The 55867-nt window shown below is 63.1% G+C and carries 55 protein-coding genes, 1 tRNA gene and 1 riboswitch (1 of these 57 cut by a window edge); of the genes, 20 read left to right on the top strand and 36 right to left on the bottom strand.

Annotation, left to right across the window (positions count from 1 at the left end; all coding sequences use genetic code 11):
- Positions 1 to 409 carry the final stretch of an aminodeoxychorismate synthase component I gene (gene pabB / locus A3AC_RS0122420; RefSeq protein ID WP_025601558.1) on the top strand. The gene continues 1487 nt to the left of window position 1, outside the view, so only the last 409 of its 1896 coding nucleotides appear in the window; its start codon lies off the left edge, out of view; the stop codon is at positions 407 to 409.
- 126 nt (positions 410 to 535) lie between these two features.
- Here pabB and panB read toward each other — a convergent pair whose 3' ends face one another.
- The 7 genes from panB to A3AC_RS0122385 all read right to left on the bottom strand — a co-directional run bounded on the left by panB (position 536) and on the right by A3AC_RS0122385 (position 6808).
- The gene (gene panB, locus A3AC_RS0122415) at positions 536 to 1351 is read right to left on the bottom strand and encodes a 3-methyl-2-oxobutanoate hydroxymethyltransferase (RefSeq protein ID WP_025601557.1); all 816 of its coding nucleotides are present in this window, start codon (positions 1349 to 1351) and stop codon (positions 536 to 538) included.
- A 33-nt stretch (positions 1352 to 1384) separates the two neighbouring features.
- The gene (locus A3AC_RS0122410; RefSeq protein ID WP_025601554.1) at positions 1385 to 2065 is read right to left on the bottom strand and encodes a deoxynucleoside kinase; all 681 of its coding nucleotides are present in this window, start codon (positions 2063 to 2065) and stop codon (positions 1385 to 1387) included.
- Positions 2062 to 2595 (bottom strand): 2-amino-4-hydroxy-6-hydroxymethyldihydropteridine diphosphokinase, encoded by a 534-nt coding sequence (folK, locus tag A3AC_RS0122405; RefSeq protein ID WP_025601552.1) that lies wholly within the window; start codon positions 2593 to 2595, stop codon positions 2062 to 2064. The genes A3AC_RS0122410 and folK overlap by 4 nt, the downstream gene beginning before the upstream one ends.
- A 48-nt stretch (positions 2596 to 2643) precedes the next feature.
- Complete coding sequence (gene pcnB, locus A3AC_RS0122400; RefSeq protein ID WP_025601551.1) at positions 2644 to 4242, bottom strand: polynucleotide adenylyltransferase PcnB; 1599 nt, start codon at positions 4240 to 4242, stop codon at positions 2644 to 2646.
- The gene (locus A3AC_RS0122395) at positions 4239 to 4925 is read right to left on the bottom strand and encodes an HAD family hydrolase (RefSeq protein WP_025601550.1); all 687 of its coding nucleotides are present in this window, start codon (positions 4923 to 4925) and stop codon (positions 4239 to 4241) included. The genes pcnB and A3AC_RS0122395 overlap by 4 nt, the downstream gene beginning before the upstream one ends.
- Complete coding sequence (gene hda / locus A3AC_RS0122390; protein WP_025601549.1) at positions 4918 to 5661, bottom strand: DnaA regulatory inactivator Hda; 744 nt, start codon at positions 5659 to 5661, stop codon at positions 4918 to 4920. The genes A3AC_RS0122395 and hda overlap by 8 nt, the downstream gene beginning before the upstream one ends.
- 70 nt (positions 5662 to 5731) lie before the next feature.
- On the bottom strand, positions 5732 to 6808 hold the full coding sequence (locus A3AC_RS0122385) for an AI-2E family transporter (RefSeq protein WP_025601548.1): 1077 nt from the start codon (positions 6806 to 6808) through the stop codon (positions 5732 to 5734).
- A 149-nt stretch (positions 6809 to 6957) separates the two neighbouring features.
- Here A3AC_RS0122385 and purM point away from each other — a divergent pair, with 149 nt between their 5' ends.
- Entirely contained in the window at positions 6958 to 8025 is a 1068-nt protein-coding gene (gene purM / locus A3AC_RS0122380; protein WP_013338109.1) for a phosphoribosylformylglycinamidine cyclo-ligase, read from the top strand.
- Between the two features lie 99 nt (positions 8026 to 8124).
- Here the strand turns inward: purM and miaA are convergent, their stop codons facing one another.
- Both miaA and mutL read right to left on the bottom strand, forming a co-directional pair.
- Positions 8125 to 9084 carry a tRNA (adenosine(37)-N6)-dimethylallyltransferase MiaA gene (gene miaA, locus A3AC_RS0122375; RefSeq protein WP_025601546.1) on the bottom strand — a complete coding sequence of 320 codons (960 nt, stop codon included), beginning with the start codon at positions 9082 to 9084 and terminating at the stop codon, positions 8125 to 8127.
- A gap of 43 nt (positions 9085 to 9127) precedes the next feature.
- On the bottom strand, positions 9128 to 11200 hold the full coding sequence (gene mutL / locus A3AC_RS0122370; protein ID WP_025601544.1) for a DNA mismatch repair endonuclease MutL: 2073 nt from the start codon (positions 11198 to 11200) through the stop codon (positions 9128 to 9130).
- A 196-nt stretch (positions 11201 to 11396) separates the two neighbouring features.
- Between mutL and A3AC_RS0122365 the strand changes: the two genes are divergently transcribed.
- Entirely contained in the window at positions 11397 to 12062 is a 666-nt protein-coding gene (locus A3AC_RS0122365) for a VTT domain-containing protein (RefSeq protein WP_025601542.1), read from the top strand.
- A gap of 151 nt (positions 12063 to 12213) precedes the next feature.
- Here A3AC_RS0122365 and A3AC_RS0122360 read toward each other — a convergent pair whose 3' ends face one another.
- From A3AC_RS0122360 to ydfG, 10 genes are all read right to left on the bottom strand, one after another.
- Positions 12214 to 12588 (bottom strand): hypothetical protein, encoded by a 375-nt coding sequence (locus tag A3AC_RS0122360; RefSeq protein WP_025601540.1) that lies wholly within the window; start codon positions 12586 to 12588, stop codon positions 12214 to 12216.
- Between the two features lie 344 nt (positions 12589 to 12932).
- Positions 12933 to 13008 (bottom strand) — tRNA-Lys (locus A3AC_RS0122355).
- A 261-nt stretch (positions 13009 to 13269) separates the two neighbouring features.
- A complete protein-coding gene (gene ybgF / locus A3AC_RS0122350; RefSeq protein WP_025601538.1) occupies positions 13270 to 14019 on the bottom strand; it encodes a tol-pal system protein YbgF in 750 nt (249 codons plus the stop codon).
- A 19-nt stretch (positions 14020 to 14038) separates the two neighbouring features.
- Positions 14039 to 14548 (bottom strand): peptidoglycan-associated lipoprotein Pal, encoded by a 510-nt coding sequence (gene pal / locus A3AC_RS0122345; RefSeq protein WP_025601536.1) that lies wholly within the window; start codon positions 14546 to 14548, stop codon positions 14039 to 14041.
- A 30-nt stretch (positions 14549 to 14578) separates the two neighbouring features.
- A complete protein-coding gene (gene tolB, locus A3AC_RS0122340) occupies positions 14579 to 15871 on the bottom strand; it encodes a Tol-Pal system beta propeller repeat protein TolB (RefSeq protein WP_025601533.1) in 1293 nt (430 codons plus the stop codon).
- A gap of 136 nt (positions 15872 to 16007) precedes the next feature.
- Positions 16008 to 17024, bottom strand: a complete 1017-nt coding sequence (tolA, locus tag A3AC_RS0122335; RefSeq protein WP_025601530.1) for a cell envelope integrity protein TolA — start codon at positions 17022 to 17024, stop codon at positions 16008 to 16010.
- Complete coding sequence (gene tolR, locus A3AC_RS0122330) at positions 17021 to 17467, bottom strand: protein TolR (protein WP_025601528.1); 447 nt, start codon at positions 17465 to 17467, stop codon at positions 17021 to 17023. The genes tolA and tolR overlap by 4 nt, the downstream gene beginning before the upstream one ends.
- A 10-nt stretch (positions 17468 to 17477) precedes the next feature.
- The gene (gene tolQ, locus A3AC_RS0122325; protein WP_006047860.1) at positions 17478 to 18155 is read right to left on the bottom strand and encodes a protein TolQ; all 678 of its coding nucleotides are present in this window, start codon (positions 18153 to 18155) and stop codon (positions 17478 to 17480) included.
- A gap of 157 nt (positions 18156 to 18312) precedes the next feature.
- Positions 18313 to 18792, bottom strand: coding sequence for a tol-pal system-associated acyl-CoA thioesterase (gene ybgC, locus A3AC_RS0122320; protein WP_025601526.1), 480 nt, complete (start codon positions 18790 to 18792; stop codon positions 18313 to 18315).
- A 58-nt stretch (positions 18793 to 18850) separates the two neighbouring features.
- Entirely contained in the window at positions 18851 to 19597 is a 747-nt protein-coding gene (gene ydfG / locus A3AC_RS0122315; protein WP_025601524.1) for a bifunctional NADP-dependent 3-hydroxy acid dehydrogenase/3-hydroxypropionate dehydrogenase YdfG, read from the bottom strand.
- Between the two features lie 238 nt (positions 19598 to 19835).
- Positions 19836 to 19944, top strand: a riboswitch (ZMP/ZTP riboswitch).
- A gap of 166 nt (positions 19945 to 20110) precedes the next feature.
- Between ydfG and glyA the strand changes: the two genes are divergently transcribed.
- The 5 genes from glyA (at position 20111) to A3AC_RS0122290 (ending at position 24141) form a co-directional block, all read left to right on the top strand.
- On the top strand, positions 20111 to 21358 hold the full coding sequence (glyA, locus tag A3AC_RS0122310) for a serine hydroxymethyltransferase (RefSeq protein ID WP_025601522.1): 1248 nt from the start codon (positions 20111 to 20113) through the stop codon (positions 21356 to 21358).
- Positions 21359 to 21364: 6 nt separating this feature from the next.
- On the top strand, positions 21365 to 21847 hold the full coding sequence (nrdR, locus tag A3AC_RS0122305) for a transcriptional regulator NrdR (RefSeq protein WP_006047856.1): 483 nt from the start codon (positions 21365 to 21367) through the stop codon (positions 21845 to 21847).
- A 205-nt stretch (positions 21848 to 22052) separates the two neighbouring features.
- Positions 22053 to 22613, top strand: a complete 561-nt coding sequence (locus A3AC_RS0122300) for a GspH/FimT family pseudopilin (protein ID WP_025601521.1) — start codon at positions 22053 to 22055, stop codon at positions 22611 to 22613.
- 284 nt (positions 22614 to 22897) lie between these two features.
- Complete coding sequence (locus A3AC_RS0122295) at positions 22898 to 23332, top strand: type IV pilus modification PilV family protein (RefSeq protein ID WP_025601519.1); 435 nt, start codon at positions 22898 to 22900, stop codon at positions 23330 to 23332.
- Positions 23329 to 24141 (top strand): PilW family protein, encoded by an 813-nt coding sequence (locus A3AC_RS0122290; RefSeq protein ID WP_025601518.1) that lies wholly within the window; start codon positions 23329 to 23331, stop codon positions 24139 to 24141. Before A3AC_RS0122295 ends, A3AC_RS0122290 begins: the two co-directional genes overlap by 4 nt.
- Here A3AC_RS0122290 and A3AC_RS30780 read toward each other — a convergent pair.
- Positions 24120 to 24344 (bottom strand): hypothetical protein, encoded by a 225-nt coding sequence (locus tag A3AC_RS30780; RefSeq protein WP_025601517.1) that lies wholly within the window; start codon positions 24342 to 24344, stop codon positions 24120 to 24122. The two genes, A3AC_RS0122290 and A3AC_RS30780, sit on opposite strands and share 22 nt — an antisense overlap.
- Positions 24345 to 24353: 9 nt before the next feature.
- On the opposite strand from A3AC_RS30780, the gene A3AC_RS0122280 reads away from it, so the two are divergent.
- Both A3AC_RS0122280 and A3AC_RS0122275 read left to right on the top strand, forming a co-directional pair.
- Positions 24354 to 24827 (top strand): hypothetical protein, encoded by a 474-nt coding sequence (locus A3AC_RS0122280; RefSeq protein ID WP_035475649.1) that lies wholly within the window; start codon positions 24354 to 24356, stop codon positions 24825 to 24827.
- 10 nt (positions 24828 to 24837) lie between these two features.
- Positions 24838 to 25269, top strand: a complete 432-nt coding sequence (locus A3AC_RS0122275) for a type IV pilin protein (RefSeq protein ID WP_025601513.1) — start codon at positions 24838 to 24840, stop codon at positions 25267 to 25269.
- 31 nt (positions 25270 to 25300) lie between these two features.
- Here A3AC_RS0122275 and A3AC_RS0122270 read toward each other — a convergent pair whose 3' ends face one another.
- From A3AC_RS0122270 to A3AC_RS0122260, 3 genes are all read right to left on the bottom strand, one after another.
- On the bottom strand, positions 25301 to 25765 hold the full coding sequence (locus A3AC_RS0122270) for a DUF3318 domain-containing protein (RefSeq protein ID WP_025601511.1): 465 nt from the start codon (positions 25763 to 25765) through the stop codon (positions 25301 to 25303).
- Positions 25766 to 25914: 149 nt separating this feature from the next.
- Complete coding sequence (locus A3AC_RS0122265; RefSeq protein WP_013338128.1) at positions 25915 to 26301, bottom strand: phage holin family protein; 387 nt, start codon at positions 26299 to 26301, stop codon at positions 25915 to 25917.
- Between the two features lie 137 nt (positions 26302 to 26438).
- Positions 26439 to 26741 carry a DUF883 family protein gene (locus A3AC_RS0122260; protein ID WP_006047848.1) on the bottom strand — a complete coding sequence of 101 codons (303 nt, stop codon included), beginning with the start codon at positions 26739 to 26741 and terminating at the stop codon, positions 26439 to 26441.
- Between the two features lie 339 nt (positions 26742 to 27080).
- Here A3AC_RS0122260 and A3AC_RS0122255 point away from each other — a divergent pair, with 339 nt between their 5' ends.
- Positions 27081 to 27719, top strand: coding sequence for a peroxiredoxin (locus tag A3AC_RS0122255; RefSeq protein WP_025601510.1), 639 nt, complete (start codon positions 27081 to 27083; stop codon positions 27717 to 27719).
- 132 nt (positions 27720 to 27851) lie between these two features.
- On the opposite strand, the gene A3AC_RS0122250 is transcribed toward A3AC_RS0122255, so the two are convergent.
- Entirely contained in the window at positions 27852 to 29042 is a 1191-nt protein-coding gene (locus A3AC_RS0122250; RefSeq protein ID WP_025601508.1) for an acyl-CoA dehydrogenase, read from the bottom strand.
- A 92-nt stretch (positions 29043 to 29134) separates the two neighbouring features.
- Here A3AC_RS0122250 and A3AC_RS0122245 point away from each other — a divergent pair, with 92 nt between their 5' ends.
- Positions 29135 to 29920 (top strand): IclR family transcriptional regulator, encoded by a 786-nt coding sequence (locus A3AC_RS0122245; RefSeq protein WP_025601506.1) that lies wholly within the window; start codon positions 29135 to 29137, stop codon positions 29918 to 29920.
- A 24-nt stretch (positions 29921 to 29944) separates the two neighbouring features.
- On the opposite strand, the gene A3AC_RS0122240 is transcribed toward A3AC_RS0122245, so the two are convergent.
- Positions 29945 to 30778, bottom strand: a complete 834-nt coding sequence (locus tag A3AC_RS0122240) for an EAL domain-containing protein (RefSeq protein ID WP_025601505.1) — start codon at positions 30776 to 30778, stop codon at positions 29945 to 29947.
- A 337-nt stretch (positions 30779 to 31115) separates the two neighbouring features.
- On the opposite strand from A3AC_RS0122240, the gene A3AC_RS0122235 reads away from it, so the two are divergent.
- From A3AC_RS0122235 to fahA, 3 genes are read left to right on the top strand one after another with little or no spacing between them, the layout of a single operon-like run.
- On the top strand, positions 31116 to 32480 hold the full coding sequence (locus A3AC_RS0122235; protein ID WP_025601504.1) for an MFS transporter: 1365 nt from the start codon (positions 31116 to 31118) through the stop codon (positions 32478 to 32480).
- Positions 32481 to 32511: 31 nt separating this feature from the next.
- Positions 32512 to 33858 (top strand): homogentisate 1,2-dioxygenase, encoded by a 1347-nt coding sequence (gene hmgA, locus A3AC_RS0122230; protein ID WP_025601503.1) that lies wholly within the window; start codon positions 32512 to 32514, stop codon positions 33856 to 33858.
- Positions 33855 to 35156, top strand: a complete 1302-nt coding sequence (gene fahA, locus A3AC_RS0122225; protein WP_025601501.1) for a fumarylacetoacetase — start codon at positions 33855 to 33857, stop codon at positions 35154 to 35156. The genes hmgA and fahA overlap by 4 nt, the downstream gene beginning before the upstream one ends.
- Before the next feature lie 53 nt (positions 35157 to 35209).
- Here the strand turns inward: fahA and A3AC_RS0122220 are convergent, their stop codons facing one another.
- Positions 35210 to 36376, bottom strand: a complete 1167-nt coding sequence (locus tag A3AC_RS0122220; protein WP_025601500.1) for an MFS transporter — start codon at positions 36374 to 36376, stop codon at positions 35210 to 35212.
- 169 nt (positions 36377 to 36545) lie between these two features.
- The gene (locus tag A3AC_RS29480; RefSeq protein ID WP_035475646.1) at positions 36546 to 37370 is read right to left on the bottom strand and encodes a crotonase/enoyl-CoA hydratase family protein; all 825 of its coding nucleotides are present in this window, start codon (positions 37368 to 37370) and stop codon (positions 36546 to 36548) included.
- A 94-nt stretch (positions 37371 to 37464) separates the two neighbouring features.
- Between A3AC_RS29480 and A3AC_RS0122210 the strand changes: the two genes are divergently transcribed.
- Positions 37465 to 38079, top strand: coding sequence for a plasmid fertility inhibition factor family protein (locus A3AC_RS0122210; RefSeq protein WP_025601498.1), 615 nt, complete (start codon positions 37465 to 37467; stop codon positions 38077 to 38079).
- 64 nt (positions 38080 to 38143) lie between these two features.
- Here the strand turns inward: A3AC_RS0122210 and A3AC_RS0122205 are convergent, their stop codons facing one another.
- Positions 38144 to 39142, bottom strand: a complete 999-nt coding sequence (locus A3AC_RS0122205; protein ID WP_025601497.1) for a 2-hydroxyacid dehydrogenase — start codon at positions 39140 to 39142, stop codon at positions 38144 to 38146.
- A gap of 851 nt (positions 39143 to 39993) precedes the next feature.
- Here A3AC_RS0122205 and aspT point away from each other — a divergent pair.
- From aspT to A3AC_RS0122190, 3 genes are all read left to right on the top strand, one after another.
- Entirely contained in the window at positions 39994 to 41676 is a 1683-nt protein-coding gene (gene aspT / locus A3AC_RS0122200; protein ID WP_025601495.1) for an aspartate-alanine antiporter, read from the top strand.
- Between the two features lie 92 nt (positions 41677 to 41768).
- Positions 41769 to 43433: a bifunctional aspartate transaminase/aspartate 4-decarboxylase gene (locus tag A3AC_RS0122195; protein ID WP_025601493.1), complete on the top strand. Its 1665-nt coding sequence runs from the start codon at positions 41769 to 41771 to the stop codon at positions 43431 to 43433.
- 178 nt (positions 43434 to 43611) lie between these two features.
- Positions 43612 to 44835, top strand: coding sequence for a pyridoxal-phosphate-dependent aminotransferase family protein (locus A3AC_RS0122190; protein ID WP_025601491.1), 1224 nt, complete (start codon positions 43612 to 43614; stop codon positions 44833 to 44835).
- A 140-nt stretch (positions 44836 to 44975) separates the two neighbouring features.
- Here A3AC_RS0122190 and tssE read toward each other — a convergent pair whose 3' ends face one another.
- The 8 genes from tssE to tssB all read right to left on the bottom strand — a co-directional run bounded on the left by tssE (position 44976) and on the right by tssB (position 55007).
- Positions 44976 to 45410, bottom strand: coding sequence for a type VI secretion system baseplate subunit TssE (gene tssE, locus A3AC_RS0122185; protein ID WP_025601488.1), 435 nt, complete (start codon positions 45408 to 45410; stop codon positions 44976 to 44978).
- Entirely contained in the window at positions 45407 to 48193 is a 2787-nt protein-coding gene (tssH, locus tag A3AC_RS0122180) for a type VI secretion system ATPase TssH (RefSeq protein ID WP_025601487.1), read from the bottom strand. The genes tssE and tssH overlap by 4 nt, the downstream gene beginning before the upstream one ends.
- A 239-nt stretch (positions 48194 to 48432) precedes the next feature.
- The gene (locus A3AC_RS0122170) at positions 48433 to 48918 is read right to left on the bottom strand and encodes an Hcp family type VI secretion system effector (RefSeq protein WP_025601485.1); all 486 of its coding nucleotides are present in this window, start codon (positions 48916 to 48918) and stop codon (positions 48433 to 48435) included.
- Positions 48919 to 48931: 13 nt separating this feature from the next.
- Entirely contained in the window at positions 48932 to 50779 is a 1848-nt protein-coding gene (locus A3AC_RS0122165) for an OmpA family protein (protein ID WP_025601483.1), read from the bottom strand.
- Positions 50779 to 51450 carry a DotU family type IV/VI secretion system protein gene (locus A3AC_RS0122160; protein WP_025601481.1) on the bottom strand — a complete coding sequence of 224 codons (672 nt, stop codon included), beginning with the start codon at positions 51448 to 51450 and terminating at the stop codon, positions 50779 to 50781. Before A3AC_RS0122160 ends, A3AC_RS0122165 begins: the two co-directional genes overlap by 1 nt.
- The gene (gene tssK / locus A3AC_RS0122155; protein ID WP_025601480.1) at positions 51447 to 52793 is read right to left on the bottom strand and encodes a type VI secretion system baseplate subunit TssK; all 1347 of its coding nucleotides are present in this window, start codon (positions 52791 to 52793) and stop codon (positions 51447 to 51449) included. The genes A3AC_RS0122160 and tssK overlap by 4 nt, the downstream gene beginning before the upstream one ends.
- A 130-nt stretch (positions 52794 to 52923) precedes the next feature.
- Positions 52924 to 54471 carry a type VI secretion system contractile sheath large subunit gene (gene tssC / locus A3AC_RS0122150; protein WP_025601478.1) on the bottom strand — a complete coding sequence of 516 codons (1548 nt, stop codon included), beginning with the start codon at positions 54469 to 54471 and terminating at the stop codon, positions 52924 to 52926.
- Positions 54472 to 54497: 26 nt separating this feature from the next.
- Positions 54498 to 55007 carry a type VI secretion system contractile sheath small subunit gene (gene tssB, locus A3AC_RS0122145; RefSeq protein ID WP_025601477.1) on the bottom strand — a complete coding sequence of 170 codons (510 nt, stop codon included), beginning with the start codon at positions 55005 to 55007 and terminating at the stop codon, positions 54498 to 54500.
- A gap of 252 nt (positions 55008 to 55259) precedes the next feature.
- On the opposite strand from tssB, the gene A3AC_RS29475 reads away from it, so the two are divergent.
- Positions 55260 to 55867 (top strand): phage late control D family protein (locus A3AC_RS29475; protein ID WP_035475644.1); only part of this gene is annotated, 608 nt, incomplete at its 3' end.

Genomic DNA, 55867 nt, shown 5'->3' with positions numbered 1-55867 from the left:
GTTGGCCGACTCGACGGTCGGCGTGCTGCTCGCCACCGAGCACCATTTCGCGACCATGCAAGCCGGCGATCTCCTCTTGCGCCACAAGACCACGCGCCGCGCGGAGTACGACCGCGGCTGGCGCGAAGCCGAGGCGAAAGGCGCCTTCGACACGCTGTTTTTCAACGAACGAGGCGAGCTGACGGAAGGCGGCCGGTCCAACGTATTCGTGAAGCTGGCCGGCCGCTGGTGGACGCCGCCGCTCGACTCGGGCGTATTGCCGGGCGTGATGCGAAGCGTTCTGCTCGAGGAAGACACGAGCCTGCAAGCGGCTGAAAAAGTGCTGACAGAGGCGGACGTGCTGAATGCCCAAGCGCTGATGATTTGTAACGCGCTGCGCGGGGCGCTGCCGGCGCGGGTTATTCGTTAGGGCGCGGACCGAGCCGCAGCCGCTGCATAACGAGATGGCGTGGCGATAAGCGCTCGACGGCGAAGCTCGTGAGCGCGGCCAGCACGGACCTCGGTCAATATCCGCGCCGCAGGCCCGCGCGCAAACTCAAAACGTGTGCTCAGGCCCAGGAAACGCCCCATCCTTGACTGCCCGCACATAGGCTTCCACCGCCGCGAGGATGCTCGGCTGCCCCTGCATGAAATCTTTCACGAAGCGCGGGCGCTTGCCCGGAAAAATCCCCAGCATGTCGTGCAAGACAAGCACCTGACCCGAGCAATCGAGTCCCGCGCCGATGCCGATGGTCGGAATCCGCAACTGCTTCGTGACCTCGCTCGCCAGCAAGGTGGGTATTGCTTCCATCACGATGAGTTGCGCGCCTGCTGCTTCCATTGCCAGCGAGTCGCGCAGCAACTGGCTCGCGCCTTCTTCGGTTTTGCCTTGCACCTTGAAGCCGCCGAACGCATGCACCGATTGCGGCGTCAGTCCAACGTGCGCGCACACGGGAATCGAGCGTTCGACCAGAAAGCGGACCGTGTCGCCAAGCCACTCGCCGCCTTCGAGCTTCACCATCTGCGCACCGGCGCGCATCAGTTCGACTGAACTTCTGTAGGCTTCTTCACGCGTGCCATAAGTACCGAACGGCAGGTCGGCCACGATCAACGCTGAAGGCCGCGCACGCGCCACACTAGCCGTGTGATACGCAATATCCGCGAGCGAAACCGGCAGCGTGGTCGTCTGCCCTTGCAACACATTGCCCAGCGAGTCGCCGATCAGCAGAACGTCGACGCCCGCGCGATCGAGCAGCGCCGCGAAGCTCGCGTCGTAGCAGGTGAGCATGGCGATTTTCTCGCCGGCGTCGCGCATTGCCTGCAGTTTCGGCACGGTGATCGCATTCCGGCTCGTTTCCTGCAAATAGGTCATGAGTCAATCCGTTGAAAGAGAGGCGCGTGCCGCTTAGAGCGACGTGCCTTTGACAAAAAATTCCTTGCGGCCGCGCATGGTTTCGATGCGTTCGGCGAGCAGCGCAAGGTCCGCGTCGGAGTCGAGCGGATTCAGATGTTCGGCGTTGACCGTCAGCACGGGCGTGCGGTCGTAGTGGTAGAAGAACTCGTTATATGCGTCGCAGAGTGCATGCAGATAGGCATCTGAAATCTGCAGTTCCATGGGCACCGCGCGTTTCTGGATACGCGAGAACAGCACCTCGGGACTCGCCTGCAAATACACGACGAAGTCGGGCGCCGGCGCGCTCACCTCGAGCCGCGCGGCGAGCGCGCGGTACAGATGCCACTCGTCTTCCTGCAGCGTGAGGCGCGCGAAGATGTCGTTCTTCTGCGTCATGAAATCGGCAATGAGCGGCGTGCCCTCCATGTGTGCGGCGCTCACTTCCTGCGCCTGCTGCGCGCGTTGCAACGCGAAGTGCAGTTGCGCGGGCAGCGCATAACGCGCGGTGTCGCGATAAAAGCGTTCGAGGAAGGGATTGTCCTGCGGCCGCTCGAACAATTCCTGCATCGACCAGCGTTGCGCGAGCCGCCGCGCGAGCGATGTCTTGCCGACGCCGATCGGCCCTTCAATCGCGAGATAGCCGAATGGAGGGCGCAATTGCGGCGCGGTGACGGTGAGGGGCGGTGAATTCATTCGCAGCGGCCCCGGCCGGCGTTGAGTGCGTTGAGCGTCGGGCACTGGCAGGGCCCTTTGATTTTCTCGATGCGTTGCTCGCGCACGCCGTCGAGCAGCGCGTCGGCGCGGCCATGCCGAGGAATGACGAGCGCGGCGTCGATCTCGACGAGCGGGACCAGCGCAAAAGCGCGTTCCACAAGGCGGGGGTGCGGAACGATCAGATCGGCTTCGTCGATGGATTGATCGCCGTAGAGCAGGATGTCGAGATCAAGCGTTCGCGGTGCATTGCGAAAGGGCCGCTCCCGGCCGAACTGATGCTCGATCTTATGGCACAGCGCGAGCAGATGCCGCACGGGGAGCGTCGTGTCGATCTTCACGACGCAGTTGAAATAGTCGTCGCCGCCCGCGTCGATCGGGGCAGTGCGATACAGGCTCGACTTGGCGAGCACGGTGATGGTGTGCTGTTGTGCGAGGCACACCACCGCGTCTTTCAGGGTCTGGCGCGCGTCCCCGAGATTCGCGCCGAGGCCGAGATAAGCAACCGTCATGGCATAACTTCCTGCAACTATCGTTCGACGGCTTCAGCCAGCGCTGCGTCAGTCTTCGCGCGGGCTGTCGTGGCCCGCTTCGGTGTCCGCGCGTTCGGCTGGCGTGCCGCCCTCCATTCCGTCGCCCGATTTGCGGTTCCTGGCGCCACCGCCGCGCCGCCGTCGTTTTCTGGGGCTTCGGTCCTTCCCGCCTTGCGTAAGCAATGCTTCACGCGCCGCGACGTCTCCTTCGATGAACTCCGTCCACCACGCTCCGACCGACTCGTCGAGTTCGCCGGATTCGCAGCGCAACAGGAGGAAATCATACCCCGCTCTAAATCTTTGGTGTTCCAGCAGCTTCAGCGCGCTTCTTCCCGAGCGTTTCTCGAGGCGCAGCTGCAAACCCCAGATCTCGCGCATGTCCGACGAAAAACGCTTGTGGATGGCGAGTTTCTCGGTTTGCATGTCGAGCACTTCGTCCATCGCGCGATGAAGCGCGGGCACGGGATACTCGCCGTTCGCTTCGAATTTCTGCCAGCGCTGCTGCACGTCGTGCCAGAGCAAAGTGGCGAACAGGAACCCCGGCGATACGGGTTTGCCGGCGCGCACGCGCGCGTCCGTATTGTTGAGCGCGAGCGTGATGAATTTCTCGCCGGTGGGCTGCTCGAGCACGACGTCGAGCAAGGGCAGAAGTCCGTGGTGCAGACCTTCCTGGCGCAGGCGCTTCAGGCACGCCAAAGCGTGACCGGACAGCATGAGCTTGAGCATCTCGTCGAAGAGACGCGCGGCCGGCACGTTGTTGATCAGGTCGGCCATTTTCGCGATCGGCTCGCGAGTCGCGTCGTCGATCTCGAAGTCGAGCTTGGCGGCAAAACGCACCACGCGCAGCATCCGCACCGGATCTTCGCGATAACGCGTGGCCGGATCGCCGATCATGCGCAGCAGACGCGCGCGCACGTCGGCCATGCCGTTGTGATAGTCGAGCACGGTTTCCGTGGCCGGATCGTAGTACATCGCGTTGATCGTGAAGTCGCGGCGCGTGGCGTCTTCGTGCTGCTCGCCCCACACGTTGTCGCGCAGCACGCGGCCGCTCGCATCCACCGCGTGCGTGCGGCGGTCGAGTTCGTCGCGCTTCAGACGCCGCGCGGGCGGCGCATCGGCCGCAGGCGGATCGACCAGCGCGCGAAACGTCGAGGTTTCGATGATTTCCTGGCCAAACTGCACATGCACGATCTGAAACCGCCGGCCGATAATGCGCGCGCGGCGAAACAGCTTCTGCACCTGTTCGGGCGTGGCGTCGGTCGCGACGTCGAAATCTTTCGGCTTGATGCCGAGCAGCAGATCGCGCACAGCGCCGCCCACGATAAAGGCTCGGTGCCCCGCCTGTTGCAGCCCTTCGGTCACACGAATTGCGTTGCGCGAGATCAGCGAGGGGTCAATGCCGTGCACGTCGTGCGGAATGATGACGGGCACGTCCGGGTCGCGCACCGCCTTTGCGGGCGCGCCGCCGCGGGCGGGCTTGCGGCGCGCGCGGCCTGCTCCCGCGGCGCCTGCTGCATTGTGTGCCGGTGCGCTGCCGGTTTCGTCTGCGTCGGCTTCAGCCGGCAGCGTGTCGTCGGCGGATGCTGTGTCCTGGCCGAATAGCTTGCGAATGAGTTTTTTGATCACGTGGGTTGAAAGAGTTCGAGGATGCGCCAGCCTTTGGCCTCTGCATGGGCACGCAATGTGTCGTCGGGATTGGTCGCAATCGGGTCGGTGACCTTTTCGAGCAGCGGAATGTCGTTGTGCGAATCGCTGTAGAAATAGCTGCGCTCGAAGTCGCTCCAGGTCTTGCCGAGCGACGCGAGCCATGCCTCGGTGCGCACGATCTTGCCTTCCTTGTAGCTGGGCGTGCCGGTGGGGCGGCCGGTGTAGGCCGAATGCGGCTGGCCGTCGACGGTTTCCGCTTCGCAGGCGATCAGCGTGTCCACGCCGAATGCGCTCGCAATGGGACGGGTGATGAATTCGTTGGTCGCGGTGACCACGCAGCACAGGTCGCCGGCTTCGCGGTGCCGCTTGACCAGTTCGACTGCCGCCGGAAGGATGGCCGGCGTGATTACTTCATGCATGTACTGTGCGTGAAAGTCCGCGAGTTGCGCGCGCGTGTATTTGGCGAGCGGCGTCAGCATGGTGATCAGATAGGCCTGAATGTCGAGCTTGCCGGCCTTGTAGTCGGCGTAGAAGCGGTCGTTTTCACGGGCGAAATTTTCGGCGTCGACCATGCCGTGTTTCACCATGAAGCGGCCCCATTCGTGGTCGCTGTCGGTAGGAATGAGCGTGTGGTCGAGGTCGAAGAGTGCGAGATTAGCCATGGGGATCTATTTTACTTGAAGCGGCGGACGACGCGGCGGGGGCCTCCTGGCCCGGCGAAGCCAGCATCGTGCGCAGAAGCGGCAGCGTGACCGCGCGCTTTTGTTCGAGCGAAAAGCGGTCGAGCGCGTCGAGCAGCGCCATCAGGCTTGGCATGTCGCGGCGAAAATGCGTGAGCAGATAGGCGGGCACGTCGTCGGCGAGCATGATGCCGCGCTCGCGTGCGGCGCGTTTCAGCACCGCCGCCTTGGCGTCGTCGGGCAGCGGCGCGAGATGGAACACGAGACCCCAGCCGAGCCGCGTGCGCAAGTCTTCGCGCACCGTCATGCCAATGGGCGGCGCATTGCCGGTGGCGACGAGCGCGCTCGTGGGATGCGCGCGCACCTCGTTGAAGAGATTGAACACGGCGATCTGCTGCGCGGCAGAAAGGCCGTCGCAATCGTCGATCGCATAGAGCGCCACGCGCGGATCGAAACCGAACGCGGCGAGACTGCTTTGCGGACCCGCAAAGCGCGCGTGGCCGGGCGGCGCTTCGTGCACCAGCGCTTGCAGCAGATGGGTGCGGCCGCTTCCCGCTTCGCCCCAGACGTAGAAGGTGCGGTCGGCGACCGGTCCGGCGGCGAGGGCGCTGTCGAGCTCGCGCAGGCGCGTGACGAGCTCCGCGTTTGCGCCGGCGAAAAAATTGTCGAATGTCGATGGCGGCGGAGTGCCGAGATCGAGCGTCAGTTGACGAAGCACAGTAGGTTAATGCCGAAAGTAGGGCTCGCGCCGCGAAGCGCCCGGCGAGCCGGGATAGCGGAGCAGACAATCAATTGTTGTACAGCGTGCTTTCCAGATAGCTTTGCCGCAGCTCGCGCATCGCCACCGAGAGAATCGCGCTCACCGGCAACGCGAGCAACACGCCGAAAAAGCCGAACAACTGACCGAACGCGAGCAACGCGAAAATGACCGAGAGCGGGTGCAGGCCGATTCGCTCGCCGACCAGACGCGGCGTCAGAAAAAAGCTCTCCAGGATCTGACCGACGCCGTAAATCAGCGCGACCGCGCCGAAGCCGTACCAGTTGCCGAATTGCAGCAAGGCCGCGAGCAGCGCCAGCGCGAGGCCGGTGGCGAAGCCAATGTACGGAATGAATACCGCGAGTCCCGTGAAAATGCCCACCGGAAGGGCGATCTCAAAGCGGGCGATGCTGAGCGCGACCGCGTAGAACACGGCGAGCACGCCCATGACGAGCAACTGGCCGCGCAGGTATTGCGACAGCATCTGATCCATGTCGCGTGCAAGTTGCAGCGTCTTGTCGAGCCAGCGCCGCGGCACCACGCTCTGCACGCGCAGCAGCATGCGGTTCCAGTCGTACAGCAGATAGAACAGCACGAGCGGCACCAACACCAGATTGCCGATCACCGTCATCATGACATTGCCGCTCGTCACGATGGAGGTCCATGCATAACGCGCGACCGTTTGTGCGCTGCCTTCGAGCTGTCCCATTACCAGATCGCGCACGCTCGCGAAGTCGAGCGAATCCGCGAGGCCCAGCAGCGCGAGCTTGGGTTGCAGCCACGCGTTGATATGGGTGAACAGCAACGGCACCTGCTGCCGCAACTGCGGCCCTTCTTTCTGGATGACGGCGAACACCAGCAGCACGAGCAGCGTGATCAGCAGCGTGAAAAGCAGCATCATCAGCAAGGCCGCGAGCGCGCGCGGCACACGCCGGCGCACCATCCACGCGACGCCCGGCTGCAGGATGTACGCGAGAATCGCGCCGAGCAGAAAAGGCGTGAGAACCGGGCTCAGCAGCCACAGCAGAATGCCGACGCCGAGCGCAATGGCGAGCCAGATGAAGGCGCGGCGCTGCACCGGAGTCAGTATCGAGGAGTTCTGTTGCAAAGTTGTTTCCCTGGTGTCGTCGGAACCGGGTCATCAAATTCCAGCCAGCCGGCCGGCAACTCGGTATGGGACCGGAGTCAGCGCTAAGCGCCAACTCTGGATCGGCATCGGGTAAAATCGCATTTTACCGACCTTCGAGCACTCCCCCCATGAATCAACCGAAATCCGCCCCGAATTCCACTGATTCGGCCCAAGGGTTGTCGTACCGCGACGCTGGCGTGGACATCGACGCGGGCGACGCGCTGGTCGACGCAATCAAGCCTTTTGCCAAAAAGACGATGCGCGACGGCGTGCTGGGCGGCATCGGCGGATTCGGCGCGCTGTTCGAGGTGCCGAAGCGGTACAAGGAACCGGTCCTCGTGTCGGGCACTGACGGCGTGGGCACCAAGCTGCGCCTCGCGTTCCAGTTGAACAGGCACGACACCGTGGGCCAGGACCTGGTCGCGATGAGCGTGAACGACATTCTCGTGCAAGGCGCCGAGCCGCTCTTTTTCCTCGACTACTTCGCGTGCGGCAAGCTGGACGTCGGCACTGCGGCCACGGTCGTGAAGGGCATCGCTCAGGGTTGCGAACTGGCGGGTTGCGCGCTGATCGGCGGCGAAACGGCTGAAATGCCGGGCATGTATCCGGACGGCGAATACGACCTGGCCGGCTTCGCGGTCGGCGCGGTCGAGAAGAGCAAGATTATCGACGGCAGCACCATCGCCCCGGGTGACGTGGTGCTGGGCCTCGCCTCGAGCGGCATCCATTCGAATGGTTTTTCGCTCGTCCGCAAGATTATCGAGCGCGCGCAGCCCGACCTGAATGCGGACTTCGACGGCCGTTCGCTCGCCGACGCACTGATGGCGCCCACGCATATCTACGTGAAGCCGCTCCTCGCGCTGATGCAGCAGATCGCCGTGAAGGGCATGGCGCACATCACGGGCGGCGGGCTCGTCGAAAACATTCCGCGCGTGCTGCGCGAAGGCCTGACGGCCGAGCTCGATCATCGCGGCTGGCCGCTGCCGCCGCTGTTTTCGTGGCTGCAGAAGCACGGCGGCGTGGCGGACGCGGAAATGCATCGCGTATTCAACTGCGGTATTGGTATGGCAGTCGTCGTGTCGGCTGCCGATGCGGACGCCGCGATCGGTCTGTTGTCCGCGGCGGGCGAGCAGGTCTGGAAGATCGGCGTGATTCGGGAAAGCGCCGCCGGTGAAGCGCAGACGGTTGTCGTTTAATTGCGGTTTATAGGCGCGTCGTAGAGCGTCATAGCCTGCGCGGCGTGAATGTAGCCAACGCCGCGCGGGCTTCTGGAATTTCGCCGCGCTATCGCGGCATCAAGCTCCGGTCAGTTTTTCGATCACCTCAAGCACCCGCGCCGTCGCATGCGGGTCGCAGCAGTCCACCACCACGCGCTCGTTCATGCTGCGCAGCCATGTGAGCTGCCGCTTGCACAATTGCCGGGTCGCGAAGACGCCTTTGTCGCGCATGGTCGAATAGTCGACCGCCCCGTCCAGATACTCCCAAACCTGCCGGTAGCCGACGCAACGCATCGACGGCATGTCCGGCGACAAGTCTCCGCGTGCGCGCAGCTTCACCACTTCGTCGATGAAACCGTTGGCCAGCATCGCGTCGAAGCGCTGCTCGATGCGCGCGTGCAGCACACTGCGCTCGGACGGCTCGAGCGCGATCGGCACGAAGCGCCACTTGGCTGCGGCCTCGTCGGTGCGGGCGGGCGCGGCGAGCAGCGCCGACATCGGTTCGCCGGTCAGCAGGAACACCTCGAGCGCGCGCTGGATACGCTGCGAATCGTTGGGCGCGAGGCGCGCCGCTGTCGCCGGATCCACTGCCGCGAGCCGAGCATGTAGCGCGGGCCAGCCGTCGCGCGCGGCGTCGGCGTCGAGTTGCGCGCGCACGGTGGCGTCGGCGGCGGGCAGGTCGTTGAGTCCTTGGGTCAGCGCCTTGTAGTACAGCATCGTGCCGCCGACCAGCAGCGGCACCCGTCCGCGCGCGCTGATCCCGGCGATGAGACGTAATGCGTCGGCGCGAAACTGGGCGGCTGAATAGGCGTCGGCGGGATCGACGATATCGATCAGATGATGCGGCGCGAGCGCGCGTTCTTCGGCGCTCGGCTTGGCGGTGCCGATGTCCATCTCGCGATAGACGAGCGCCGAATCGACGCTCACGATTTCGACCGGCTGCCTCGCCGCCAACGCGAGTGCCGCCGCGGTCTTGCCAGACGCAGTCGGGCCGAGCAGGCACGGAATCGGAATAGGCGTGGGCTTGCGTGCGGTCATGGGCGTGCCGCCGCTCGTGGATCGAATCTCGGGAAGCGCACGGTCACTGTCCGCGCATGAACAGGCGGTCGAGATCGGAGAGCGTCAATTGATACCACGTCGGACGCCCGTGGTTGCATTGATCGGCGCGCTCGGTCGCCTCCATTTGACGCAGCAGCGCGTTCATCTCATCAAGCGTGAGACGCCGGTTGGCGCGCACCGCGTGATGGCAGGCAAGCGTGCCGAGCAGTTCATGCTGACGCTCGGTCAACACGCGCGAGCCGCCGTACGCATGCAGATCGGACAGAACCGCGCGCGCCAATGCCTGCAGATCGGCGTCTTTCAGCAACGCCGGCACCGCGCGGATGGCGAGCGTGGTCGGCGACAGCACGGCGAGGTCGAAGCCGAGTGCGTCGAGCGTGTCGCGCTCTTCTTCCACGGTGCCGATCTCGACGGGGTCAGCCTGCATGGTCTGTGGAATCAGCAGTGGCTGCACGGCAATCGTGCGATCGGCCAACGCGTTCTTGAACTGCTCGTAGAGAATGCGTTCGTGCGCCGCGTGCATGTCGACGATTACAAGGCCGTGCGCGTTTTGCGCGAGCACATAGATGCCGTGGATCTGGCCGAGCGCGAAGCCAAGCGGCTGGTCGTCGGCGGGATGGAAGGAGGGTGGTGCGTACGGCGCCGACGCGTTATACGGCGACGAGCCTTCGGCGGCTGAATCGCGAGCTTCGAAAAGCGTCGCAGCCTGCGGCGTGCCCGCGTTGGTGTCTTTGCGACCGAACAGCGCGTCGTAGAAAGCGAGCGGCTGCGCGACGGGCAGCGTGCCTTGGGTCATGCGCGACTGGCGCATCCAGGTGTTGCCCGGCTGCGGCTGTGACCCGTTGAAGCCGCCGGCTGCCGAACCGGCTGAGGCGCCGTGACTGAAGCCGCCCGCGCTGCCCGCGCCGTTCCCGGCGTTCATCGCGCCTGAAGTGCCCAATCCCGCCCCGGCCACTGGCGCTGCCCCGAACGACACCGCTCCGTCCGCAAATGCCTGGAGATGCGCTGCATGGCCGCCCACGGTGGTCTCCGGCGACGCCCCTGCATGGCGCGCCAACGCCCGCTGGACTGCGTGGAAAACGAATTGATGGATCGAGCGCGAGTCGCGAAAGCGCACTTCGATTTTCGACGGATGCACGTTCACGTCCACCGCTTCGGGCGGCAGATCGAGAAACAGCACATACGACGGATAACGGTCGCCGTGCAGCACGTCTTCATAAGCGGCGCGCACGGCATGGGTGAGCAGCTTGTCGCGTACGAAGCGCCCGTTGACGAAGAAGTACTGCTGATCCGAGCGCCCGCGGCTCGCGGTAGGCAGACCCGCGCAGCCGTAGACGGCCAGCGGCCCGGCGGATTCGTCAAGCGGCAGATGAGCCGTCGCGAACGTTTCGCCGAGAATCTTCGCGACCCGCGCCGGCGGTTCGCTTGCGTTCCAGTGCTCGACGGCCTTGCCGTTATGCAGTACCGAGATGGCGACGTCCGGCCGCGCCAGCGCGGCGCGGCGAATCTGTTCGAGGCAATGACCGAGTTCCGTCTGTTCGCTCTTCAGGAATTTACGGCGCGCCGGCGTATTGAAGTACAGCTCGCGGACCTCGATGGTGGTGCCTTGCGCGCCTGCAGCCGGGCTGAGGACGCCCGTTTGCGCATCGACGCGCACGGCATGTGGCGCCTCGGCCGTGCGGCTCGTGATGGTCATCTGCGCGACCGACGCGATGGAGGCCAGCGCCTCGCCGCGGAACCCGAGTGTGGCGACCGCCTCGAGTTCGGCGAGCGAGCGGATCTTGCTGGTCGCGTGGCGCATCAAGGCGAGCGCCAGTTCGTTCTCGGGAATGCCGCAGCCGTCGTCCGTAATCGAAATGCGTTTGACGCCGCCTTCGTCCAGCAGAATGCGCAGCGTGCGCGCGCCGGCATCGAGCGCGTTTTCCAGCAACTCCTTGACGACCGACGCGGGCCGCTCGACCACTTCGCCAGCGGCAATCTGGCTGATGAGCTGATCGGGCAGCGGCTGGATCGCGCGCAGCGGCCGTAGGGCCGGCGCAGCGGCAGCAGCAGGCGAGGCGTCGGCGCGGGCTGGCGTTTCGGAGAATTCGGACATGGCCAAATTATAGCGATTTGAGCGCGACGGCCCCGAAATGGCGGAAACATGCCCGAGATTTTTCGGGCTCCCCCGGGGCACTTTCGGTATCATGACGCGGTCAATTTGGGGCGGCGGGCCATGCCTGACGCCATCGCCCGCCGGTCTTTTGTCGAATACCCCGCCGCGCTCACTCTCGCTTCATAAAGGACGCTTTTTGGACACGCTGCTACATCTCGCCAACCTTGTGCTGCACATCGACAAGTTCCTCGGAGAATTCATCCACGTGTACGGCGCCTGGGTTTATGCGGTGCTGTTCCTGATCGTTTTCTGCGAAACCGGGCTCGTGATTCTGCCGTTTTTGCCTGGCGATTCGCTGCTGTTCATAGGCGGGGCATTTTGCGCGTCTGGGCAGATGAATCTCGGGCTGCTCATTCTGCTGCTCTTCGTTGCGGCAACCACGGGCAATACCGTCAACTATATGATCGGGCGAGCGATTGGTCCGAAGGTTTTCAATTCGCGCATTCCTATCCTTGAGCGTTTCCTCGATAGGCGCGCGCTGCAGAGAACCCACGACTTCTATGAAAAGCATGGCGGCAAAACCATCGTGCTCGCGCGCTTCATTCCGGTCGTGCGGACCTTTGCGCCGTTTGTCGCCGGTGCCTCGGCAATGACGGTCAGCCGGTTTCAGCTCTTCAACGTTGCCGGCGCGCTGTTCTGGGTGTTGCTGCTGGTGCTGCTGGGATATTTCTTCGGCAACATTCCGTTCATTCGCCAATATCTGAATGTGATCGTGCTCGTCGGCATTGGTGCGGCGATTGTTCCCGTCGTGCTCGGCGCGCTATGGAAGATGATGCGCAAGAACGCGTCGAAGCCCAGCTAAGGCTACAGCTACAGCCACACCACGCAGTCAGGCCACGGAGTTGGGTGCATGAACAAACGGCGTCGCGATGTTTTCGCGACGCCGTTTTTTGTTTGCGGGCTCCGCACCTCGAAGCTTCGCGGAGTTAAACACATTCGAGCGGCTGCGCTGCTCACATCGGCAAATGAGATTTCGAATACGGTGATGTTGGAATGACGAGCCCTTTGCCGGGGCTTGCTTTCGCAGACCGGTTGCGGCGGCGAACGCCGGCCCAGGCAAACGCCACAATGACAGTCAGCGCGTAGGCCGCGCTGCGGACGAAAAACGCCGAGGGCGTGCTGAACTGGCCATAGCGCGTTCGGGCGTCGGCGAACACGAGAAAGGTGAGGGCGGCGTCGAGCAGCACTGCCGCGAGTGCGAGCGCGGCAAACACACTCGGACCGTTCAGTGGAGCCCCCGGGATCAGGCGATTACATACATGGCACGCAATGAGCACGATCGCGAGCAATGCAAAATTCGAGACGAGATCGAACAGAAAGTTGGTCATATCCATGAAATGAAGGCGCCGCACGTCGCGGTGTTGCGAGTGCATCTGACCGCGCTGATGGACAGCGACCAGGTCAGACGGCGGCGATCATTGCACGTCTTTATGTCTCAATAAATGCTCATGTTCGCAGTCCGTAGTGTTGTCGGAATGCGTGACGTCGGGCGGATGAAAAGGCGGGACGTGGTGCGGGAAATTTCCAGAAAGCGCTGTTGGTAGTTCAGCTTTCTGGCTAGTGGATTCTTGCCGGGAGGGGCGACGGCGGATCGCGGATCAGTCGCGGGCGAAACTACGACGCAAAAAGAAAAGGGCTTACAACGCTGACGCGTGTAAGCCCTCGAATCTTTTGGTAGGCCGTACGGGATTCGAACCTGTGACCAACGGATTAAAAGTCCGCTGCTCTACCAGCTGAGCTAACGACCCAAAAGAGAAGCGAAATTATAGCGATGGCCCCGAGGGGCTGTCAACCCGTTCTGCGTATCCGCTAACGGCAGCACCATCGCCAGTGCGAAGCCGTTCAGATAGTGAAAAGCCCGGGCATGGCGACCCGGGCCTTTCAGCGAGAGGCGCGCGTGACTATCTTGCCTGCACTGTAGACACTGCGCGTTACTGCCAACGACTGAAACGCAACTGGCCAACGCAAACTGGCCAACGCAACCCGCCGCCGCACTTACAGCTGCCCGCCTACTTGATCTGCGACAGCTTGCTTTGCGCCGACTGTGCGACGGTCGAGCCGCCATATTGCGCGACGATCTGCTCGAGCGTCTTCTTGGCCGCAGCCTTCTGGCCTTGCTCGAGTTGATTGTTGGCAATCGCCAACAATGCTTCCGGCGCCCGCGGATGCTGCGGATAGTTCTTCACCACACCCTGCCAGGTCGCCGTCGAGCCCTTGTAATCGCGCAATGCATACAGCGCATTGCCGAGCCAGTACTGCGCGGTCGGCTGGTACGGGCTGTTCGGAAACTTGGCGATGAAGCTGCGGAACGACGCCGCCGCATTCTTGAAGTCGCCATTGCGAAACTGCTGTGAAGCCGCGTTGAACGCATCTGTTTCGCCCGGCTGGACCTCGCCCTGAACGCCGTCCACCGTTTGTTGCTGCGGCTCGAACTTCTTCAGGCGCGTGTCCAGATCGGTGTAGTAGTCCTTCTGCTGTTTTTGCAGCGTGGCGAGCTGATTGCCCATGTCCTCGTTCTGCCCGCGCAGCGTCGCGACCTGCTGGTTCAGCTGGTCGAGACGGTTGGACTGATCGAGAATCGTGCGCTGCGCCGCCGACAACTGGCTCGACAGGCTGTCCGTCTTCGCCCGGAGATCGAGAATGGCCTGACGGGCCTGATCGTCGTCGAACATGCCGGCGTGCGCGGGCACAGCCGTGAAGGCCGTGCCCGCGACACAGGCCGCTGCGGCAAACCGCAGCCAGGAAAAACGATGCGTCATTCGGCTCATCACCCGTTACTTACTGTTGGTACACGAGATCGGCGCGGCGGTTTTGTGCCCACGACGATTCGTCATGACCCGTGGCTTGCGGCTTTTCTTTGCCGAGGCTCACGGCTTCCATTTGCGAGTCCGTCACGCCCATCAGCGACAGCGAGCGACGCACGGCTTCAGCACGCTTCTGGCCGAGCGCCAGGTTGTATTCGCTGGTGCCGCGCTCGTCGGTGTTGCCCTGGATCAGCACGTGACGTTGCGGATGGCTCTTCAGATATTGCGCGTGTTGTTGCAGCAGCGACTGGTAGTCGTCCTTCACCGAGTAGCTGTCGAAATCGAAATAGATGCTGCGCTTCGCGAGCGGGCTGTTCGGGTCGTTCAGCGGGTCGACGTTCACTTGCGCGACATCGTTCGGGTTCGGCTGCGTGGAGACGGCGCCGCCCTTGTTTGCGTTTTCGTCGAGCTTGACGCCCGAGTGGCACGCGGCCAGTACACCGACCATGAGGACTGCAAATGCGAAGCGAAGTTTGGACATCATTTTTACTCTCCTTGTGTTATTGCATCAACGTTATTGCATAAAAGGGCCCCAGGACGGCTCGCGTACGCTGCCTCCCTGCACTGACAGGACCTGCCGGGTGCGACCGTCGGTCGAAACCGCAGCCAATACGCCACGACCGTTCACCTGAGTGGCGTAAAGAATGTACTGACCGTTCGCCGCGAAGCTCGGCGATTCGTCATGTGTCGTGTCCGTCAGGCCCGTGGCGGATCCGCCTTGCAGGTCCTGGATATAGAGCTTGAAGCCGCCGCCGACGCGCGAAATATACGCGAGCTGCTTGCCGTCCGGGCTCACGCGCGGACTCGTGTTGTAGCTACCGGTGAAGGTAACGCGCTGCGCCGCTCCGGCGCTTTCGCCTTGCGCCGACATCTTGTAGATCTGCGGCTGGCCGCCACGGTCGCTGGTGAAATAGATTGACTGGCCGTCCGGCGAGAAGGTGGGCTCAGTGTCGATCGAGCTGCCCTGCGTGAGGCGGCGCATGCCGGTGCCGTCTGCATTGACCGCAAAGATTTGCGTATTGCCGGTGCGCGAGAGCGCCACGGCGAGCGTGCGGCCGTCAGGCGACCAGGCCGGCGCGCTGTTATTGCCCTTCTGATCCGACACGACGATGCGGCGGCCCGTAGGCAGATCGTGAATATAGACGATCGGCTTCTTCTTCTCGAACGAGACGTAAGCGACCTTGGTGCCGTCAGGCGACCAGGCCGGCGAGATGATCGGCTCCGGGCTGGAGAGCGCGATGTGCGCGTCCTGGCCGTCGGAATCCGAAATCTGCAACTGATAACGGTTGCCGGTCTTGATGACGTAGGACAGGCGCGTGGCGAACACGCCGCGGCCGCCCATCAGCTTTGCGTAGATGTAGTCGGCCACCTTGTGTGCGCTCATGCGCAGACCGCTTTCCGGGCTCACCAGCACGAGTCCGCCGAGGCTTTCGCCCTTGACCGTGTCGTACAGCTTGAAGCGCACTTCGTACTGTCCGTTCGGCAGGCGGTTCACGCTGCCGGCGACGAATGCATTCGCGCCTTTCGCCTTCCAGCTTCCGAGGTCGACCGAAGCCGTTTCGGGCACAGGCGCGGAACCCGCGTCGATATTGGTGAATTTGCCGCTGCGTTGCAGGTCCTGACGCACGATGGTGCTGACCTGTTGCGGCGAGTTCGCTTCATTGGCGAAGTTCGCCGTTGCGATCGGAAACTGGGTGGACCCGACGCCCGTGACGAGCACGTTGAGTTGCGCGTTCGCGGCGCCGCCAACGGCGATCAGGCACGACGCCACAAGTGTCCGCAGGCCTAGCTTGGTCATCAAACTCATGCTGTATGGATTCCCCAAAAACGGTTTTACTAAAGCTTCGCAACAGCAGACAGACCGGAAAACAACTATTTCGTTCCCAGGCGCGCCGCGCCGGGCGGGCGCGGTGTCTGCCGTCAAGATACTTGTCAGGCTGCCATCAACCTGCCGGCCGCAACGTGATCCGGAAGCTGGCCGGTGTTTTTCCGTCGATGTCCTGAGGCATCGGGTCCGAGCGCTGCACGGCTCGCAGCGCCGCATCGTCCCAGGCCGAGTTGCCACTGCTGTGCGCGATGGTCGCGCTCAACAGGGTGCCGGTCGGCGAGCAGCGAACCGCGATGACGGTCTCGAGACCCTCCGTTTCGCCGCCCCACGTAATGTTCGGCCGTACCACGCGACGCACCTTGTCCGCGTAACCGGGCGATGCCGCCGTGCCGCCCGAGCCGCTGCCCGTGCCGCTCTTGCCGAGACCATTGCCGGTCGAGCCCGGAGGCCCTGCCATGCCTTGCATCTGCGCGAGACGCGCACGACGCTCAGCGTCGAGCTTCTTCGCTTGCGCCGCGGCTTCGGCCTGGGCCTTGGCCTTCGCCGCCTTCTGGGCGTCCGCCTTTTTCTGCGCTTCAGCTTCGGCCTGCTTCTGCGCCTCGGCCTGTTTCTGCTGTTCCTCTTGCTGTTCCTTCAGTTGCTGCTTTTTCTGCTCGGCGAGTTGCTGTTGCCTGAGTTTTTCCGCCTGCTGCTGTTGCAGTTGTTTCTGTTTCGCCGCCGCGGCCTTCTGGGCAGCCTGTTCCGCCGCAAGTTGCTGCTGACGCTTTGCTTCAGCTTCCTGCTGAGCCTGCAGTTTTTCCTGACGCTGCTGTTCAGCGAGTTGCGCCTCACGCGCTGCTTCCTGTTGCTTGCGTTTCTTTTCCTGCAGCGCGATGTCGGCCTGTTCGTCGCGCACCGGAGGAGCCGGCGCGACCGGCACGGGCGGTGGCGTGACCGGGCGCGGGATCGCGCTGTCCGGCACTTCGGTCCACAACTCGGCTTCCGCGCCTTCCGGCGTGCTGTTCTGCCACTGGATGCCGTGATACAGGAAGAACCCGAGCAGCGCATGCATCACCAGCGCGAACACAAAGGCTCGCCCGGTGCCGCGCTCACGCGGTGGCTGGAGCGGATATTCGGTGTTCTTACGGATCATTGCGATTTGACGAGCAATCCAACGCGTTTGACGCCCCGAGCTTTCAGCTCCGACATCACATTCATCACGGCTTCATACTTCACGGTCTTGTCGGCTGCGATCACGACGGGCTGATCCGGATGCGACTGCGCGCGATCGGCGATAAAGCCGTTGAGACCCGCTTTCGTCATGTCCTCCTGCTGCTGCGCGCCCGAATCGTCCTTGTACTTGACGCTCATGTTGCCGTCCGCGCGGATGTTGACGATCACAGGTGGAGTTTGCTGCTGCGGCGCTGCGCCGCCGACTGTCGGCAGGTTGACGATGGACGGCGCGACGAGCGGCGCGGTCACCATGAAGATGACGAGCAGCACGAGCATCACGTCGATATACGGCACGACGTTGATGTCGGACATCGCGCGGCGCGAGCGGCCGCCGCGCATGCTGGAGGAGCGAGAGCCTGCCATCGTTGACTCCTTAGTGCGCCTGGCGCTGCAAGATGTTCGAGAACTCTTCGATGAAGGTCTCGAAGCGGATCGCCAGGCGGTCGATGTCGTGCGCGTAGCGGTTATATGCGACCACGGCGGGAATCGCGGCGAACAGGCCGATCGCGGTGGCGGTCAGCGCTTCGGCAATACCCGGCGCGACGTTCGCCAGGGTGGCCTGCTGCACGTTGGCGAGCCCGCGAAACGCATTCATGATCCCCCACACCGTGCCGAACAAACCGATATACGGGCTGACCGAACCCACCGACGCGAGAAACGCCAGGTTGGCTTCCAGCACGTCCATTTCACGCTGGAACGCCGCACGCATCGCGCGGCGCGCGCCGTCGAGAATCGCGCCCGGGTCATTCAGCCGTTTTTCCTTGCCTTTGAGAAATTCGCGCATGCCGGATTCGAAAATACGCTCCAGCGCGCCGATGGTGTGACGGTTATTGGCAGCGCTTTGATAAAGCGCCTGCAGGTCGCCGCCCGACCAGAAATCGCGTTCGAAACGCTCAGTTTGCGCGCGGGCGCGGCGGATCGCAAACCACTTGCGGAAAATGAAAGTCCACGACAGGAGGGACAACAACAGCAGGAGCGCCATGACGGCCTGCGCCAGCAGGCTCGCATTGAGTACGAGAGAAACGATCGACAGATCTTGTGTAGTGTTCATAAAGGTTCGTTTTAACGTCCCGAAAGGGGGCGTCCGGCTTTGCAAGGCCACACGAAGCTTGCCGTGAGCAAAACGGAAGCATCGGCGGTACTGCAAGCCGAACCATGCTTGGTGCTGCTTGATCGATGCGAGTTCACTGGCCCCGTAACAACGGGAGTCAGCCTGGGTTCGTTGACACGCCGCCGCCGCTCACGCACGGCCCGCGCCGCAACGCAGCGAGAACCGGCGGCGGGATCGCGGCGGGGCGCAACGCCGTGCGCTCGACGCAGCCGATCCGGATCGAGCCGCTAGCAAGCAGCGTGCCGCCGCGCCAGGCCTCCTGTGCGAAGTCCACGGATGCTTTGCCGAGACGCTCGATGCGGCTCACTACTTTGACGATGTCGTCGAGACGCGCGGGCGCCCGATAGTCGACAGCCGTGCTGCGGACGATAAAGATTGCGCCCGTTTCATCGGCGAGCCGGTTCTGGTCGACCCCGCAGGCGCGCAGCCATTCGGTGCGCGCCCGTTCAAAGAACTTCAGGTAGTTCGCGTAAAACACGATGCCCCCGGCGTCGGTATCTTCGTAATACACGCGGATGTCCCACGTGTGGCCGATTTCCGTGCCGGGCTGGCTTGTCGTCATATTCATGCGGCGCATTTTACCGGAACGCACACCGCGAGGTCTGTTTCAAGATGTGCGCGCGCTGGGGCGTGCTTTAGCCGCGGTGCACGGTCAAAGCGGCGAACGATTGCGCGATCGGCATCAGTTCGATCGTGTTGATATTGACGTGTGCCGGGCGCGTGGCGATCCAGTAGATCGAATCGGCAATGTCCTCAGCCGTGAGCGGCTGCACGTTCTCGTAGACCTTGCCGGCTTTTTCGCCGTCGCCGCGATAGCGCACGTTCGAGAACTCGGTGCCGCCGCACAGGCCCGGTTCGATGTCGGTCACGCGCAGCGCGGTGCCCGCGAGGTCGGCGCGCAGGTTCAGGCTGAACTGCCGCACGAATGCTTTGGTCGCGCCGTAGACGTTGCCGCCGGGGTAGGGCCACTGGCCGGCCGCCGAGCCGAGGTTGAAGATATGTCCGCGGTTGCGCGCCACCATGCCGGGCAACAGCGCATGCGTGACCTGGACGAGGCCGGTGCAGTTCGTTTCGATCATGGTCTGCCATTCGTCGAGGCTCGCCTTGTGCGCGGGCTCCACGCCGAGCGCGAGGCCGGCGTTGTTGACCAGCACGTCGATGGCGGCGAATTCCGCGGGCAGGGCTGCCGGCACGGCCTCGACGGCGGCGCGGTCACGTACGTCCAGCTCGTAGGGCAAAAGCGCGTCGCCCAGCTCGTCGGCAAGCGCGTGCAGACGGTCTTTGCGGCGGGCAGTGGCGACGACGCGGTGGCCGCCCTTCACGAAGGCACGAGCGATGGCGGCGCCGAATCCTGCGGACGCCCCGGTGACGAACACGATCATTGCAGTTCCCTGGTCAGTAGAAGAGAAAGGCCCCAAGCCTACTTCCAATGCGGCGCTGCGGCAAGGATGAACGAGCCGGAGAAGCTGCGTCGCAAGACGCGCGCAAGCATTGCGGGGCGGGCCTGCGAGGGACGGCTTTGCACCGCTCTCGCAGCCGTGTAACGCCTCTTTGCGTGCACCCCGTGTGGCGGCGCAAAGCCGGTTGCCTATTCGATCCTCTTCCAATAAACTAACGCGCTCATCCCTGCGTGACTGGCGATAGAACCGATCCAACCAATCGGGTTCAAGGTGGAAGAACCCACCGTGAAGCGCGGGGTGCCGTTTTGCCGTTCGCCTGGGCAGCCGTGATCCGCGCGCATTGATCTGCGCTGACGGTGGCTGTCCTGCCTCGCGTGTGCGGCGACTCTCCTTCCGCCACGTCAGGGCTGGCCCAGCCGCCAGCAGCGCCGCGTACCCTCTACGCAAGATTCGGCGCACAATCCGGTCAACCTGAACACACTCAACGGAATCCGTATGTTTGACAGAGCCCAAAGCACCATCGCCAACGTCGACCCTGAACTCTGGAAGGTGATCGAGCAGGAAAACCGGCGTCAGGAAGAGCACATCGAACTGATCGCGTCGGAAAACTACACGAGCCCGGCTGTGATGGCTGCGCAAGGCTCGCAGCTCACCAACAAATACGCGGAAGGGTATCCGGGCAAGCGCTACTACGGCGGTTGCGAATATGTCGACGTGGCCGAGCAGCTCGCGATCGACCGTGTGAAGCAGCTGTTCGGCGCCGACGCGGCCAACGTGCAGCCGAACTCGGGCTCGCAGGCGAACCAGGGCGTGTTCTTCGCGATGCTCAAGCCCGGCGACACCATCATGGGTATGAGCCTCGCCCACGGCGGCCATCTGACTCACGGATCGCCTGTCAACATGTCCGGCAAGTGGTTCAACGTGGTCAGCTACGGCCTGAACGAAGCAGAAGACATCGACTACGACGCTGCCGAAAAGCTCGCTCAGGAACACAAACCGAAGCTGATCGTCGCGGGCGCGTCTGCATTTGCGCTGCGTATTGACTTCGAGCGTCTGTCGAAGATTGCAAAGTCGGTCGGCGCGTATTTCATGGTCGACATGGCGCACTACGCCGGCCTCATCGCGGCGGGCGTTTATCCTAACCCGGTGCCGCATGCGGATTTCGTCACCACCACCACGCATAAGAGCCTGCGCGGCCCGCGAGGCGGCGTGATCCTGATGAAGGCCGAGTTCGAAAAGCAGATCAATTCGGCAATCTTCCCGGGCATTCAGGGCGGTCCGCTCATGCACGTGATCGCCGGCAAGGCGGTGGCATTCAAGGAAGCGCTGTCGCCTGAATTCAAGGCTTATCAGCAGCAGGTCGTGGAAAATGCTCGCGTGCTCGCTGAAACGCTCGTCAAGCGCGGACTGCGCATTGTCTCCGGCCGCACCGAGAGCCACGTGATGCTGGTCGATCTGCGCGCGAAGAAGATTACCGGCAAGGCTGCAGAAGCCGCGCTCGGCGCAGCGCATATCACGGTCAACAAGAACGCGATTCCGAACGATCCGGAAAAGCCGTTCGTGACGAGCGGTATCCGCCTCGGCTCGCCGGCCATGACCACGCGCGGCTTCGGCGTCAAGGAAGCCGAGCAGGTGGCCAACCTGATTGCAGACGTGCTGGACAACCCGGAAGACGCCGCCACGATCGAACGCGTGCGCGGGCAAGTCGCCGAGCTGACGCAGCGTTTCCCGGTTTACCGCTAAGCCGCCATGCATTGCCCTTTCTGCCGTCACGCCGATACGCAGGTCGTCGACTCGCGTGTCTCCGAAGACGGCGCGACGATTCGCCGGCGCCGCCGCTGCCCGGCCTGCGACAAGCGTTTCACGACGTATGAGCGGGTCGAGCTGGCGTTGCCGGCGGTCGTCAAGAAAGATGGCAGCCGCACGGAATTCGACCGCCGCAAAATCGTCGCGAGCATGCAACTGGCGCTGCGCAAGCGTCCGGTTGCCGCAGACGCGATCGACGCGGCCGTCGCCCGCATCGAGTATCAACTGCTCGGCAGCGGCGAGCGCGAGGTGCGTAGTGAGCGCCTCGGCGAACTCGTGATGAACGAGTTGCGCGCGCTCGACACCATTGCTTACGTTCGTTTTGCCTCTGTGTACCGGCGCTTCGAAGACGTCTCCGAATTTGAAGACGTGATCGAAGAGTTCCGCCGCGCCTCCTCGCCTCCAAAGCCCTCCCGCAAGCGCTGATCCGAAGCGTGCCGCCCGGCCCTTTGGACGTTTCGTTTGTTGCCGCGAGGCATGACGTGTCTGCATCTGCCGCTCCCTTTGTGGTTCGTCGCGTGAATTCTTGCGCGGGATAGCGTCTGAATGCCACCTGGCCATTCGGCCGATTGTTGAGCCGTCCGCGAGCCGCTAGATTGGCTGCATTCTTTGGAAACATTCAGGGATGCAGATGAAACAACATGCAATCGCTTCGCCGCTGTGCGGCGCCTTTACGCTTGTCGAAACGCTGATCGTGGTCGCACTGCTCGCGGTGATCCTCGTGATGGCGACGCCGTCGTTCGTCGCGTGGCGCGTGCGCGATCAGGTCGATGCGCGCGCTAGGGTGCTCGTCTCGACGCTCGCATATGCGCGCAGCGAGGCATTGCGCCGCGGCGCTCGCGTGACCGTCTGCAGGACGGACGCCGCGCGGCACTGTCTTGCCGCCGGGCAACCGTGCGGCAATTCCATCACCGACTGGTCTTGCGGCTGGGCCGTGTTGGCTGAGCGTGGCGGCACGACGACGCTGCTGCGCGCGCATAGCTCGCTGGCGGCGGTGAGCATCGTCGGCATTCAGACTAATCTGACGTTTACGCCGCCCGCCGGCCAACTGATCGGCACTTTCCGCAGTTTCGACGTTGCACCGCGAGCGCCATCGAAGGCGACTCAAGGCGATAAATGGCGGCGCTGCATCCGCATCGCGGCGGGTGGCCGCACGCGCATGGTGGAAGGCGCATGTGGGACGGCGTCATGAGTTCGCTCATCGGACGGTGTTTGCGGCGTGCAGAGCCGCGCGGGAAAAAGCTGATGCGGCGTGCGCAGTCGCACCCGACCGAGGTGATGCGGCGGGCTCGGTCGCAGCGGAACGATGTAATGCGGTCTGCGGAGTCGCAGCGGGACGAGGTGATGCAGCGGGCGCGGCCATACTGGAACGACATGATGCCGCGGGCGCGGCCACACCGGAACGACATCGTGCAGCAGGAGCGGCCACACGCGAACGGCATCATGCAGCAGGCGCGGCCACACGCGAACGACACAATGCACCGGGCGCGGCCGCTTCGGAACGAGACGAGCCACGGCGGAAGTTCATTAATCGAAGTGATGCTTTCCCTCGCGGTGATGGCCGTTACCGCGCTGGGCCTCATCGCCGGACAATTGTGGACAGCGCGCGAGGCGCGAGCGATGTCGATGCGCGAACACGCCGCATGGATCGCAGATTCGGTCGCTGAAGCGATGTCTGCGCCTGCGGCCAGCGATGCCGCGCTCAGCGCGTGGCGCTCGCGAGCCGCGACGCTGTTGCCGCGAGGTGACGCGTCGATCATTGGGACAGGAGGAGCCTTAGTGGCGCGGGTCACGTGGACGGCTTCCCGCAACATGCCGCGCGCCGACGATGTAATCGACAAACCCGAGCCCTGTGGCGGAGTGGACGCCCCGGTGGGCCTGTCATGTGTCGCATTGGCGTTCGTCAAATGATGTTCCCCGTGCGTAATGGGCGCGGCCATACGCTGATCGAGTTCGTGATCGCAGTGGCGCTCGGGCTCGTGGTGACCGCAGGTGTCGTTTCGCTTTACACGACGCAGCGCGCGGCGTTCGACCACGCTAACAATGCTCTGCGTATCCGCGATGCAGGCTTGACCGCCCTGACTGTGGTTGGGCAGCAGTTGCAGATGGCGGGTTTCGTACCGGCCGATGTCGCGCAATATGGCGCGCCCGCGCCATTGTTCGGCTGTTCGGGCGGGCATCCCGCAGGCACCGACGACAGCCGTCTCACGTGCGAAACATTGACCGGCAAATCAGACGGTGTCGCGGTGCGATACGTCGGCGACAGTGTGTCGACCTGGCCGTCGTCCACGGGACAGACAACGGACTGCCTCGGGCAAGCTGTGACAGGCAATAGCGCGGGACTTGGCGATCGCGGCGTGCCGGTAGTCAATCGCTTCTACGCGAAGCCGAGTAGCTCGACCGGCGAGCCCGAGCTTTATTGCGAAGGAAACGGCAAGACAGGGTCCGCGCAGCCGCTGGTTGAAGGCGTCGAACGCCTGCGTATCAGATACTGGCTCGCCGGCGCGGCGAGCGCAGTTGATGCGTCGGCGGTGACAGCGGATCAATGGGCGACGGTCGTCGCGGTCGATCTATGCGTGCTCGTTCGGGGCGCGCCGCAGGGGCAACGCTCACGCTATACCGACTGCGACGGCGTGAGCGGCATTGCGACGGATTTGCGTCCGCGGCAGGCGTTCTCGCGGCGCGTCGCGCTGCGCAATTATGCGGAGAGCGTTTCGTGAGCAGAATACAAAACAAGGCAGGGCGCTGCTGCGTTGGCGAGGCTCGGCGGCGCTATGTATCGCAGAGGGAATGGCTGAGTCGCCGCCGCAACCGCGCCACGCTCGTGCACGAGCACGAGCACGAGCACGAGCACGAGCACGAGCACGAGCACCAGCACGAGCACCAGCACCAGCACCAGCACCAGCACCAGCACCAGCACCAACGCGGCGCCGTGCTCCCCATCGTCCTGTTGATCACAGCGATGCTGCTGACCACCTCGGCCGCGTGGTTCGAGGCCTCGCTCGCGGCAGCGCGTAGCGCGGTGAATGTGCGCGACTACTTGCAGGCCTTTCACGCGGCTGATTCCGCATTGACCTTATGTACCCGCAGCGTCATCGGATCCACGGCCACGGGCGTCATCGCATCGCCACCTGCCGGTCGCGAGCCGACGCAATGGAAACTCGAATCCGTATTCGAAGGCGCGGCTATCTCACCTATCGCGCAATGGCCGGGGTCGCTGCGCGCGCCCCAATGCCTGATCGAAGAGTGGCGCCTCGCCGGCCGCAAGGATGCCCGGGCGTATCTGCTCACGGCGCGTGGCTTCGGCAACAACACGGAGTCGCAGGCGTGGCTGCAGATGCAACTGCTTATCGACGGCGACAGGATCGAACGCCATTGGCGGCGCGTCGCTGCAAGGCCCTTTTGACGAGGTCTAGATGAGAAGACTGCACATGTTCGCATTCACCTTGCTCGAGCTGGTAATCACGCTCGCGATAGTCGCCGTACTGGCATTGTTCGCCGTGCCTTCGTATCGCAGCCACGTCGCGCGAACCCACAGGATCGACGCGGCATCGGCACTGTTCAGGACGGCGCAATTCGTCGAGGGCGCCGCAAGCGCCAGCATTGTTGCGCTTCCGCCGGGCTTTGACCAGGCGCCGCAATCCGGTGCGGTTGTTTATCGCGTGCGCGTCTTGCCGGCGGACGATGCTAACGGCGGCTATGCGATTGAAGCGGTCCCCGACGAATCAGGGCCGATGCGAGATGACCCCTGCGGCGTATTCACGCTCGACGCGACCGGGCTGCGAAGCAACCGGAGCGGCTCAAACGGTTCGGCGCTGCCCGTCGCAGAATGCTGGGGGACGAGCTAACGCGTGCTGTGATCAACCGGGTGCAGCAACTTCAACCCTGGTCGCCCGAACCGCCAGAAGGGCGCGACTCGCCTTTGATCTGCTGCCAGACGCGATACGCTTCCCAAGCCGCGAACGCCAGGCTGCCCCACTTCAGTGCGGGTTTCGCACCGGCTGTGACCGTCGCGCGCAGCGGTTTGGCAAGCGCCAGCGACACGAGAGAACTGATGAGTGGATATTGCTTGAGAAGAGCGCCAATGGTCCCTGCGTTCAGAAAGCTCGCCTTGGCTCCGCTGCCCATGCGTAGCCCGCCAAAGCCCGGCACGATGAATCTCAGCCAGCTAAAGTGCGTGACGGCCTCGCGCAATTCCATCGTGGCCTGGGCGAATTCCATGCGCTCGACGTCCGCGCGCACGAGCAACAGTTCCTTGCGCAGTGCTCGCAGTTGCGGTGCGCTCAGGTCTCGCGCCGGCTGGCGCTTGTTACGGTATGCGGTACTCGAGTAGCTTTGGCTCATGGCGTGTCGGGGCAGTGAGAGAGCAGGAACGGCATGACGAACGACCCGGAAAACATCGCGACAAACGGGACAAACGGGGACAAACGGCCGCGGTTGGCAACGGTTCATAAACGGCGCGGCAACCCGTCGCGTTGCACGCGTTCGTCGCGCTAAGGCCTGCGAAATACGTCGCGGTCTTTTTCGAATTCGGCGATGGTGGCCTCGAAAACCATCGGCGCATTGCGCAAGCCGCTGCGCGCCTTGAGTGCGCATACCAGCCCTGCAATGGCATAAACGAGCGTGATTCCGGCAAGCGCCTGCCAACGGTAGGTGTCCCAGAATGCAATGGCCACCAGCGCAGTGAGTGCGATCAGGGCCATGGTGGTCAGCATCATCGCCGCGAGGCCAAGGAAGAGCACGCCGAGCAGGCGATCCTTTTCTTCGGCCAGTTCAATGCCGATCAGTTCAAGGCGCGTTTGCAGAATGGCCGACACCGAACTGATGATGCGTCGTAATGGACTATGTTGTTCGCGCTGCGATTGTGTGTCGATCGTCATGGCTATGGGCGTTGCGCGGATTGGCCTAAGCGACGCGGAGAAAACGTGCGCGCCGGGATAAGCGGACCGGCCGGACATGCGCCGGTCAACTCGGTTGGATCGCATGCCGGATCAGACTGTTCCGGCAGCGCGCAGTGTTACTTGCGGTTGATCAGGAGACCCAGCAGCACGCCGGCGCCCGCGGCGATGCCAATGGATGCCCATGGGTGCTCGTGGACGTAGTCGTCGGTTGCACGGGCAGCCTTCTTGCCTTTCTCGACCACGACGACCTGCACGTCGGCCGCTTTTTCCCTGGCTTGCTTCAGACGGGACAGCGCCGTTTCGCGCAGTTCCGAAGCGCGCTCGCCCGTTGCGCTTGCGGCCTGCTTCAACAGGTCTTCCGCGTCCGCGAGGACGGTTTTGATATCCGACATCAATCTCTCCTTATTGACTTCCGACATTGACAGCTCCCCCTTCGTGTCACGCCACGCGTGAATCGTAACCAAAGAAACGGCGACTGGCGAGGCACTGCCCGGTTGCACCAGGCGAACGCACGAACCGTTCCCGGCGAGGCGAAACCCCTCCCAACAACAACTGACCAAACTCGCAGATGATGTTAATGCATGATGGAGTTGATCTGTCCCGCAAAGTTTCCACTAAATCGTCGAAAATTACAAAACCGCATAAAGTAGTGAGCCAATGTTGGTTCGGCATACACGCGCGCTGCCGTATGCTTTATCTTTGCGAAACCTGCGGGCAGAAGCCCGCGCTGGTTGTCCAGATACCTTAAGGAGATGCACATGAGTCTACGTCTTGGCGATATCGCACCGGATTTCGAGCAGGAGTCGAGTATCGGGCGCATCAAGTTTCATGAATGGCTCGGCGACAGTTGGGGTGTGCTGTTCTCGCACCCCGCCGACTTCACGCCGGTCTGCACCACCGAACTCGGCCTGACCGCCAGGCTTGCCGACGAATTTGCGAAGCGCAACGTCAAGACCATTGCATTGTCGGTCGACAGTGCCGAGTCGCATAACGAATGGATCAAGGACATCAATGAAACGCAGGCGGCCAATGTCGGATTCCCGATTCTGGCCGACGGCGACCGCAAAGTGTCCGAGTTGTACGACATGATTCACCCGAACGCGAACGAAACACTCACGGTGCGCTCGCTCTTCGTGATCGATCCGAAGAAGAAGGTGCGTCTAATCATCACGTACCCGGCGAGCACCGGGCGCAACTTCGACGAAGTGCTGCGTGTGATCGATTCGCTGCAGCTCACCGACAGCCACTCGGTCGCCACGCCCGGCAACTGGAAGCAGGGCGACGACGTGGTGATCGTGCCGTCGCTGAAGGACGAAGAAGTAATCAAGCAGAAGTTCCCGAAGGGCTATAAGGCGCTGCGTCCGTATTTGCGTATGACGCCGCAGCCGAACAAGTAAGCTTGCGCTGAGCGCGTCAAGAAACGGCGCGTTACGTCAACGAAAAAGGCCGGTTCGTTCACGAACCGGCCTTTTTTCACCTATGCATAAGCGCATAAGCGCCGCCAACAACCCAGCGCGTCACCACAGCATTCAGAAAAACGCCTGAATCCCCGTCTGCGCGCGGCCCAGTATCAGTGCGTGAATGTCGTGGGTGCCTTCATACGTGTTCACCACTTCCAGATTCACCAGATGCCGCGCAATGCCGAACTCGTCCGAAATGCCGTTGCCGCCCAGCATGTCGCGCGCGAGCCGCGCGATGTCGAGCGCCTTGCCGCACGAATTGCGCTTCATGATCGACGTGATCTCGACGGCCGCTGTGCCCTCGTCTTTCATGCGACCGAGGCGTAGCACACCTTGCAGGCCGAGCGTGATCTCGGTTTGCATGTCGGCGAGCTTTTTCTGAATCAACTGGTTGGCCGCGAGGGGCCGGCCGAACTGCTTGCGATCGAGCACATATTGACGCGCAGTGTGCCAGCAGGCCTCCGCCGCGCCGAGCGCGCCCCACGCAATGCCATAGCGCGCCGAGTTCAGGCACGTGAACGGCCCGCGCAGGCCGCTGACTTCCGGAAAGCGGTTCTCTTCCGGCACGAACACTTCGTCGAGCACGATCTCGCCCGTGATCGACGCGCGCAAGCCCACCTTGCTATGGATAGTCGGCGCCGAAAGTCCCTTCCAGCCCTTTTCGAGAATGAAGCCGCGAATCGCGTCCTTGCCGTTCTCTTCGAGCTTAGCCCACACGACGAAGACATCGGCGATCGGCGAATTGGTGATCCACATTTTCGAGCCCGACAACGAATAGCCGCCGTCGACTTTCTTCGCGCGCGTCACCATGCTGCCAGGATCGGAGCCGTGGTTCGGCTCGGTGAGCCCGAAGCAGCCGATCCATTCGCCGGTGGCGAGCTTCGGCAAGTACTTCTGCTTCTGCGCCTCGGAGCCGAATTCGTAGATAGGCACCATGACGAGCGAGGACTGCACCGACATCATCGAGCGGTAGCCGGAATCGACGCGCTCCACTTCCCGCGCAATCAGGCCGTACGCCACATAGTTGAGCCCCGGCCCGCCGTATTGCTCGGGAATGGTCGGGCCGAGCAGGCCGAGTTCGCCCATTTCGCGGAAAATCTCCACGTCCGTCTTCTCATGACGGAAGGCTTCGAGCACGCGCGGCTGGAGCTTGTCTTGCGCATAGGCCGCGGCTGCGTCGCGCACCATGCGTTCGTCTTCGGTGAGCTGCTGATCCAGCAGCAAAGGGTCTTCCCAGTGAAACTGCGCGGCCTCGGCCATGACGTATCTCCTGATGCTTGCCTATGCAGGCTTGACTTAAGTTCCGCTATGCGAAACAATGTTTTGCAAACGACACCCGAGTGTATCACCCTATGACGCCCGCAGCCACTTTCACCGAACCGCTCGACGAACGGAAATTTGTCGTCGCCCTCGCTCGCGGGCTGGACCTGCTGCGCGCCTTCAGGCCAGGCGAAACCATGCTCGGCAACCGCGATTTCGTAGAACGCACCGGCTTGCCGAAGGCCACGGTCAACCGCCTTGCCTATACGCTGACGGTGCTCGGCTATCTTCGGCTCGACGAGGGGCTCGGCAAATATGCGCTCGACGCGGGCGTGCTGTCGCTCGGTTTCGCGCTGCTTTCGGGCACGGACACGCTGGAACTCGCGCGTCCGCACATGCGCACGTTCGCGCGCGAAGTAGGCGCGGCGGTTTCGCTTGGCTGCCGCGACGGCCTCGACATGATTTATCTGGACACCATTCGCAGCGAAACTGCGCTGACGCTCGGCCTCGCACCAGGCTCGAAACTGTCGATGCTGACGAGTTCGATGGGCCGCGCTTATCTCGCCGTGCAGCCAGCCGACGTGCGCGACGCGCTGCTTGCGGAGCTAAAGAAAGCGGCGGGCAAGGGCGGAGCGGCGCTGGTCGCCGACGCCCTGAAGGAAATCGCCGCGTTCGCGAAAGAGCGCTGCTGCTATTCGTTTCGCGCCTGGCACGACGATGTGAACGCCGTCGCGGTGCCTTTTCGCGAGCCGCGTGAAGGACGCTGGCTCGTGCTGAGCTGCAGCGGGCCCGCTTCGTCGATGGGAGAAGAGGTGTTTCGCGAGAAAGTGGCGCCGCGGTTGAAGGCGCTTGCACGGCGCCTTGGCGACGCCGGCTGAAGTGTGTCCGAACTCGGGCCGAACTCAGGCCGCGCGGTCGTGATAGTGCGCGTTGAAGAGCGGCCCTTGCACGAAGCGCACATCGTATTGCTGCAGCGCTTCGAACTGCGGTTCGTCCATGACGCGGTTGAAGATCAGCGGGATGCGCAGCCGGCTCGCATAGCCGACTAGCGGCTTCACCGTTGCGTCGCGCAACGCGACCGCCGCATCCATCTTGAGAAAATCGAGCCGGGCGGTGTCCGACACCGAAAGAATCTGTCCCGCGTTGGACAGATTGCCTGCCACCTTGAAGCCGTAGTGCTGATAGCTCTTCGTCAGATAGCCGAGAAAAGTCTTATGCGCGACGGCGGCCGCGGGCAATTCAATCACTATCCTCGACGGATTCAAGCCGAACGACATCAGCACGCTTGAGAAATGGCGGCCGTGGTCGTACTTCACGCTCTTCAATAGCCGCTCGTGCACGCGCAGAAACAGCAGGCCGTGCCGCTGCGCGCCGAAGAAATTGATCGCATGCAGCGCGCGCGACATGCGGTCGAGCGCAACCAGTTGCTGATCGTCGGCGATGCGGTCGCACGCCTCGAACAGGTCGAACGGCGCGGCGTCGAGCCGCTGCGTGACCGCCTGGAAGCCCAGCTCATCGCCGAAACGATCCACGCTTTCCACATCCGACGACATCGACTGCGCCAGCGCGTGCACGCTGATGTCGAAGATCGGCTCGTAGGCGCTCGTCAATTCGAGGTCGGTAAAGCGCGCGAGGGCGATGTCTCCGTGGGGGCCGCGCGCCATCGCCAGGTGTTTGCCGAGAAAAGGATGCTCGGAAGCGCGCGCAACGAGATTGGGGATGGTCGGCGGAATCATTTAGGCGAGTGGAATACTTGGGTGGCGCGTTGGGCACCGGAACAGGGCGCGTGCGCCGCATTCTTCGATGGTAGCAGTCCCCGCCGCCGTCACATGAACAAAATGCTCATAACCATATCCGCCGAACGCCTGTCTGCGTGGGCTTCCGCGCGTTTCGGCGTCTGCGTCAGGGTATACGTTAATTTCACATATCGTAATTCGTTTTACTATGCGTAAATTCTTGGCGTCGGCATCTGCACCGGCAATGCGGCGGTGAAGTCGCGCGACACGCAGTGCGCCGGCTTCAGATCTTTCGGCAACCGCAGTTCTTACGACAACCACACCCGGAGACAACTCAATGAGCGCCCAGCGGGCCCCAGCAACCCCCAACGTAATCGAAGTCGAGCGCGTGCTCGGCGAAACGCATCGCCCTGCGTTCCAGTTCATGCTGCTCGCCCTGTGCGGGCTGTGCCTCGTGATCGACGGCTTCGACGCGCAGGCCATGGGCTACGTGGCGCCGAGCGTGATCGGCGAATGGCATGTGTCGAAGGCCGCGCTCGGTCCGGTTTTCAGCGCGAGCCTGCTCGGCATGCTGCTCGGGGCGCTGGGGCTGTCGGTGCTGGCCGACCGCATCGGCCGCCGTCCGGTGCTGATCGGCGCGACGTTTTTCTTCGCGCTGTCGATGCTCGCCACGCCCTTTGTCTCGACGATTCCCGCGTTGATCGCGCTGCGCTTCATCACGGGCCTCGGCCTCGGCTGCATCATGCCGAACGCGATGGCGCTCGTCGGCGAATTCTCGACGCCCGCGCATCGCGTGAAGCACATGATGCTGGTGTCCTGCGGCTTCACGTTGGGCGCGGCGCTCGGCGGCTTCATCAGCGCCGCGCTGATTCCGGCCTATGGCTGGCGCGCGGTGTTCTGGGTCGGCGGCGTGGTGCCGCTGCTACTAGCCGTTGCGATGCTTGCGCTGCTGCCCGAATCGCTGCAGTTTCTCGTGCTGAAGGGCCGCAGCGACCGCGCGTTGCGCTGGCTCGCGCGATTCAATCCGAACCTGCAGATCGACGCCGACACGCGCGTCGTGGTGCGCGAAAAGGGCAATGACGGTGCGCCGGTGGCGGAGCTGTTCCGCGCGGGCCGCGCGCCTGTCACGCTGATTCTCTGGGCGATCAGCTTCATGAACCTGATCGATCTGTACTTCCTGTCGAACTGGCTGCCTACCGTGATGCGCGAGGCCGGTTATTCGCCGGGCACGGCGGTGATCGTCGGCACCGTGTTGCAGACGGGCGGCGTGGTGGGCACGTTGATGCTCGGCTGGTTTATCGAACGTTTCGGCTTTGTGCGCGTGCTGTTCGTGTGCTTTGCGGGCGCGGCGCTCGCCGTGGGCACCATCGGCACCGTCGCGCATGTGTTGCCGTGGCTTTTGCTGGTGGTGTTCGCGGGCGGCTTCTGTGTGGTCGGCGGACAGCCGGCGGTGAACGCGCTGGCCGGCCACTTCTATCCGACCACGTTGCGCTCGACGGGCATTGGCTGGAGCCTCGGCATCGGGCGGATCGGCTCGGTGATAGGACCGCTCGTCGGCGGGCAACTGATTGCGCTGAACTGGTCGAACGAATCGCTCTTTCATGCGGCCGCCGTGCCGGTGCTGTGTTCCGCGCTGCTGGTGGTCGCACTCGCGGCGGCGACGCGGCAACGCAGCCGCCCGTCGGAGCCGCAAACTGCGTGAGACACAAAACAGTATCAACGGAGGACCTCGCATGGATACCCCAACACGTCAGCCGAATACGCTGAACTCGCGGCTCGAGATCGAGCCCGGCTATCAGTCCGGCTTTGCTAACGAATTCGCGACGGAGGCTTTGCCGGGCGCCTTGCCCGAAGGGCGCAATTCGCCGCAACGCGTCGCCTATGGTTTGTATGCCGAACAGTTGTCGGGCACGGCGTTTACCGCGCCGCGAGGCCATAACCGGCGTTCCTGGCTGTACCGCATCCGTCCGGCGGCGGTGCACAAGCCGTTCGCGCCGCTGCCTTCAGAGCGGCTTGTCGCCAATTTCGCCGAGGTACCGCCGACGCCGCCCAACCAGCTGCGCTGGGATCCTTTGCCCATGCCGGCTGAGCCGACTGATTTCGTCGACGGCTGGGTGACGATGGCGGGCAACGGCGCCGCCGAATCGATGAGCGGCTGCGCGATTCACCTGTACGCAGCGAATCGCTCGATGACGGACCGCTTCTTCTACAGCGCGGACGGCGAACTGCTGATCGTGCCGCAGGAAGGGCGTCTCGATATCGCGACCGAACTCGGCCGGCTTCACGTCGAACGGTTCGAAATCGCGGTGATTCCGCGCGGCGTGCGCTTCACGGTGAGCCTGCCGGACGGCGCCGCGCGTGGCTACATCTGCGAAAACTTTGGGGCGTTGCTGCGCTTGCCTGACTTGGGTCCGATCGGCTCAAACGGTCTTGCGAACCCGCGCGACTTCTTGACGCCGCATGCCGCCTACGAGGACCGCGAAGGCAACTTCGAACTCGTCGCGAAGATGAACGGCAATCTGTGGCGCGCGGACATTGGCCACTCGCCGCTCGACGTGGTGGCGTGGCACGGCAACTACGCGCCGTATAAATACGACTTGCGGCGCTTCAACACGATTGGCTCGATCAGCTTCGACCACCCGGACCCGTCGATATTTCTCGTGCTGCAATCGCAAAGCGACACGCCGGGCGTCGACGCGATCGACTTCGTGATCTTCCCGCCGCGCTGGCTCGCCGCGGAAGATACGTTCCGCCCGCCGTGGTTCCATCGCAATGTCGCGAGCGAATTCATGGGCCTCGTGCATGGCGTGTACGACGCGAAGGCCGAGGGCTTCATGCCGGGCGGCGCGAGCCTGCACAACTGCATGTCGGGCCACGGCCCCGACGCCGAGACCTTCGAGAAAGCGTCTCACAGCGACACGTCGAAGCCGAACAAGGTGGGCGACACCATGGCCTTCATGTTCGAAACGCGCACGCTGATCAAGCCGACGCGCTTTGCACTCGAAACCGCGCAACTTCAGGCGCACTACTACGAGTGCTGGCAAGGTCTCAAGAAACACTTCGATCCGGAGCAACGATGAGCGCAGTGAGCGATCTTCAGGCAACGCTCGATCCGTTGCGCAAAAGCTGGGTCGAGTCGGCCAACCAGCCGAGTCACGACTTCCCGATCCAGAACCTGCCGTTCGGCGTTTTCAGCGACACGAGCAACCCTGCGCGCCGCGTAGGCGTGGCGATAGGCGATGAAATCGTCGATCTGGCCGCATTGCAGGCGGCGGGGCTGCTGAAGGTGCCGTCGACCGCCGACGTTTTGGCGCGCGACACGTTAAACGACTTCATCGCGCTGGGCCGCGACGCGTGGCGCAGCGTGCGCATCCAGTTGAGCAGGCTGCTTGCGCGGGAGACGGTCACCTTGCGCGACGACGCTGCGCTGCGCGCCAAAGCGTTGGTGCGCGCGGCCGATGCGCGGCTTCATCTGCCCGTGCAGATTCCCGGCTACACCGATTTTTATTCGTCGAAAGAACACGCGACGAACGTCGGCTGCATGTTTCGGGATCCGAAGAATGCGCTGCTGCCGAACTGGTCGGAGATGCCGATTGGTTACAACGGACGCGCGTCGTCGGTGGTGGTGAGCGGCACGCCGGTGCGTCGGCCGAATGGTCAACTCAAGTTGCCCGATCAGGAACGGCCGGTGTTCGGCGCGTGCCGCAAGCTCGATATCGAGCTGGAGACGGGCTTTGTGATCGGCGGCGGCAATGCGTTGGGCGAGCCGATTGCGTGCGCGGACGCCGAAGCGCACATCTTCGGCATGGTGCTGCTGAATGACTGGAGCGCTCGCGATATCCAGCAATGGGAATATGTGCCGCTCGGTCCGTTCAATGCAAAGACGTTCGCGACCACCATTTCGCCATGGGTCGTCACGCTCGATGCGCTCGAGCCTTTTCGCGTCGCGCAGCCGGTGCAGGAGCCCGAGCCGCTTGCATACCTGCGGCATGACGGCGACCACGCGTTCGACATCGTGCTGGAAGTGAAGCTGCGTCCCCAAGGCGCCAAACAGGCAACGACGATCACGCGGACCAACTTCAGGTACATGTACTGGACGATGGCGCAGCAACTCGCGCATCACACGGTGTCGGGCTGCAACACGCGAGTGGGCGACCTGATGGGCTCGGGCACGATCAGCGGTCCAACGGAAGACTCGTACGGCAGCCTGCTCGAGCTGACGTGGAACGGCAAGAAGCCGCTCGAGCTGAAAGAGGGCGGCACGCGCAGCTTTATCGAAGACGGCGATGAATTGACGCTCGCTGGCTGGTGCCAGGGAGAGGGTTATCGCGTGGGGTTTGGCACGTGTGTGGGGGAGATTGTGGCGGCGTGGGAGTGACGCGAAGCGCGCCGGCCGTCGCACGAAGCCGGCCGGCGCTTTCACAGCAGCTCTTATCCCACCACTGCCACTCGCTGTGAGCGCCGTTCGATCGACACGGACCACAGCGTCAGCGCCAGCGCGCCAATCGATGTCGCCACTCCAACCCACGGCAGCCTGGTCAACGGCGCACCCGCGCCGATTGCCATGCCGCCGAGCCACGCGCCCGTTGCATTGCCGAGGTTGAATGCGCCCTGGTTCAACGTCGACGCAAGATTCGGCGCGTCGCTCGCGCGGTCGACAATCAGCATTTGCAGCGGCGGCACGATGGCGAACGCCAGAACGCCCCACGCGAAGATGGTGATCATCGCCGGGATTTCGGCGTGCATGGTGCCGGCGAAGATCGTCAGGATCACGACGATGGCGAACAGAAAGCCCACCAGCGAAGGCATCAGACGCCAGTCGGCGAGCTTGCCGCCGAGCGTGCTGCCAACGGTCAGCCCAAGGCCGAACAGCAGCAGCACGAGCGTGACCGCGTGCGGCGTAAAGCCGGTCACATCTTCGAGAATCGGCGTGATGTAGGTGAAGGTGGAGAAGAGGCTGGCCGATGCCAGCACGCTGATGCCGAGCACCATCAGCACCTGCGGGTTCTTCAGCACGCTGAACTCGCGCACGAGGCTCGCCTGCTGCATCTCGATCTTCGCGGGCAGGCAGACTGCGAGCGCGGCGGCCGCGGCGATGCCGATGCCAGTCACCGCCCAGAAGGTCGCCCGCCAGCCGGCAGCCTGGCCGAGCGCGGTGCCGAGCGGCACACCTAATACGTTGGCAAGCGTGAGGCCGGTGAACATCAGCGCGATGGCCTGCGCGCGGCGGTTCGGCGCGACAAGCCCGGCGGCGACCACCGAGCCGATTCCGAAAAACGCGCCGTGGCAGAACGCCGTGACGATTCGCGCGGCCATCAACACCGCGTAGCCCGGCGCGAGCGCGCACAGCAGATTGCCGACGATGAATACGCCGATCAGGCTCATCAGCGCTTTCTTGCGCGGCATGTTGGCGACCGCGATCGCCACGATCGGCGCGCCGATGGTCACGCCAAGCGCATAAGCCGAAACCAGCATGCCGGCCGCCGGAATCGAAACCGCCAGGTCGCGGGCGACGTCGGGCAAGAGCCCCATGATGACGAATTCAGTAGTGCCGATGCCAAAGGCGGCAACGGCGAGAGCAAGCAGAGGCAAAGGCATGGCGGCGGACTATGAGTCGGCGCGGCGGCAGGCGTCGCGCGGCCGGCGCGCGCTTTCGGGACGAGAGCGCGTGCGCCGTGGGGAGCAAAGAAGTCAGGGATTCTACCTAAGTCAAAACGATAGTGCCCGGCGCCGGTGCGGGTGTTGTTTTTGAAGCCACCAGCCGATGCTATCCGTCGGTATCTCCCGAACCTGGCGTTTCGCCATGACGCCCAGCGCCTTTTATAAACCGCGCGGCGCCCGCGACGCCCTCATCGAATACCGCCTGATATCCACCGGCGCCCTCACGCCGCAGTGCCTCGGCGAAATTTTCCAGCATGCTGTTTTCCAGCACAGACTGCCGATCGGCCAGAAGCGCCGCCTGCGGGAACGCCGCCAGCTCAGCCGCGAGTTGCTCTGCCGACGCGCGCGCCTCACCTTTGGGGACTACACGGTTGGCGAGGCCGAAGTCCAGCGCTTCCTGGGCGCTCACCGCGCGGCCAGTGAGAATCAGATCGAGCGCGCGCGACAGGCCAATCAGCCGAGGCAAGCGGATAGTCCCGCCGTCGATCAACGGAATGCCGACGCGGCGGCAGAACACGCCGAGCACCGCGTCTTCCTCGACGACACGCAGGTCGCACATTGCCGCCAGTTCGAGTCCGCCCGCGACTGCATAGCCAGAAATTGCCGCGATGACCGGCTTCGTGAAATTCATACGCGTCGGTCCCATCGGTCCAGAGCCGCTGCCGTCCGCGCTTATCTCGTTGCGACGAGTTTCGTCGGCGAGCGCGCTCAGGTCCGCGCCCGCGCAGAAAGTGCCGCCCGCGCCGAACAGCACGGCCGCGCGCCACGCCGGCTCGGCCTCGAAGCACTGGAAGGCAGCGCTCAACGCATCGGCGACGTGACGGTCGACGGCATTACGGCGCTCGGGGCGCTCAAGCACGATCGTTGCTACGCCGTTATCGTGGTTAGCCTCAATGCGCACATACTGATTGAAATTTCGGCTGCCAATCATCGTCGTGTCCTTGAAGGTCCGCGTCCGCCCGTCCGCTTGTTCGTTCGGGCGCCTGTGCAGCGCTCATGCAGAGCAGTTAATACCGTGGCTTGACATGCTTCTTTCACACTCGACTCGTAGCGTTAGCGCTCTTTTAACGCGCTGGCGCACTGCTGCCGGCTTATCGAATCTGCCTTTGCCTCTATCCAATCCATCGTCCGCGGATGCGCGGACCTGCGCTGAACCAGTGTGGATGGTGCCGCTTGAGCGACATCCATGGTACGACCATGTGCGTCTGAAACGCGTCTTCGTCGCCGACGGCACGCGGCATCAGGTCGTGCTCGTCGACGCGCGCAAGCTGCTTGCGTGCGCCGATCGCGACAACACCGATTATGTGCTGAAGCCCGTCGCCGAATGGCATGCGGGGAAAGTGCGCGGCATTCGCGAGTTCCTCGACCCGGACAACCCGCGCATTCCGCAGATGCCCTACGTGACCATCTGGACGCGCCGTGCGCCCGGCTTGCTCGGGTGGCTGGGTCTGCAACGCGAGGGCGTGGTGGCGTTTCGCAACGGGCAGCATCGGGCGCGCTATCTCGCCGAGGCTGGGGCGCGCTGGTTTCCCGTCGAGGTGCACGAGCGCGAGGCCGCGTTGCTGCGCGAAATGTGCGGTGCACCGGACGACGCCCGCACGGCGATCCGTCCGGTTACGCTCAACGCGGGCAGCGTGTAGGTGTTCGGTTCACCGGATGCGCCGGATGCGCCGCCGGTGGGCCCAGTGCGTTGAACAGACGGAGCTAACCGTTTGCGCGTACCACGTTGCGGGGCGCGCCGGCCTGCCACGCGGCGACGTTCGCGAGCGTGGTCTGCGCGATCTCGTTCATTGCCTCGCGCGTGAAGAATGCCTGGTGCGCGGTCACGATCACATTCGGAAACATGAGAAGACGCGCGAGCACGTCGTCTTGCAGCGGCAGATTCGAATGGTCCTCGAAGAACAGCCCGCCTTCTTCCTCATACACGTCGAGCCCCAGATGGCCGAGCTGGCCGTCCTTCAACGCGCCGACCAGCGCGTTGCTTTCGACGAGCCCGCCGCGCCCGGTGTTGATCAGCATCGCACCGCGCTTCATCCTGGCGAGCGCGGCCGCGTCGATCAGATGGTATGTGGCCGGCACCAGCGGACAATGCAGGCTGACAATGTCCGATTCCGCCAGGAGCGTGTCGAGCGCGACGTAGCGTGCGCCGAGCGCGAGCAGGTCGTCGGCGGGCGTGCCGGGATCGTGCGCAAGCACGCGCATGCCGAAGCCCGCCATGATGCGTCCGAACACGCGCCCAATCATGCCGGTGCCGACCACACCGACTGTCTTGCCATGCAGATCGAAACCAAGCAGTCCGTGCAGCGAGAAATCGCCTTCACGCGTTCGCGCGACGGCGCGCGGAATGCGCCGGTTCAACGCAAGGATCAGGCCGACAGCATGCTCGGCGACCGCGTGCGGCGAATAAGCGGGCACGCGAGCGACGGCAATGCCAGGACGCTCGGCGGCCGCAAGGTCGACATGATTGAAGCCTGCCGAGCGTAAAGCGATCATGCGCGTGCCGCCCGCATGCAGACGTTCCAGCACGGCAGCGTCGATCAGATCGTTGACGAACGGACACACCACCTCATAGCCGTGCGCGAGAACGGCGGTCTCGCTATCCAGATGCGATTCCTGGAAATGCAGTTCATAGCGATGCGCGGCATTGGCTTCAGTGAAAGTCTCGACGTCGTATTGGCGGCTACTGAATAGAATCATGCGCATTGCTTACTCCAGAAAATCGCGTACGGGCGCGCGCTCATTTTCCGCTCAATGCGGCCGACGCAGCCCGCTTCGCGCGAATGAGTATAACGAAGTTATGGTAATCGGCAATCCGACAAGTGCATGAGAACATGTTTTGCTTAGGTCCACGTTTTGCGAAGTTCAAGATTAATGACGGAAAAAATAGCATTGACAGGCCTACTAAACTTACATAACTTAAAAAAGCTCGTGAAAAATCGTGAGGTAGTCGGGCTTGCAGTGCGGCTTGCAGCCGGACCTTTAATGACCCAGCGACGCAATGCCGCATTCATGTTGCGCAAAAACACATGTGCGATATGACGCTTAATTGGTTTAGTTTTGTTGTCTGCAGTTGAGGCAGATCACACTCGAAGGAAAGGTGTGCACGATTTGACTGCCGATCTATTTTGCGCAAATTGCGAACGAACACGTAAATCGGTTACCTGCCATGAGCGGTGAATTGCTGAAGCCTCAACCGGAGATCGCGCCATTCACGAGCCTTGTAATCGGCTATTTGCGTCCTGCCTTTCGTATCGACGTCCGTCTTGCCGGCTATCTCGCGCATATCGCGTTATTCCCTGCGTTATGCGCTGCGTTATGCCCTGCGTTATCCCCTGCGTTATCCCCTTTACGCCCGCATTGACGGATGGCCAACAATGCTTTGCCAATATCGGCCGGCTGTCACGCTCGCTCCTGTACTCCGCAACATGCATTTACCGACGCAGGTTCCGGCGGTTCCCTATCGCGCCGGCAAGCCAGCTTAAACGGGTTCGCGTCGTCGCACGCGCCCGGCAGCACCATGCAATTAGTATGACAAACCAACTAGCGAGGGCATGATGGACTGGCTACATCACATCTTTCAGAAATCACCGGAGATGGCGCTGTTTTTATCGCTGGCGGCCGGTTACTTCATCGGCCAGATCAACTTCGGCAAGTTCCAGTTGGGCGGCGTCGGGGGCTCACTGCTTGCGGCCGTCGTCATCAGCCAGGCGGGCGTCACGATCGACAACGGTGTGAAAAGCGTCATGTTCGCCGTCTTCATCTATGCGGTCGGTTACGACTCCGGGCCAGGCTTTTTCAATTCGCTGAACCGCAAGACGCTGCGTGAAATTGCGATGGCGGTCTTTCTCGCCGTCACGGCGTTGATCACCGTAGTGGTGTGCGCGAAGCTGTTCCATCTGAACAAGGGGCTCGCGGCCGGCCTTGCGGGCGGCGCACTTACACAGTCCGCGATCATCGGCACTGCGGGCGACGCGATTGCGCGCCTCGGCCTGCCCGCCGACGAGGTCAAGGCGCTGCAGTCAGACGTCGCGATCGCCTACGCGGTGACGTACGTGTTCGGCTCGCTCGGCGCGATCATCGTGTGCGTCAACATCCTGCCGAAGTTCATGGGACAGAGCCTGCGCGACGCATCCATCGAGGCCGAGCGCGAACTCGCGTCGGGCGGCGCTTCGCGCGGACCTGGGCAGCTTCTCGCGCTGCCGGAACTGGTGGGACGCGCGTACAGGATCGACGTGAGCGCAGGGAAATCCGTGAAGCAGGTCGAGACGCTGCATCGCGACCTGCTGACGATCGAGCGCGTCAAGCGAGGCGGTCAGGCGCTGGATCCGACGCCGGATCTGATCCTCGAGCCCGACGACGTGGTGCTGGTGGTGGGCCGCCGCGAAGCCGTGGTCGAGTTCGGCTCGAACGGCAGCGAGGTTGCCGACATCGGCGATGTGGGCGTCGTCATGCAAACGCGCGAAGGCGTGTTCACGCGCAAAGGCATGAATCACACGACGATTGCCGCCGCGCGCGAGATCGTGGATCGCGACATGCGCCACGGCGTGTATATCCAGAGCGTGTCGCGCGCCGGCCAGCCGTTGCCGCTTCTTCCCGAGACGAAGCTCGAACACGGCGACGTCATCACCTTCTACGGATCGCCGAAAGACACCAAACGCGCCGTCGAAGCCGCCGGCTACGAACTGCCGTACACCAACAAGACCGACTTCATCTACATGGGCGTGGGTCTCGTGCTGGGCTTGCTGATCGGGCTGATCGTCGTCGATGTCGGCGGTATTCCGCTCACGCTCGGTTCCGGCGGCGGCTGCCTGCTCGCGGGCCTGCTGTTCGGCTGGATGCGCGGCAAGCATCCGATGTACGGCGTGATGCCCACGGCGGCGTCGCAGCTGCTGAAGGACTTCGGACTCGCGGCCTTCGTTGCCGTGGTCGGTCTGAATTCCGGCTTGCAGGCGGTGGTCACCGTCAGGCAAAGCGGCATCACGATCTTCCTGCTCGGCGTATTCGTCACGCTGTTTCCGCTCGTGCTCACCATGCTGTTCGGCCGCTACGTGCTTCGCTACAACAACGCGGCCATTCTGGCGGGCGCGCTGACGGGCTCGCGCAGCGCCAATCCGGCGTTCGGCGGCGTGCTCGACAAGGCGGAAAGCGCGGTGCCTACCGTGCCGTTCGCCATTACGTATGCGATTGCAAACGTCGCGTTGACTTTGCTTGGGCCGTTAGTGGTGGGGCTTGTCTAGCAAACGCGGTTTATCGGTCTCTTCGCGCCGGCCGCAGCCTCACGCAGGCAACGCGCGGCGGCGCTTTCATCTGGCTCATTGGAGAACACATCATGGCGAAAGAGAAGGGCGACAGCAAACGTGGCGATATGGCGCAAGCGGGTTTTGACGCGCTCAGTCCGTTCGAACTGAAGGACGAGCTCATCAAGGCCGCGGGCGGCGGCGTCGTCGAGCGTCCGGCCAACGTCGCAATGCTCAACGCGGGCCGCGGCAATCCGAACTTCCTCGCGACGATTCCGCGTCACGGCTTCTGGCAACTCGGGCTCTTTGCGATGCGCGAGTCGGAGCGCTCGTTCGCCTACATGCCGGAAGGCGTTGGCGGATTTCCGCGGCGCGAGGGGCTCGAGGAGCGTTTCGACCTGTTTCTGCGCGAGAACAAGGGCGTGCCTGGCATCGACTTCCTGCGCGGCGCGGTGTCGTATGTGCGCGACCAGTTGGGTCTGTCCGCCGGCGACTTTCTGTATGAGATGTGCGAGGGGATACTGGCATCGAACTACCCGGTGCCGGACCGCATGCTTAAGCTATCCGAAATAATTGTGGGGCAGTACCTGCGCCGCGAGATGATCGGCCAGCATCCGTTCGTCGGCGAATTCGATGTTTTCGCCGTGGAAGGCGGTACCGCCGCCATGACCTATATCTTCAATACGCTGCGCGAAAATCACCTGATCCAGGCGGGCGACACGATTGCGCTCGGCATGCCGATCTTTACGCCGTACATTGAAATTCCGCGTCTGAACGACTACCAGTTGAACGTCGTGAATCTCGAGGCCGACGTCGCGAACGGCTGGCAATATTCGAAGGGCGAGCTCGACAAGCTGCGCGATCCGAAAGTGAAAGCGTTCTTCCTCGTGAACCCGAGCAATCCGCCTTCGGTGAAGATCGACGACGAAAGCCTGCGCTACATTGCCGACATCGTGAAGGAACGGCCCGACCTGATTCTCCTCACCGACGACGTGTACGGCACCTTCGCGGACAATTTCGTGTCGCTGTTTGCGCTCGCGCCGAAGAACACCATCCTCGTGTACTCGTATTCGAAGTACTTTGGCGCGACCGGCTGGCGGCTCGGCACCATTGCGACTCATCGCGACAACGTACTCGACAGGTTGATCGCCGGGTTGCCGAACGACGTGAAAAAGCAGTTGCACGAGCGTTACGAGTCGATCACGACCGAGCCCGGAAAGCTCAAGTTCATCGACCGTCTGGTGGCTGACAGCCGAACCGTGGCGCTCAATCACACGGCGGGGCTGTCTACGCCGCAACAGGTGCAGATGGTGCTGTTTTCGCTGTTCTCGCTGATGGACACGCCCGACGCATATAAGAATGCACTCAAGCGCCTGATCCGCAAGCGCAAGCAGGCGCTCTACGAAGAGGTCGGCATTTCGTTCGCCGACGACGATCCGAACCAGGTCGATTACTACACGATCCTCGACGTGGAGTTTCTCGGCGAGCGGGCCTATGGGCGCGAGTTCGTCGACTGGCTGCTCGACAACACCGAGCCTTCCGAACTGCTATTCCGCCTCGCGCGCGAGGCGCGTGTCGTGCTGTTGCCGGGACGCGGCTTCGGCACGCAGCATCCGTCGGGGCGTGTGTCGCTCGCCAACCTCAACGAGTCGGATTACCGGCAGATCGGACGGGCCATGCGTCGACTGATCGAGGAATATGTAGAGCGTTTCAACGCGGCAACCGGCAAGAAACTCGACAAGAACGCCGTGAAATGACGTCTCGCAACGCGTGCCGAGAGGGCCTCTTCGCGGCACAGTTTGGTCAAGCAAGGTCAAAAAACTTGCGCAATCGCGCGGATCGGTGAATGATCGAACGACGGCCTCGCCAGCGTGACTGCTGGCGAGGCCGTTGGCTCCTGTGCGTTCATCTTGCGTTTTTCTTCAAGTACCGATCATGCCGACTTCATCATTCAACGTTACGTCCGCTGCTGTGCCCTGTCCGGCTGTCGAATCGCTCGACGCCATTCTTCCCGAAGAGCCGTTGCTGATGATGGGCGCCGGTCCTGTGCCGATTCCGGCCGCCGTCGCCAAGGCCAATACGATCGTGATCAACCACCTGGGCGCGACCATGGTGAAGGTGATCAGCCAGGTGAAGACGATGGCGCGCTACGTGTTCCAGACTCATTCGAAGTGGGTGCTGGGCGTCGCGGGGCCGGGTTCGGCCGCGATGGAAATGGCGATCTCCAATCTCGCGTGGGAAGGCACGCGCATGCTCAGCATCAAGAACGGCTTTTTCAGCGGACGGATGGCCGAGATGGGCCGCCGCGTCGGTGCGCGTGTGAGCACGCTGGAGGTCGCGGACCGGTCGGTGGCGACTCTCGACGAGATCGCCGAGGCGATTCGCCGCGAGCGCCCGGAGATCGTCACGGTGGTGCAGGGCGAGACATCGAACACGGTGTGGAACTATCAACTGAAGGACATTGCCGCGTTGGCCAAGGCGGCGGGTGCGCTGGTGATCGTCGACGCGGTGTGTACCTTGAGCACCATGCCGCTCGCCATGGACGCATGGGGTATCGACGCGGTCATCACCGGTGGCCAGAAAGGCTTGTCGTCGATTCCGGGCGTCTCGCTCATTGCGTTTTCCGATGCGGCCTGGGAGCGCGTGAAGGGGCGCACCGCGCCGAACGCGCATTGGTGTCTGGATGCGTCGCTCGCCGAGAACTTCTGGCACAACGCGGGATATCACTACACGGCGCCGGTTTCGGGCGTGCTGGCATTGCACGAGGCGTTGCGGCTGGTGTGCGCCGAGACGCTGGAGAAGCGCTTCGCGCGGCACCAGAAATGTTCGGTGGCGTTGCAGGACGGCGTGACGGCGCTCGGCTTGCAGTTGTATGCGCCGAAGGAGTGCCGGTTGAATTCGGTGGTGGGAATCGAGGTGCCCGCAGGCTTGAGTCCGGGCGATGTGTGCGCGCATATTTCGCGGCAACATCAGGTGGAAATTTCGGGTTCGTTCGGCTTGCCGATTGTCCGGATCGGACAGATGGGCGAGCAATGCCGCGAGCACAACCTGTTTCGCACCGTGCACGCGTTGGGGCGGACCATGGTGGACCTGGGCGTTAAAGTGGATTTGCCCGCCGGGGTGGCGGCGCTCGAGAGGGCGTTGTCGGAAGGAAAATAGCCTTGAGCGCGGTCGGCCGTGCGTGGACGATTGAGTCGCGCGGCAGAAGATGCGCGGCTGTGCGGAGGGATCACTCGCGAGAGCCAGCGCCGACAGATGATGGTTGTCGGCGCTGGCTTTCGCTGGAAGCGGTGCAGCGCTCAGGCGCGGTCCAGATCCGCCTTCAGCATGTCGAGCCGCGTCTGGCCGTCCGGCGTGAAGTGCGTGCCGAAGCGCACCAGGCCCCTCGCATGCAGACGACAGATCATCGTAAAGCTGAGCAGCATGCCCGGCTCCGTTTCGCGGATGTTGATGTCCACGGCCCGCACGCGCGGTTCGTACTTCAGCACTGTCGTCTCGATTGCCTGCCGCAGCCTGTGCGCGGACGAGGGCAGATGCCGGTAGATTTCCGACAGGTCGTCGAGCCCATAGTCCGGCAAATGAGCAAGCCCGTTGCGGCGGCTATTCAGAATGCGTTGAATGTTGTCCTGCACTGAATAGAACGTTTGCGTCGCGGCATCGTAGTCGTCGATGCGCGCGCCGTTGGCAAAATGGCCGGTCACCGCTTCGAAGAGACCGGGGCCACCGCGTGTCATGCCGCGGCCTCATGCGCGCCAGCGCAGCCGCTGTCGAAATCGACGCCAATGCCTGCTTCTTCGGTATAGCCGAGCGTGATTCGCGAAGGCAATTGCCGCGTCGCAACGCGCTCGAGCAGTTCACGCGAAAGTACAGGAAGAATCTGCTGATCGAGCAGACTGTCGATGTTACGCGCGCCGGAGTCCGGCAACAGGCACGCACGCACGAGTTCGGCAACGAGGGCATCGTCGCAGACAAGCGGCACGCCAAAGCGCTTTTCGATGCGCCGAGCAACCTTCTCGAGTTTCATCCGTACGATTTGCGCGAGCGCTTCGGCTGTTAAAGGCCGATACACGACGGACTGAAAGCGCGCGAGCAGCGCCGGCTGAAAATGTCCGACCAGTTGCGGGCGGATTGCTTCCATCAGCATGGCGCTGGTCACTTCGCCGCTGTCTGCCGGTGTGAGCGTTGTTTCCGCTGCCGTATCTTCGTTCGAGCTTTCCTGGGAAGCTTCGACTGCGGCCATGATCTGCTCGCTGCCCAGATTGGAGGTCATCACGATGACGGTGTTGCGGAAGTCGATTACGCGGCCTTCGCCGTCGCGCATGAAGCCGCGGTCAAACACCTGATAGAACAGATTCAGCACATCGCGATGGGCCTTTTCCACTTCGTCGAGCAGCACCACGCTGTAGGGCCGTTGACGCACCGCTTCGGTCAGCACGCCGCCCCGCCCATAGCCGACGTAACCGGGTGGCGAGCCCTTCAGTTGCGAGACCGTGTGCGCTTCCTGATACTCGGACAGATTGATCGTGATCAGCGCGCGTTCGCCGCCGAACATGAGGTCGGCCAAAGCCCGTGCCGTTTCGGTCTTGCCGACGCCCGAAGGCCCGACAAGCAGAAACACGCCGAGCGGCGCCTCGTCGGACTTCAAGCCGGCCTTGGCGGCGCGCAGGGTTTTGCCCAAGGCTGCAAGCGCATCCTGCTGGCCGACGACGCTGCGCGCGAGCCGTGTCTCCAGTTCGAGCAGTGTGGTCAGTTCGTCTTCCAGCAGGCTGCCGACGGGCACGCCGGTCCAGTCGGCGATCACGCGTGCAATCACAGCTTCGTCGACTTCCGCGTGGATCAGCGCGCCGCTCGCGTCGCGGGCGAGGCGCGCATGTGCCGCTCTGATCGCCGGCTCCAGATCGCGCCGCGCGGAGTCGTCGGGCGCATCACGCCACTGCGCGCGTAGCTCGGTGAGCGACGTGACGGCGACCTTCTGCCCGGCATAATCTGCTTCGAGTTTCTCCGCTTCGATGGCGAGGGCTGCGAGGCGCGCGTCGATGCCGCGAAGCCGCTCGCTCATATCGACCGATGTCGCGCCCTGGTCTTCGACCAGCGCCTCGCGCTCGACGCGCAGCGCGGCAAATTCCGCATGACGCGCGGCGATGGCGACCGGCGTGGCGTCCATGCTCATGCGCACGCGCGCGGCCGCCGTGTCGATCAGATCGACGGCCTTGTCGGGCAGTTGACGCCCGGTCAGGTAGCGGCGCGACAGACGCACGGCCGCGTTCACGGCGGCGTCGGTGATATGCACGCCGTGATGGCGCGCGTAGCGCTCCTTGAGGCCGCGCAGCATGAGGCATGCGTTGTCGTCGTCGGGTTCGTCGACCTTCACCATCTGGAAACGGCGTTCGAGCGCGGCGTCGCGCTCGAAGTACTGCTTGTATTCGGACCACGTGGTTGCGGCGATCGTGCGCAGTTCTCCGCGGGCGAGCGCCGGCTTCAGCAGATTCGCCGCGTCGCCGCTGCCGGCCGAGTTGCCGGCCCCGATCAGCGTGTGGGCTTCGTCGATGAACAGCAGGATCGGCGTGGGCGATTGCTGGACCGCCGAGATCACGTTCTTCAGACGCTGTTCGAACTCGCCCTTGACGCCCGCGCCCGCTTGCAGCAGGCCGAGGTCGAGCGTGAGCAGGCGCACGTCGCGGATCGCGGCGGGCACGTCGCCCTCGGCGATCTTCAGCGCCAGACCTTCGACGAGCGCGGTCTTGCCCACGCCAGGCTCCCCGACCAGGATAGGGTTGTTCTTGCGCCGGCGAGCGAGGATATCGATCATTTGCCGGATCTCGGCGTCGCGGCCGAACACGGGGTCGATCGCGCCTTCGCGCGCTTTCTGCGTCACGTCGATGGTAAAGCGGTCCAGCGCCTCGGACACTGGCTTGGCGAGGGCGCTCGCGTGCGCGACGGCGGGGAACAGGTCGGAGTCGCGCTCGTCGTCCATCGCGCTGTCCGATGCGTCGTCCGTGCTCGGTACGTTGCCCGGCTCCTCTGTGCACGGCCTCGCCGCGGGCGCTTCGACGGAGGTCCAGTTGAGCTCGGGCGTGAGGCGCTCGATCTGCGCAGACGACAGCGAGAGCAGCGCCCACGCGTCCGGCGCGCGCAGCAGTTGCGGCATGTCCGCGAGCGCCGCCAGCAGATGCGCGGAGCGGATCAGCGGTGTTTGCGCTTCGAGCGACGCTCGCAGCCAGGCCGCCTCGAGCAGTTGCCCGAGGCGATGGGACAAGCCGGGCTTGCCGCGCAAGTCGTGCGGCAAGCGGTCGATTGCACTCAGCAGGCCGTTCCAGACTCCGTCCACGTCGAGCGTATAGCGGCGCATGATTGCCACGATGTCCCCGTCGCCCAGTTCGAGCAGCTTGATCAGCCAGTGTTCGACTTCAATGTCACGATGGGCACGCGTCGCGCACAGACTGGCGGCGTCGGCGAGCGCGCGGGCGCAGTGATCGTTGAGGCGGCGCAGATACGGAGAGAGGTCGCGATGAGTCATGGCGGCAAGCGGCTAATAATGCGGCGTGAGAGGCGGTGAAAGAACGATCAGAAAGCGATAAGAGAGCCATGTGAGCGCGACAGGAGCGCGGTCGTCTGCGCCGGTAAGCGTGCCGACCCGCATTGGCTGACCAATGGCTGACCAATGGCTGGCTGACGACCAATGCCTGACGATGGCCGGTCCGAACCGCCAATAAACGGACGGACCGGCGCTTGGTCAGTGCTGGGCGCAGCGCGTCATCAGGAGCGCTCGTTCCAGGTGTCGGTGTGGATGATGTTGCCGTCCTTGTACGACCACGTGATCTTCTCGTAGCGCAACTGAACGTCTTCGAGATGATTGTGCTTTTCGAACTCCGGGTTCTTGATGTCGTGCATCTTCGGGTTCACCGCCACGACCTTCACGTTGTCGAGCTTGGTGTTGAAGTACTCTTTCTCCTTGCCGGCGTCGTCGATCTTGTACCACTTGATTTCGACCGACTTGAGCGTCTGGCCGCTTGTGACGGCCTTGTATAGATACGGCGACGAGGCGTCCGTCTCCTTCGTGAAGGTTATCGGCAGGTGTACGCGGGTGCCGGTCAGTTTGCCGGTGTTCGAATCGGTCGGGATACTCACGCCGTGTTGAAGCGCTACGACTTCGACGCTGCCTTCGCGACCCTGAACGGTGACCGAACCCTTGATGTCGGCGCCGCCATCGTCCTTGATCCACATGTATGCCGGAATTGCCATTTTCTTCTTCCTTTTACTCCAGTGAACAGGCCGTGTGGCCTTGGGGGATAGAACGGCTATTGCCGTTCCTGCTTTCCTCAAACGTGTCCCGGCAATCCGGGACCAGCGTGATTTCGACCCGACGGTTGGCTGCGCGACCTGCCTCTGTGGTGTTGGGCGCCTTCGGGCGGGTGTCGCCATATCCCTGGATCGCGAAGCGCGTCGGCGCAATGCCGGATGCGTCCGCCAGCCAGTTCCGCACGGACGCGGCGCGCGCCTCCGAAAGCTTCAGATTGCTGGCCGCGGCGCCGACGGAATCGGTATGGCCCGCGACCAGCACGCGCTTGTCCGGATGCGCCTTGATCATTTCCAGCGCGCCGATCAGCACGCGGTTGGAGCCGGGATTCAGGACCGCGCTGCCCGATCGGAATAACGACATGCTGTCCAGTTCGATGGTGGGCGGCGGAATGGGCGCAGGGGGCGGCGGCTGATAGCTGGCAATCAGCGCGTTGAGCGGTTGCAGCAGCGGGGCTCCGCGGTACAGGCCCAATCCGAGCCGGGGCGGCACGCCGAGGCTCCCGTAGCGTTCGAGCTCGTCGCGATCCCGCTTGACGGCTTTAAGTGCGTCGACGCGGGCTGCGTCCTCGGCGGGCGCGATCGCTTTATAGCGAGCCATATCGCCGACGACCCGTTCGACCAGCGCGCGATTCTGCCAGGCCGATGCAGCGGCGGCCGCGCAAAAGCCGGCGGTGAGCCACACGAACGCATGCGCTAGCGCGCGCGGCAGCGCGCGTCGTACGGACTGGGCCTGGATTCCGCGAATCAGAGGTTCTGGCAGCGGGTAATACGGTGGCGTACGCGGCTGGAGCGTGCGCGGCTGCGGCGTGCCTGATTGGAGACTGCGCGTTGCTTGTGTGTGCGCCGCGCTCGCCCGCTGCGCGCCACCGTCTGCGCTGGCGAGCGGCAACTCGGTGATGCCGGTGACGAACTGGCCGAATAACGAATCAGCGGCGGGTCGTCCGTCGATTGCGGTCACGCCCAGCGCCGCAAGCTGCAACGCACCACGTTGAGCGTTGACGAACACCGGCACGATAGTGTGGGTTGCCCAGCGCACGATGGCGTCGAGCCGTGCAGCACGGTGCGCGCGCAACTCGCGTTCCTCCGGAATCTCCGGACTGGCCATATGCGTGTACTGTGCGAGTCGCGCTGCGATCAGGTCGGCCAGTGCGTCGGGCTGCATTCCCTCTGCACCGGATACGCCGAACCAGGGCGCGTCCTCTTGCGATGATCCTTTTTCGCGCGCATAGAGCGCGACGCATACGGGCAGCGCATAACCGACCGCGCGGCTCGCTTCCCCGATTGCAGAACACCAGCGCCTGAGTGACGCCTGCAGTGTGACGGCCCCCGTGGCCTCATCGGCAGCCAGTAGATACGCGATGGCGTCGGGCCCCTGGCCGTCACGCCAGCGCTTGAGCGCATCGGCCAGATACATGAGCCGCGTCGGGTCCTCGTTGCGTACCCAGATAACGGAGTCCGTAATGCGCACGAGCCCGGAGCCGAATAGCTCGTCCAGTTTCCCGCCGCTGTCGCCCACGGCGATCACCAGCGGCGTGTTGTGTTTCAGTTCGGCAGGCAGCGAGCCAAGCGCCGTGTCGGCGGCGTCCAGCACATGGCGGGTTGCCTGACGCCGGGCGCGCGCACGTTTGGTCACGAGCACGACGGCAACGAGCGCGCTGAAAATCACGAGCGCGGCGAATATCGCGTTCCACCCGGCGGACCAGGGTGAAGACAGTGCGAGCCAGACCAGCGCCAACAGCGCGACCCACACGAACAGCGTGCGGTACGGATAACCACTTGGGTAACCAGTCAAACGCGGCTCCATCAATGTGCTATCCGGGCGACGGAGGCGTTGAGCCATTGATCGAGCGCGACGTACACGACGGTCGCGACGACGCACGCGCCGACGACCCACGTCAGCGGCGAAAGCCGCTCCGTCCAGCGACTCGCGTCGTGCGCTTTGATCACGACGGGACCGGCTGTGTCCTGCGCGCGACCGAGCCGTTCGCCGAGCGCCTTGACGAGCGCCGCGCGGGCATCGCGCCCGGCCAATGCGAACTTGCCCGTGAACCCGAGGTCCAGCACTGCACAGAAAATTGCCAGCAACGGCAGCACCGGTTGCGGCTCGGCCAGGCGGCGCTCGATACGCGCGATCAGTTCATGCCCCGCCTCGTTGCTCTGGAATTCGTCGACTTGCAGCGGCAGGCGCTCCCACGCGTCACGATCTTCGCCCCTCAGGTTGCTCAGCGCTGTTTCGTCGAGCAGCGCGCATTGGGCGTAAGCGGCGTCTTCAATCACGCCGTGCGGATGACCGGCAGACCGCATTTCCTCGCGCAGCCTGCGGACCTGCCCCTGGCATTTCTCCCTGAAGGCGCTGAACGACTGCGGCGCGGGATCGGCAGCAAGAAGAGCGACCGTCAGCGCCGTGTCGCGCAGCGCTACAGGCAAAAGAGAAGGCAGCAGCGTGGGCGTGCGGTTTGTCGAGGCGGTCGTCATGTCGGCAGCACCGCGTAAAGTTCGAGCGACACGTCCGGCATGGAGGCCGGGACATAAAACTGGCATGCGCGAGCATCCACCATCCGTTTGAACGCCGGGTGGGCGCCGTCGAGCGCAAAATACTGATTCTCGATCCGCACAGGAATGGCTGCGGGAAGCCGCGACATGCTGCGCAACGGAATGCCGGACAGCGCGGAGTTGACGATTTGCTCGACCTCGTCGGGCGCACCTGCCTTGCACAAGCGCGGCAACTGTTCAAGCAGAGCGTGAGCGGGCAGGCCGGATCTGACCGACAGGTAGTAGTCCGCACCTTCGACAAGCCGCTCGTCGTTGATCTTGCCGAGCCAGGCCGTGTCACGAATCCGTTCGAGGGCGATCGGCACGACGCGCGACGGAATTACCGTATCGAGCAGCGTACGGATGAGCGATTCCAGTTCCGCAAATACCGGCTCCGGCGCGCGGTGCGCGTACGGCGGAATAGCCCGCAGCGTTTCGGTAGTCGAGAACGTGAGCAGCGAGCCGGCCAACCGCGCCAGCACGCCGTACAGCCGCTCGGGATGCTGGTCCGGCGCCTGGCATAGACGCGCAAGATCCGGCCATGTGCTGTTCACGCTATGCAGCAGCCAGAAGAGCGAGACGTCGGCGACAGCGTAGTCGGCGATCTGATCGGAGCGCTCGCGCCGGCGCACGGCGAGACTTGCGCTCTTCGCGCTGAGGATTTCAGATAGCCGGTTCATGCGGCTCGTCAACTGACCGCTTGCGGAGAGCACGAGGCACGGCGGGACGAAGGCTGCATCGATCTCGAAGCGGCCTTGCGCGTTGCGCACAATCCTGCCGATCGGGCACGTCACATAGCCGGCCGGCTCCTCGAAGTCGAACAGCAGCGCAAGCGAATGCCGCTCGACGCTGATTTCTTCCTTGCCCTCGCCGTTGAGATCGGCGACCTGCAGAAATTCCCGCGTGAAGCGGCGTGGACGGGCAGGCTTCTCACCAGCTTCGATGCAGTTTCCGCCCTGCGGGTCGATGACCGGCAGGGCCGCAAGCACGATGACCGCTTCCGTGTGCGCAGGCACTTCGCTTAGATCACGCGGCGACGGCAGTCGGTCGGCGGATTCCGTATCGAACAGGGTGCCGTCGGGCAGGCGCAGATCGAGCGACTCCAGTTGCAGACGGTCGATCGACAACGCCTGCGTGTCGAAAGCAACCGTGGTCACTCCCCATGGGTCGGGACTGCCGATGCGGGCAATACGCTCGTCGGCGTACCGCTCCCATAGCGCCTGTTGCTGGAAATGCTGGGGCGTCATAAAAATGCCCTGTGCCCACAGCGGTCTTGTAATCTTCATCGTTATGGTTGATGCCTGAAACGTCCCTAAAGCAAGTCCCCTGGGACACGGTTTCGCATTGACATGCGCACCGCGCGGCACCTCTTGAGCGCCGCGCGGAAACTACCCAACCAGCTCGGACAGTCGGCCTCTAGTTCTTTGCCTTCGGCATTTGCGAGACAAGCGAGAGATTGATGTCCATCCCTTCGATCTGGAAGTGCGGCACGATGAAAAGCTTGACGCGGAAGAAGCCCGGGTTGTCCTCGATGTCCTCGACAATGACCTTTGCTTCGCGCAGCGGATGCGATGCCTGCAGGTCATCGCCCGGATCCGTCATTTCGGTGACGAGGGACTTGACCCACGTGTTCAGTTCCAGCTCGAGCAGACGGCGATCTTTCGTCGTGCCGATGTTCTCGCGCTGGATCAGCTTGAGATAGTGCGCGATTCGCGAGAGCAGGAAAATATATGGCAGACGGGCGTTGACGCGGCTGTTCGCCGTGGCCTCTTTGGTGTCGTACACCGCCGGCTTTTGCGCCGAGTGCGCCGAGAAGAAGCACGCGAAGTCGTGGTTCTTGTAGTACGACAGCGGAATAAAGCCCAGATTGGAGAACTCGAACTCGCGCGTTTCGGGAATCAGCACTTCGCTCGGAATCTTCGCCTGGTTACCGGTGCCCAGGTCGTACAGGTGGATGGGCAGGTCTTCCACCAGGCCGCCTGCCTGCGGACCACGAATCTGCACGCACCAGCCGTTCTTAATGAAGCTTCTCACCATGTTGGCCGCAAATGCGAACGACGCGTTGGCCCACAAATAGCGCGTGTGATCGGGGCCCTTGACCGCTTCCTCGTAATTGAACGCGCGCACCGGCGTGGTGTCGGGGCCGTACGGCAAACGCGCGAGGAAGCGAGGGAGCGTGAGACCGATGTAGCGGGCGTCATCCGACTCGCGGAAGCTCTTCCATTTCAGGTATTCGGCGCGATCGAAGTAGTTGCCGATGTCGCGAATACTTGCGACTTCCTCCATCGAGTCCTTGCCGAAGAACTTTGGCGAGACCGAGCCAATGAACGGCATATGAGCAGCCGCCGATACCTTCGCGATATTGCGCAGCAGCGCGATGTCCTGCGGGCTGCGGTCGAACTCGTAGTTCGAGATGATCGAGCCGATCGGCTCGCCGCCCGGCGTGTCGTATTCCTGAATGTAGGTGTGCAGGTACAGACCGCTCTGGATTACTTCAGGCGTGTCCTCGAAGTCCTGGCGCAACTGTTCCTTCGACACGTCCAGCACTTCGATGCGCACGTTCTTACGGAAATCGGTGCGATCAACCAGGAACTTCAGGCCGCGCCACGCAGATTCGATCTGCTGGAACGTTTCGTTATGCATGATCGCGTCGAGCTGACGGCTGATCTGCCGGTCCAGATGGGCGATGTGGAAATCCAGCAGACTCTTGTCGAGACGATCTACCTGTTGCGACGATTCGTTGATCATCTTCAGGAACACGCTCATCGCCTGCGCGACGCGCTCATCCAGCGAGGATTCCGACAGCGAGTCCGCATTCTGGAAGGAGTCGAACGGACGCGTTTGCTTGACAGGCGTCAGGTTGATCTTTTCGCAGAGGGATTCGTAGACGCTCTTGCCGGAGGCGTCCAGCACGACTGCGTCTGCTGCTGCCGAATCCTGAAATGCCGTTTCGTTCTTTGCCATGTTCAATATTCCTCGTTGAGCGGCGATTACTGTTGCGCAGACGGTGCGGATTCACCGATTTGCTGCAGGTCCGAGCGCAGGCGGTCGGACAGGGCCGGGTCCTTGAGGATTTTCTCGAGTTCGCGACGGAACGTTGCGTTATCGAGCAGGTTTGATTTGAGGTCGCGCAGCAGGTTGCGTGCAGCCATCAGCGCGCGCAACTCGGGCACCTTGCCTGCCACGACATCCGGTCTGAAGTCGTCCATCGAATTGAATTCGAGACTGACCGGCAGTTCCGAGCCGTCGCCTGCCAGCGTATTCTCGACAGCGATCTTTGCCTTGGGGCTGTAGTCGGCTAGAACCGAATTGAAGTTGTTCTTGTTGATGTCTATCTTGGTGCGTTCTGCGAGTGAACGCGTGTCCTGGCCGTTGCTGTAGTCGCCCATGACGAGCAACTTCAGCGGAAGCTCAACCTTTTTCTGAGCGCCCCCAGTATGCAAGTCAAGCTTGATATTGATTCTTGCTTTCGGTACCTCGTTCTGGAAGCTGTTTGCCATTTTTTATGTCCTTAGGATCTTGAGTGCCGATACATCAATCAGTACAACAAACATGAATAGCGAATATGTAACACACGGTTTTCGTCTTGAAATTGCGTTTTTGAAAAAAATCATCAAGATTAAAAAAATTGCTTGAATCCTATTCACAGAACGTGCGGAAGCAGTTACCGTTGCTCCTCAAAACTCACCTGGCAGGATCATAAGTACTACAGAGAGTGTGAGTACGATGCGATACGAAGGGGATAGCAAGCGATGGCTGATCTGAGTGAAAACGTCGGCGGGTACGCAGCGACCCCGCGAGCCGTAACGGGGCGGCAGTCGTATTTTCTTGAAGTAACAGGGCCTGCCAACGGTTGCGAAATTTCTGTCGTATCGTTCAGCGCTGTCGAGCGTATCGGCGAACCGTATCGCGTGATTGTGGAGATTGCGCATCCCGGTTTGCTTTCACGCGCGGACTACCTCGGCCGCGATGCGAGCTTCACGATCGATCCCGCCGACGGCAGTCCGCCACGCGTGTTCGCCGGCTGCATCACGCGCTTCAGCAGGACGAAGACGACTAAAGACTTCACCGGCTACCGGATCGTGGTCGAAGCGCATATCGCGCGTTTGAGGCTTGCGCGCGCGAGCCGCATCTACCAGCAACAGAGCGCGCCGCAGATCATCGAGGCGATCCTGCGCCGGCACGGCTTCAAGGGCCATCAGTTTTTATTCAAGCTGCGGCGGAAATATCCACAGCATCCCTTCCGTTTCCAGTATCAGATGTCGGATCTTTCGTACATCCAGATGCTGATGCAGAAGGAAGGCATCTACTGCTATTTCGAGCAGGGCAAGCATGGCGACGTGATCGTGTTCGGGGATGA

It is taken from the genome of Burkholderia sp. WSM2230, assembly GCF_000472445.1.
Lineage (GTDB): Bacteria > Pseudomonadota > Gammaproteobacteria > Burkholderiales > Burkholderiaceae > Paraburkholderia.
The sequence above is the reverse complement of the archived record's forward strand: the minus strand, read 5'-3'. Positions and strand labels throughout refer to the sequence as shown.

Excerpts from the sequence above, each read along its gene's own strand:
- ybgC (WP_025601526.1), bottom strand. The coding sequence starts at position 18,792 with ATGCGCCGCATGAATATGACGACAAGCCAGCCCGGCACGGAAATCGGC.
- A3AC_RS0122240 (WP_025601505.1), bottom strand. The coding sequence starts at position 30,778 with ATGATTCCGCCGACCATCCCCAATCTCGTTGCGCGCGCTTCCGAGCAT.
- nrdR (WP_006047856.1), top strand. The coding sequence starts at position 21,365 with ATGCATTGCCCTTTCTGCCGTCACGCCGATACGCAGGTCGTCGACTCG.
- tolQ (WP_006047860.1), bottom strand. The coding sequence starts at position 18,155 with ATGAACACTACACAAGATCTGTCGATCGTTTCTCTCGTACTCAATGCG.
- A3AC_RS0122255 (WP_025601510.1), top strand. The coding sequence starts at position 27,081 with ATGAGTCTACGTCTTGGCGATATCGCACCGGATTTCGAGCAGGAGTCG.
- A3AC_RS0122270 (WP_025601511.1), bottom strand. The coding sequence starts at position 25,765 with ATGAGCCAAAGCTACTCGAGTACCGCATACCGTAACAAGCGCCAGCCG.
- A3AC_RS0122210 (WP_025601498.1), top strand. The coding sequence starts at position 37,465 with ATGCTTCTTTCACACTCGACTCGTAGCGTTAGCGCTCTTTTAACGCGC.
- miaA (WP_025601546.1), bottom strand. The coding sequence starts at position 9,084 with ATGACCGCACGCAAGCCCACGCCTATTCCGATTCCGTGCCTGCTCGGC.
- purM (WP_013338109.1), top strand. The coding sequence starts at position 6,958 with ATGAATCAACCGAAATCCGCCCCGAATTCCACTGATTCGGCCCAAGGG.
- tolR (WP_025601528.1), bottom strand. The coding sequence starts at position 17,467 with ATGGCAGGCTCTCGCTCCTCCAGCATGCGCGGCGGCCGCTCGCGCCGC.
- A3AC_RS0122220 (WP_025601500.1), bottom strand. The coding sequence starts at position 36,376 with ATGCCTTTGCCTCTGCTTGCTCTCGCCGTTGCCGCCTTTGGCATCGGC.
- tssK (WP_025601480.1), bottom strand. The coding sequence starts at position 52,793 with ATGAAGATTACAAGACCGCTGTGGGCACAGGGCATTTTTATGACGCCC.
- tolB (WP_025601533.1), bottom strand. The coding sequence starts at position 15,871 with ATGAGTTTGATGACCAAGCTAGGCCTGCGGACACTTGTGGCGTCGTGC.
- A3AC_RS0122170 (WP_025601485.1), bottom strand. The coding sequence starts at position 48,918 with ATGGCAATTCCGGCATACATGTGGATCAAGGACGATGGCGGCGCCGAC.
- A3AC_RS0122300 (WP_025601521.1), top strand. The coding sequence starts at position 22,053 with ATGAAACAACATGCAATCGCTTCGCCGCTGTGCGGCGCCTTTACGCTT.
- tssH (WP_025601487.1), bottom strand. The coding sequence starts at position 48,193 with ATGACTCATCGCGACCTCTCTCCGTATCTGCGCCGCCTCAACGATCAC.
- A3AC_RS0122160 (WP_025601481.1), bottom strand. The coding sequence starts at position 51,450 with ATGACGACCGCCTCGACAAACCGCACGCCCACGCTGCTGCCTTCTCTT.
- tssE (WP_025601488.1), bottom strand. The coding sequence starts at position 45,410 with ATGACACGCGGTGGCCCCGGTCTCTTCGAAGCGGTGACCGGCCATTTT.
- A3AC_RS0122265 (WP_013338128.1), bottom strand. The coding sequence starts at position 26,301 with ATGACGATCGACACACAATCGCAGCGCGAACAACATAGTCCATTACGA.
- fahA (WP_025601501.1), top strand. The coding sequence starts at position 33,855 with ATGAGCGCAGTGAGCGATCTTCAGGCAACGCTCGATCCGTTGCGCAAA.
- folK (WP_025601552.1), bottom strand. The coding sequence starts at position 2,595 with ATGACGGTTGCTTATCTCGGCCTCGGCGCGAATCTCGGGGACGCGCGC.
- tssB (WP_025601477.1), bottom strand. The coding sequence starts at position 55,007 with ATGGCAAACAGCTTCCAGAACGAGGTACCGAAAGCAAGAATCAATATC.
- A3AC_RS0122360 (WP_025601540.1), bottom strand. The coding sequence starts at position 12,588 with ATGACCAACTTTCTGTTCGATCTCGTCTCGAATTTTGCATTGCTCGCG.
- A3AC_RS29480 (WP_035475646.1), bottom strand. The coding sequence starts at position 37,370 with ATGATTGGCAGCCGAAATTTCAATCAGTATGTGCGCATTGAGGCTAAC.
- A3AC_RS0122275 (WP_025601513.1), top strand. The coding sequence starts at position 24,838 with ATGAGAAGACTGCACATGTTCGCATTCACCTTGCTCGAGCTGGTAATC.
- A3AC_RS0122165 (WP_025601483.1), bottom strand. The coding sequence starts at position 50,779 with ATGGAGCCGCGTTTGACTGGTTACCCAAGTGGTTATCCGTACCGCACG.
- A3AC_RS0122260 (WP_006047848.1), bottom strand. The coding sequence starts at position 26,741 with ATGTCGGAAGTCAATAAGGAGAGATTGATGTCGGATATCAAAACCGTC.
- A3AC_RS0122195 (WP_025601493.1), top strand. The coding sequence starts at position 41,769 with ATGGCGAAAGAGAAGGGCGACAGCAAACGTGGCGATATGGCGCAAGCG.
- hmgA (WP_025601503.1), top strand. The coding sequence starts at position 32,512 with ATGGATACCCCAACACGTCAGCCGAATACGCTGAACTCGCGGCTCGAG.
- A3AC_RS0122235 (WP_025601504.1), top strand. The coding sequence starts at position 31,116 with ATGAGCGCCCAGCGGGCCCCAGCAACCCCCAACGTAATCGAAGTCGAG.
- tssC (WP_025601478.1), bottom strand. The coding sequence starts at position 54,471 with ATGGCAAAGAACGAAACGGCATTTCAGGATTCGGCAGCAGCAGACGCA.
- mutL (WP_025601544.1), bottom strand. The coding sequence starts at position 11,200 with ATGTCCGAATTCTCCGAAACGCCAGCCCGCGCCGACGCCTCGCCTGCT.
- pal (WP_025601536.1), bottom strand. The coding sequence starts at position 14,548 with ATGATGTCCAAACTTCGCTTCGCATTTGCAGTCCTCATGGTCGGTGTA.
- A3AC_RS0122205 (WP_025601497.1), bottom strand. The coding sequence starts at position 39,142 with ATGCGCATGATTCTATTCAGTAGCCGCCAATACGACGTCGAGACTTTC.
- ybgF (WP_025601538.1), bottom strand. The coding sequence starts at position 14,019 with ATGACGCATCGTTTTTCCTGGCTGCGGTTTGCCGCAGCGGCCTGTGTC.
- A3AC_RS0122395 (WP_025601550.1), bottom strand. The coding sequence starts at position 4,925 with ATGGCTAATCTCGCACTCTTCGACCTCGACCACACGCTCATTCCTACC.
- A3AC_RS0122190 (WP_025601491.1), top strand. The coding sequence starts at position 43,612 with ATGCCGACTTCATCATTCAACGTTACGTCCGCTGCTGTGCCCTGTCCG.
- A3AC_RS0122245 (WP_025601506.1), top strand. The coding sequence starts at position 29,135 with ATGACGCCCGCAGCCACTTTCACCGAACCGCTCGACGAACGGAAATTT.
- panB (WP_025601557.1), bottom strand. The coding sequence starts at position 1,351 with ATGACCTATTTGCAGGAAACGAGCCGGAATGCGATCACCGTGCCGAAA.
- aspT (WP_025601495.1), top strand. The coding sequence starts at position 39,994 with ATGGACTGGCTACATCACATCTTTCAGAAATCACCGGAGATGGCGCTG.
- A3AC_RS0122290 (WP_025601518.1), top strand. The coding sequence starts at position 23,329 with ATGATGTTCCCCGTGCGTAATGGGCGCGGCCATACGCTGATCGAGTTC.
- A3AC_RS0122410 (WP_025601554.1), bottom strand. The coding sequence starts at position 2,065 with ATGAATTCACCGCCCCTCACCGTCACCGCGCCGCAATTGCGCCCTCCA.
- tolA (WP_025601530.1), bottom strand. The coding sequence starts at position 17,024 with ATGATCCGTAAGAACACCGAATATCCGCTCCAGCCACCGCGTGAGCGC.
- A3AC_RS0122295 (WP_025601519.1), top strand. The coding sequence starts at position 22,898 with ATGCACCGGGCGCGGCCGCTTCGGAACGAGACGAGCCACGGCGGAAGT.
- A3AC_RS0122250 (WP_025601508.1), bottom strand. The coding sequence starts at position 29,042 with ATGGCCGAGGCCGCGCAGTTTCACTGGGAAGACCCTTTGCTGCTGGAT.
- ydfG (WP_025601524.1), bottom strand. The coding sequence starts at position 19,597 with ATGATCGTGTTCGTCACCGGGGCGTCCGCAGGATTCGGCGCCGCCATC.
- glyA (WP_025601522.1), top strand. The coding sequence starts at position 20,111 with ATGTTTGACAGAGCCCAAAGCACCATCGCCAACGTCGACCCTGAACTC.